Origin of the sequence: Gelidibacter pelagius, from assembly GCF_017581925.1 — a bacterium.
GTDB lineage: Bacteria > Bacteroidota > Bacteroidia > Flavobacteriales > Flavobacteriaceae > Gelidibacter > Gelidibacter pelagius.
The window spans coordinates 57,672-115,342 of sequence record NZ_JAGEVG010000017.1; the positions used below are offsets into that span (position 1 = coordinate 57,672).

Here is a 57,671-nt window from a genome sequence, read left to right on the forward strand (position 1 = left end):
CCCTGGGTGACTAAAGAAGAAATTGTAATCAGCGTTTTATTTTCATCGGACAGTCCTCCTCTCGAATAAATGTCACCAAAAGCAAATTCAACAATATAATTTTCCAACTCGGAATCTAAATCCATTAAACTGTCAAAAGTGATAGAGTACGCAGGTTTATCCGATGGGTCTTCATATTTCTTTATGACTTCCATACCTCGTTGATAGCGTTTTGATTTTTCCATGATTTTATTTTAATTAATTTATGATTGTATAGGTCATTTAATATAGATGTATATCCCAATATGCTATTTAACCAGACTTTTCAGACAAGCAAGTGCTAAAATGGCAGTTGATGCCTGATTTTTTAAAGGTTTCATCATAGAATATACATTTGCCTTTGGAGCTTATTTTTCCTTAGGTCTATTTCTATATATTTTAAAGATACTGATGTATCAATTATAAATCAATCCTGTTCTAAAAAAACTTTAAACACATTAAAGAATCCTCCAAGTAGGGCCGTCAAGGTGTCACTACGATTAAAATCAATAAGTAATTCTATAGAGAATAATGCATTCCTCCACTCCTACTTTAGCTTTTTTTCAACAATCCAATTGAAAAACCACCCTTGCGCCAATGGGAATACTCCGTTAAACGCCTCATTTAATTTACAATATACTGTCGAACTATCATTACATGTTGCAGATCATCGAAAATAGCTTTTTTTACATTTCTTTTTAACTTATGTTTAACAAAAAAAATATTTTCTGTTGCGGAAATTCCTACTAATTTTCTCTATGTCTTGCACATACTGCTTTTCTCAAAGTATAAATTTTGACCAACTCGATAAGGAGAAATGGTTTCGGTATAATGGAGATATTTCGGCAAACAGCGAAACAAAGCTCTAACTTATTCTATGTTAACTGAGTAAAAACAAAATTCCAGTTGGGCTTAATGAACTAACATATTTTGCTAAAAAAATTAAATATTTAAGAGACAGAGGTATATCTACTGTTAAATTTAAGGATGGCAGTGAATTTAAATAGCGTGGATTTAAATAACTTGGATTGGACAACCAAATAGAGGTGAAAATGAATATAATAGGTAATGAATATCGCACGGTAGTCCCTATCGAAATAGTCACTGAAAATGATGTACAGGGGGGCATAATAAGTCTATAATATATATATGATAAAAAAAAAGTGACACAATTCGCGTCGGAATATGACAAGAATAATCCAAATTATCTTTTTGGAAACATATCTCTTTCTAATAGAAATAAGAAACTTGCGAATTTGAAAAAAATAATAGAAAAAGATAACGACCTAGTTTCTATCGGAAATTATTCCTTATTAGATAACAACAAAATAGAAATGAAGTGGAGCTATTACTATGGAGAACCTATTGAATTGATTTTTAAAGGAGAAATACTTTTAAACGGCGATGCTATAAAAGGTACATTTTATAAAAACGGAGAAATAAATGTACCAAGTAGGGTCTATTATAATATAGACAAACCTTTACCCGAAAATTTAATAGAAGAGAATAATGTCTAAGGAAAAAACCAATCAAGAAGATAATTTAAAAATCTCAAAACGTTTGAAACAGATTAAAAGTACTGCGGTACGGTTTTTTTTGGCTGGGGTTATTTTTGCTCTTCTTGGCGCAGCGATACCTTTAGGTTTTTTACCTAAAGCAGGTGGGCGTATAAGAGGAGATTTTTCACAGACCCTTCCTGAAAGAATAGGAATATTATGGTATATAATTTTAATGGTGGTTATTGCAATAGGAATTGTTGCTCTAATATTACATCTATATCATTATTCTGAACTAAAAAACGATTTAAAACAACAATTTAAAACAACATTCAAGTCAAAAATAAAAGATTTTACAGCCCTAACTGATGATTTAGGAAACAATGTTTACCGAATTTGGCTACAACCCAACGCTTACGCTTTAAATAAGATTGAAGTTAATTCAGATAATTGCTTCGGCTTTCCAACCATCAATACCGTTATAGAAATCGAGATTACTTGTAAGGCGCACCTACCGTTAAGAGTAGAAATCATTGATCCGCAGCTTAGTGATTCTGAACACGCAGCCAATATAGATAGGGCAATTTCAGAAGCAACTAAGAAACTAAAAAATCATAACCAACACTCATGAAAAAAATACATATTTATCATTTTAGTTCTAGGAGTTTTGTGGATAAAGTAAATATAAGGGCAAAATGTCTATGCCTCTAAATAGTTCAGAAACAAATGATTTTGCTCATGCTCCTCCACGTACTAACAATAACCATAACGAACCACACGAAAGGATTGACTTCGTCGAATTTCATTTCGTGCGGCAGCGGGGATAGAGAAGGATTAAACTCTTTAGACGACGTTCTAAAAGTAACTAAAAGTAAAATATACAAAATTGCAGATCACGGTAAAGCTGATGATATGGATAACTTAAGTATTGAGCTAATTAAAAAAGTAAATTAAATATGTTGTCAAAAAAAATAAGAAAAACTATTCTATTTTCGAATTTGAATTTATTTCTGCAACCAAAAGGTTTTGTTTTAAGAGATAATTCGAATGACCCAAGATTTATAAGTAAAATCGAAAATGGTGTTGTATATATATATTTCAATTTTGATAATTCTGGAAGTATTTATTCTTCTGGTTTATTAACATCATTAAATGAAATAGAAGAAATTATCATAGAGACAGGAACACCAAATTTAAACATTGAAACTCCAAATAATAAAGATTACTATTTTATAAATACATTAAAGGACAAAAGTTTTGAAATCATTTTCAATGAAAAATACCGTCACTACAGTTTTAAATCTGAAACTGAAATGCAGGAGTTTAGTGAATGGTTAATAAGTTATATAAATACAAAAGGATTTGCTTTTGTAGAACATTATAGTTTTTTACCCAATGTTTTGGCAAAAATGAACCAGTTGATGGATGATGGTACATATTGGAATGGAATATTATCAGGTCTTGCAGATTATTTATTTAGAGGTCTTATAATTTCAAAACTGTGTAATGATCCTGATTTTAATAACAAAATTACTTACTGTGATAAAAAACTAAGCTCAAGAGAAAGCTTATCCGAATGGCTCCCATATTACGAAAAACTAAAACATAAATTAAGCACGCTAGAGCCAAAATACAATGCAGAAGATGGTCGTGTTTTAAATTTAGAAGATATAGTTTAAATCGATTATTGGAAAATAACACAAGAAGTCCATGGCTGAAAAAGATCATATAAAAATCATAAATAGTTTATCATTTTATAAAGCTATAAATGATCGTGACCAATGGTTTCCTCGGGTTACGGTTGAAAAAGTAAAAACACAAGAAGAAGTTATTTACCCAGACGGTGGCTCTTGGCCAATAATTCAAATAAAATGCATAAATGATGACGCTATTTTAGAATTAGATACTGTACAAACAAGAAAAGGAACTATTAAAAAAAGACTTGTCAATTATAATATAAACGATAAATATCTATTGGCGTTCAAAGAATTGTTTAATCTAAAAACAAGGTATAAAGAGACGAATGCACTTGGCATTAATTTAAATAAAAACTCAGAAATATTAGCTTGTGAGGCTAGTTTTAAAATTTGTGAAAAGTGCAACGCAAAGTATATGGCAATTTATGCAAAACGTAGTGAATCCGCGAGAGATGATGATCATATATTGTATGTTCATGGTATTTGGAAAGTTGAATTATCAAAAGAATTTGGAGAACATTTAAGCATTTAAAATAAACCACAGTGGACTGGAAGTGCCTCACTACCGCGAGCATCATGCTCATGCCGTCAAGAGCAAGAAGAGTATGGCTAATAATGAAAAGTAGTACGGATACGAGCGATACGCCTCGCTCCGCAAAGTTTCCCCACTTTGAAGAACATAAAAAGCGGAAAAACCGATATTTAAAACGAACAAAAACGAAAGAAGATTATTACAAAGCCCCCAAATCATAACCAAAAATTATGAGTAAAAAATACTTATTTATCATCTTAAGCTTGTGGAGCTTTGCACTTAGTGCTGCCACACATAGTCCTGTGCTTTCTGCGGAAACTGAAAACAGAACCCATATAATCGAACTTAAAAACTGGAAAAAAGTGACTGGTATTGCTGCTGACGAAAGCAGTCAGTTTTTTCAATATATTAAGAGTAAAAATGAATTTAGATATTATTTCAATCACAATGCCGAAGAAGCTAAACTGGCTTTTCAAAATATATTTAAAAATCCAGAAAGAGCAAAAGAGTTATGGAATTTGAATCCTGAGTTTTTCAGGTCTTTAAATGATGCTATTAAAGACTTTAATGACCTCATTGAGTTGGCTGAAGATGGTACTCTTATTAACTATATAAATTGGGTTTATTGATATGGAGCTAATTAAAAGAAAAGAAATAAACTATGTATATTCAGTTGTTAAATTGAATAAAACACTACTTGTTTCCAATAAAAACAATTATGCGAGGTGCTATGAAGAAAATAATTTTGAGCATCAAAAAACGACGGTAAATAACCTAAATATATTAAAAACTTTCAAAAATAACGATATCATTTATTTACTGGATAATTGGAATAAATTATTTGAACTAAAAAACGACAATATATTCCCTTTTATAGATGAATACTCTTGTACTGATAGTTTAGAAATTTTAAATCATATTGTTTAATATAAGGGAAAAATTAAAAACAGGGTTTTTTGTATTTATTCATTATCAAAAAAAGAAATTCTATGGGAGTTGGAGAATACTTCACTTTTCGTTATTGGTATTTATTGTTTTAGTAGAAAAGAAACAAACTTCAAATGCAATCCGACTTTCCAAACCCGGAGAAATCAAAAAATATGTAGTCGCAGTGGATAAAACAAATGGGGAGATAAATTTTTTAAAATTAGGAGACAACTTTTGATATGCTAAAAATAGACAAAATTATAAATGAAGATTTTTCTTTCAGGGAAATAATTTTAAATCGTATTAATGAAGATTTCAATAATCTTAAATCGTATTCTTTAGAGCTTCGTTTTATGGAATTCACATTGGCAGTCAGATCAATAATTGATTTTGACTTTAATCAAGCCAAACAACATTTCTATACTGCTTCATTACTAGATAAGTTACGTATAGAGAAATTTAATAGCTCTATGCTAGACTATGAATTGTCCGCGGCTATGTATCCAATCTTAAGTGATAATGAAGATTTAATAAAAAATTATTCAAAATTAAGTTACAATCCATGGGGTAAAATGCCGGGAATGGAAGAAAACGTAATGAATGGCAAGGATGCAATTTGGTGCAATACCATCCAATTTTTTATGGCAAATGATATTAAAGGAATAGAAAGAAATCTAAATATTATTGAAATCAAAACTTTACCTAAACTTACTAAAAACCAACAAGAGCTGGAAATTGACTATTTATTTTACGCTGCACTTCTATGCAAGGATAAATCTAAATGTGAGGAACTTTTAGAACAATTAGTTAGCCCAAAAATTCATAAAAAAAGGAATGGCAATACAGTTTTAGCTCAATATGTTTCACAACCAGCTCTAGGTTATGCAAAATTAGCTTGGCGTTTAGGTGTTGAAGTTGAAGTTAATTCTCCTCTTATTCCTAAAGAAATATTACCAATTGAGCCATTGGATAATTACGAAATACCATATGATTTTTTGAGGAATTAATTTCCCTATCCATTGTGAGCACCAACATAACACCTGAGACAAGAACGGTAATAAAAACATGAAAGAACTATAGCTATCAGGAACAACCCAAATCATAACCAAAAATTATGAGTAAAACATACTTATTTATCATCTTAATCTTGTGGAGCTTTGCACTTAGTGCAGCCACACATAGTCCTGTGCTTTCTGTGGAAACTGAAAACAGAGCGGACTCATGCGATTCCATAAAAACAAAAACCGCAACCGCGAGCCAGTTAGCCTATTTACAGCAATTAAAAACCTTGCGAGCCATGCCGTCTGTAAACAGAGCTGCTTTGGCCAATACCGCACAATCCATAAATACGGCATCAGCAGATATAAGTATTTTCCCTTTAGAGGCGGCAAAAAGGTGGGCTTTCCCTACGCTGAACCAGTAACTATCAGCCCATCATAATTTCAATATTCCTTTAACCTCTAGCCAACCTGAGTTTAATGAGGCGTTTATAACTGCCAATTTCAATAGAAACCCAAGAGTAGATACCTTAGTCGCCCAAGCCGAAAAAGCGTTTAAGGAGCTCAAAAAACTAAATAACTTTGTCGATATTATCACGGGTAAAGAGCTATTGGAGCTCCCTGTGGGGTTGCGCAAAAAAGATTCTACGTCTCAAAACAGTGTGGAGCTGGTCATAGTAGAAGTAAAATTCACACCCCAATACGCTGAGTTTAAAGCTTGGGCAAAACTAATTATTCCACAAAAAGGCCCTAACGGGGAACCTGAACGTGAACTTTATTTTGGAGCCGAAGGCATAAAACTATCGCACGATGGGGCTTTGTTGGGAGACATGAAACTGGTTTTACTGGGCAACCATGCCATCCCCATCAATGGCGATAATTGGCTCTTGACCTTAAATGGGGGCATCGATTTAAAAACAACAGGTGCTTTTAAAGACCAATCCTTTGTAGAGTTCGACTGCGCAGGGTTGAAAAAAATTGGCTTGGAAGGTGATCTTCGCATTTCCAGAAATGTGTTGTTGCCCATTAACAGTCAAGGTGAATATACTTGCGGCGACGCTAATGATAATGAAGCCTTAAAATCTAAACTAGATGAGAGGGTAGCTGAAATAGAGAATGGAGAAGTCTTTAAAAAACTTGACAGATTATCTACTGGCAATGCTCTAAATGATGACGTTCTAACCCTAACAAGTGGATGGAATGATGATGTCGTTGAATTACTGTTTAATGACTTGTTAGATGCCCAAATAGGCACTGAATTGGCCAATGCATTGGTACAAGGTAAAGACGTGAAAATTCAAGTGGAAGCTATTTTTAGTGGAACTTCAAAAAGGCCTAATAGTTTTAAAGTTAAGTATATAATAGACGGTCAACCGTTTCAAGAAAATTTCATAAATTAATAATGAGAACACAAAAGCAAATTTTTAATGAAATCGCTATTTCAATAATTGATATTTTACCACAAGGTGAAAAGTTTAATTATGCAGTTTTAGAAATTAAGAGATTAAATGCTAATATTGGTTTTACAGGCTACTACATAACCCCTGAAGAAAGCAAAAAGTGGCTTGATATTTTTAGTTTTAAATTAGATACAAATTGTATAGAAGAGCTATATAACCTCACTCAAGTCGAATTTCCTATTCATAAAAATTGGAATAGAGCTAAATACACTTTGTTCCCAGAGGGTAAAATGGAAATAGAATACATTTGGGATGAAGACTTGCAGAATGAAGTAGATCGATTAAACAACGGAACCATCTAGTGGTGTTTTTTGTAATAACAATAATTAACCCCGCTAGCGTAAGCGTCACGCTCGTGCACCCATTTGGAATGAGACTTTTATTGCCTTATTTTTCCAATTTCACTTTGATAATTCTCTCATTTTTGAAATAAATTGTAATAATACGTAGCGGCTGCCAAATCTTCTAAGGCGTGTCCAACAGACTTGAACAAAGTAATTTGTTCATCGCTACTTCTACCTGAATGACTTTTAGCGGCCATTAAAAACAAGTCCGCCTTAATATCCTTTTCTGCCAACACTCCGGTCTTTAATGGAATAACGATATCACCACTTTCTTTTAACCCTCCTGCATAAGTGTCTACAAACACTTCCGATTTTTTTATGGCATCATCATCAGCTTCTCGCATATCTGGACGATAAGCGCCAACCAAATCGACATGCTGGCCAGGTCTTAGGTACTTGCCCAAAACAAGTGGTGTCGGTGAAAGGGTCGCGGAGGAAATGATGTCTACTTCGCTAATTTTATTTTCAATATCCTTTATAGGGGTTATTTCAAAATTCTCCTGATTCAATGACCTACAAATAGCTTTCGCTTTGTCAAAATTTCTGCCCCAAACAAAAACTTGTTCTATAGGTCTTACACTTGCATGGGCCTTAATAAGATTTGGAGATAGGGCTCCAGTTCCAATCATTAACAATGATCTTGAGTTTTTTCTACTCAGGAATTTCGAAGCCAAGGCTGATGCAGCAGCAGTGCGTTTTACGGTTAGACTTTTAGCTTCTATGATTGCTTTTATAGAGCCTTTTAAGGCATCTAAATAAATATAAACAGCTTGAATGGCTGGTAAGTCAAACTTCCCGTTCGCTGGACTAACCGTCGCTATTTTCACACCGGCGTCCTTTCCCGGATTCCAAGCTGGCATCAGTAATAGCGTGGACTCCATACCAACTTCTGGATTAGGAAAATCATGATGATGTCGCATGGGCACCAAGAGCTCCTTGTTCGCAAACATTTTTTCTAAGTCTACAATTAAACTTGGGAAATCTGTATTTTTCTCAACAAAATCTGCATCAATTTGAATTATATTTTTCATGAATTTTAGGAAATTAATGGTTAATAATAATGTTTTACTCCTTTAAATCGAATATTCTCTTTTATTCTAAATGCCCACTTTGGGCTTATGTCACCATAAAAACAAATGCATTCAAAAACCTTAAAATAGAAAGCAAAGAAATCCCATTGACTAAAATCGATTAGTCAATGAGATTCTTAAATACATTCAGTTTAATTTCTACTACTGAATATTAATTGAAGGATAGGCCTACTAAAGATTTTTGTAATCCGGTAAAGTTGGCCTGGTTTTTAGACTCTCCTCAATTGTTTTTATAGCAAATTTTCTTTCGTCTCCAATAAGTGGCAAGCGTGGTGCCCGTACATTTTCAGTACCAAGACCTGTATAAACCTCAGCCAATTTTATATTTTGCACCAATTCTGGAACAATATCCAATTCGAATAAAGGCATAAACCATCTATGGATGTCTAATGCTTCCTTAATTCGTCCGGCTTTGATCAATTCGTACATAGCAACCGTTTCTTTAGGAAATGCACAGACCAAACCTGCTACCCAACCGTCAGCTCCAAGCACCATACTTTCAAAAGCAATGGTATCCACGCCTGTCATAATTTTTAATCGGTCGCCAAAACGATTCTTTATCCTGGTGATATTCATGGTATCTCTGGTTGACTCCTTTACCGCCACGATATTGTCATGCTTCAACAGCTCGTCAAACATACTGTGGGTGATTTCTGTTTTATAATCCACGGGATTATTATATACCATTATTGGTAGCGACGTGTTTTTGGCAACTGAGTTAAAAAACTCCAAAGTTTCTCTAACGTTAGACTTATAAAGCATTGGAGGCAACATCATTAAACCTGATGCACCGTCTTCTTCCGCCATGTTTGCGGCCTTAACCGCCGCTTTGGTAGATTGTTCTGCCAGTGTTATCATTACAGGAACTTTCCCTTTGACCATATCCACGGTAGTTGTTGTTAAACTACGTTTCTCAGCTTCTGTTAAAGTACTTGCTTCACCTAAAGTACCTCCCAAAACGATACCGTGTACACCAGCATCGAGTTGTGCTTTTAGATTGGTTTCAAACATTGCAAAATCTAAAGTGTCATCATCATTAAATTTTGTTGTGACTGCAGGCATAATGCCTTCCCATTTTACACTCATAGAATCAAATTTTATTGGTGTTAATATTAGTTAGCAAAGTTAATTAAGAAAGACATGGGGTTATAGTTCTTATTTATCAAGTGTTAATACTATATTGTCCTACCTATAGTAAATACTATTTTTTATGAGTAATATTAGGGTCGATTTTCAACCAAATCTTGAAAATAAGCGTTTCGCCACAAAATCAGAATAGGCACAAACCGCGTAAACCAGCTCTTTTTTCAAAATTCACTTATAAGATCAACCGATATGAAAGTACTGCCTTTTAAAATACCAAAACCGGAACATGACGCTCTGGTATATCAAGAAGATATAGGGGTGTCATTCTATGACCAATTACACCAGCATGAAGAAATCCAGGTGAGCTATATCATTGAAGGTGAGGGCAAGTTAATTGTTGGAGATACCATCAATTTCTATAAGCCCAATGATATCTTGGTCATTGGCAGCTATCTACCACATCTTCTTAAAAGTGATACCAGCGTTTATAAGACATCAAAGATGTTAAGTTTGTTTTTTACAAAAGATTCCTTTGGGGAAAAGTTTTTTGAACTAGAAGAAACTAAGGCTTTACAGGCATTCTTTACCCGAGCCACGCATGGCTTTAAAGTAAGCTCAGATAAAGAAGAAATGGCCAAATTATTCCTAAAGTTAAGATCGTCCGAAAAACTGGATCAGTTTTTAATTTTGTTGGAATTATTAAAAAGAGCATCTACTTGTGAGTACAAAAGCTTATCCTCATTTATATATGACAAACAGTACACGGACTATGAAGGCAATAGGATGCGTAATATTTTTGAATTCACGATGAGCCATTTTAACACCAACATTACTTTAGAAGCGGTTTCCGAGAAGGCAAACATGACCAAAAATGCCTTCTGTAAATACTTTAAAAAACGGACGAATAAAACCTATTTTCAGTTTTTAACCGAATTAAGGGTAGAACATGCCACTAAATTGTTGCTATCAAAAAACAAATTCACCATTGCCGAAATAGCCTATGAATCTGGATTTAAAAATATATCCAATTTTAATAGACAGTTTAAAGAGATTAAGAAAAACACGCCTTCTGAGTACAGAAAAGAAAGAACCTAATCTTTTCATGATAATGTTGTATCGTCGAAAAGAACTCAAGTATTTCTGAAAACTAAAAATCTAAACTATTCTCCAAATGGATCGTCGATGGACAACATAGGCTCAGTAAACCATTTTGGCCCTTGTTTGGTCATGTATATATGATCTTCATGGCGAATACCAAATTGATCTGGCACACAAATCATAGGTTCAATACTGAAACACATTCCTGGCTCTATTACCGTCTCTTCATTTCTTATGACATAGGGCCATTCGTGAATATCCAAACCAATACCATGCCCAGTGCGATGTGGCAGCCCTGGCAGATCATAATCAGGCCCGAGACCGTGAGCTTCTATCACCACCCGTGATGCATCATCAATGGAAGAAAAAGTATCTCCTAACTGGGCGGCATTAAAAGCAGCCAATTGGGTTTTCTTTTCTACATTCCAAATACGTCTTTGCAATTCGCTAATTGGGCCAAATACATAGGTTCGGGTAATGTCCGAGAGGTACCCATGCAATTCACAACCGGTATCAATTAGGACCACTTCTCCGTCCTCCAGATCCTTCGGGGCTTTCACACCATGTGGAAATGAGGTATCCACACCAAACAATACAATGCAAAAATAAGATCCTGAAGCAATTCCATAACGCTTATGCGCTTCATGAATAAAGTCAGTGACTTCTTTAGCGCTGATGCCAACATGTAAAATTCTTGCTACTGCTTTTTGTACTTCTAAAGTAATATTCATGGCATGCTGAATAATAGCGACTTCAGCTTCGGATTTTACCATTCTGCATCCCGCAGTGACCGGTTTAGAGTTAACAAGTTCAAATTTCGAATTTGCTTTTGCGATTCCATCACTAATAAAAAACGGTGTGCTTTCATCAATAAGAACAACACCTCCGTCTACGCCATTTTCAGAGCATACTTCAGCCAACAATTGATATGGGCTTTCGTGTTCCTCCCAACAATGGATGGTCCCTTCAACCTCCATAAAATCCAAAATTGTACCTTTTTCAAAATTTGGAGCGATATAGTGCAAGCTTCCATTTGGAAATAACAAAGCGCCAACCATACGTTCACTCGAATTCCATTTGGTACCGGTAAAATAGTACAGATTTGTCCCTGCATCCAAATACATGACTCGCCCCTTTTGTTCTTGCATTAATTTACAGGCTTTATCAATACGTGAATAAAACTCGCTTTTTTGTATTGGCTTTACTAAATGTGCAATAGGCTTGATAGCATTTAATTCGGCTTCAATCGTACTACCGCCGATTCCTGTTGTTTTCATAAATTTTTAAAATTTTAAAAGATTCTGTCTGGATGGAACGGGTCAAGATTCAAGGTGGTCTTTTTATTTGAAATCACCTCTGAAACCAACTTACCGGTAGCAGGACCAAGCCCCCAGCCCATCATGGCATGTCCTGTTGCAATGGTCAAATTAACGCACTTTTTCGACCTTCCTATATAAGGTAAACCGTCAGGTGATACTGGACGCAACCCTGCCTGTGCATTATTTTTATCTTCCTGATCTAACGTGATTTCAGGATAGTACTTGGTTACGGCATGGGCAATAGCATCAACTCTTGCTTTATTAATATCTTGATTAATCCCTGCTATTTCCATAGTCCCAGCAAAACGCGTGAAACCATGCATTGGGGTAACCGCAACTTTAGCTTCGGACAGGATGGCCGGAATGGATATCCCCGTATCTTGATCAGTATTAATACGATACCCTTTTCCTGCCTGTAATAACAATTGCAAAGATAGTTTTTTACTTAAGAATGAACTCCACGAACCTGCCGCAAGAACAAATTCGTCGGCTTGATAATTTTTTTTATTTGTTGTAATAGATGTAATATATCCATTTACCATTTCAATATCATTCACTTTTTCATTGGTAAAAAACGCCACTCCAAATTCTTTCAAATAGGTTTTAATATCGCTCATAAACTCTTGAGGGGTCATGTGCGAGTCACATTTATAATAAGTTGCTCCTTTCACATTTAACCTGACATTAGGCTGGAGTTTTTTCAAATCGTCCAGACTGATTTCTGAAGCCTCCAAGCCCATTTGACGTGCTAAATCTGCTACTTTAATTTCTTCTTCGAGCTTTTTTTCAGATTGACACAACATCAATAAGCCTTTATTCTCCAACTGAAACTGAAAACCTTCATCTTGCTTTATACTACTATATAGCTCTTGGCTCAACAGGGTAAGGTCTCTAATTATTGGGACGGATGTGTTCACATGTTTTGCCGTACAGGATCTATTGAACGCCAAGGTCCATTTCATAAAATCAATATCGAATCGTGGTTTAATATACAAAGGGCTGGATTTATTAAACATCCATTTAATTCCTTGTTTCATTACCCCTGGCGCTGATAAGGGGATAAAATGGCTCGGCGATAAAAAGCCTGCATTGACGTAAGAGGCGCCCATATCTAAATTGGATTGATCTATGACGGACACTGTATGTCCTTCCTTTTGAAGATAATAAGCAGAACATAAACCGATAATTCCGCCACCAATAATAATGATTTCCTTGTTCATTTATTCTAAATTATTATCCCAAATTGGCTTTGCTCTTAAAAAAATATAAATACTTCTTCATCCTATCTTATTTTTTAAATGACCTGAAATCCGAACGCATACGGATCATCATCGTCATCAATAATAATTGTATTGTACCCATACACCTTTGCCCAACCTTGTACACTAGGAACAATAGCAGGTTTTCCATTCAAAGTGGTCTCTTCAACGACACTGCCAATAAACTTACTTCCTATGAAACTTTCGTGGATGAACTCCTCTCCTATTTTCAGAGTGCCCTTTGCATAGCGTTGTGCCATAACAGCGGAGGTTCCTGTGCCGCAAGGGCTTCTATCAATAGCTTTAGCGCCATAAAATACTGCATTTCTTGCTGTTGATGTTGGATCCGTTGGTCTTCCGGTCCATAGGATATGTGATACATCCCTAAATGAATCATTTTCTGGATGTATGAACATGTTTGGATATTTTTGGTTGATTTCATCTCTCAATATCTGAGAATATTGAATCAACTTACCCGCGGTAAAATTTTCTACACCCGAAAAATTCTGCTGCGGATCTATAATGGCATAATAGTTTCCGCCATAAGACACATCAAAAGTCAATTCACCCAATTCAGGACAATCAATGTTTAGACCTTCAGCAGCCAAATAACTCTTAACGTTTGTTAAACGTACCCAATCCACTTTATTTCCAGTGGTCTTATAATCAATTTCCACCAAACCTGCAGGCGCCTCCATTCTTATCTTTCCTGGAACCTTTGGCGTTATCAAACCCTCTTCAATTACAATGGTTATGGTACCAATCGTACCATGTCCGCACATGGGCAAACAACCAGAGGTCTCAATAAATAAAATGGCAAAATCATTTTCTGGGTCATGTGGTGGATAAAGGATACTGCCACTCATCATATCATGGCCACGAGGTTCAAACATCAAGCCTTTTCGAATCCAATCGAATTCTTTTAAAAAATGCAATCGTTTTTGGCTCATCGTTTCTCCAACCAAATGAGGTCCGCCTTCTTTAATAACTCTTACTGGATTTCCGCAGGTATGTGCGTCAATACAAACAAATGTACTTCTACTCATTGCTTTATTAACTTATTTCGGGTAATTGACATTGCTTTAGTCCTTAGTCGTTTGGGAGCTTCAAATCATAATTTTCAAACTACCTAAACTGTTGTTGCTTTGTTACAAATCAAATAGATAAAATAGCGATGAATTTGTGACGTTTAAAACATGTCGTCTTTAAGAATATCGTTCTATGATTTTATTAATAGCATTTCCCTTTGGATAATTATTGCCTTAAAGCAGATGGTAATAACTCCTTGGGAAAAGACTGATAACTCACTGGTCGCACCCATCTTTTTATGGAATTGGTTCCCACCGATGTAAATCTTGAATCGGTAGATGCCGGATAGGGACCGCCGTGTTGCATTGATGGACAAACCTCAACTCCTGTTGGAACCCCATTAAAAATGATTCGTCCTACTCTATTTTCAAGTGCATCAATAACCTCGTAAAGATTAGGATGGTCTTCTTTTTCGGCAATAATAGTGCCCGTTAATTGCCCGTCCAATCCATTTATAATTTTGATTAACTCCTCTTGATCCTTAGCTCTAACCACTAATGCAAAAGGGCCAAAGGCTTCAAGATGCAGCTTAGGATTTGCCAAAAATTCTTTTCCTGAAACACTTGTGATCTGCGATGGTGCATGGTTGGCGTCAATTGCGTCTTCAGCCTTTCCAACAACCTCTGTTCCTGCTTGGGAAGATACCATATTTACATTTTCAACAAATGCCTTCTTGATATCTGGATGCAACATATATTGGGGATCGATAGCTATTGTTTTTTTAGCTAAATCTTTTATGAATTGATCTGTCCTATCACCTTCAACAGTTAATAACAAACCTGGTTTTGTGCAAAATTGTCCTGCTCCCGTAGTTATAGAACCGGCAAAAGCTGTCGCAACAGCATCCGATCTTTTCTCTATGGCTTTCTTGGTGATTATCACAGGATTGATACTTCCCATCTCCGCAAAAACGGGAATAGGTTCTTTTCGTTGAGAGGCAATATCAAAGAGTGTCCGACCACCAGAAATACTTCCAGTAAAGCCAACTGCTTTCACCTTATCGTGCTTTACCAATTTTACACCTACAGTTCTTCCACGACCCATAATATTTGAAAAGACCCCGTTAGGCATTCCTGTTCTTTCTGCCGCTTTAATAATCGCCGAAGCCACTAACTCTGCTGTGCCGGAATGCATGGCATGTGCCTTAACAATAACTGGGCATCCGGCAGCTAACGCACTTGCGGTATCTCCTCCTGCTGTCGAAAAAGCCAAAGGAAAGTTACTTGCAGCAAAAACAACCACTGGACCTATTGGTATTAAGGTACGTCTTAAATCATCCTTTGGCATGGGAGTCCTTTCTGGCATGGCTTCGTCAATTGTGTTCTCCCTCCATTCTTCATTTGATACTAAGTCTGCGAAAGATCGCAGTTGGAATACGGTCCTTCCCCGTTCACCAATTGCTCTGGCTTCTGGCAATCCAGATTCTGTCATATAAGAATCTAACAATTCTTGATCTAAGGCTAAGATTTCATCGGCAATAGCATTTAAAAACTCTGCTCTCTTTACCCCAGAAACTTTCCGATAGGTTTTAAAAGCACTCCAAGCCAATTCTGCTGCCTCATCAACTTCATCAGAAGTCGCTTCATAAAATGCCGTTGGATTTTGAATATTAAGTCTTGGATTTATAGTTTTATGTGTTTTATCACCACTAGCTTTTAACGTGTTGCCTATATAATTTTTTCCTGTTATCATTTTTTCCCTATATTTAATTTACTCAATTCCCACATATTTATAAACCTTTAATTCACAAATAAAATTGTGATTAAAGTGACTGTTTGGAATATACCTAAGTCCAACGAATTGTCTTCTCTATATCCCATAATCAGTGAAAATTGACACCTATATTTTGAATGAATACAAATTTAAACGGAACACGCTTATTATAATAATAGACGGTTATCCATAACTAATACTATATCATCTAAATAAATTAAATTATTAAGGTAATAGAATATTATTTATTTAACATTATGGATTGACAACACTTTTATTGAATGGAAAAATGAATTGAAACTTCACAAATAAGAACTCAAAAACTAAGATTTGTTGGTTAATTGAGCATTTCATATCCTCATTGCCGAACAAACCATAAGCTTGGTTAAATCGATATAAAACTGGTGGCCGATAAAAACAGCAATATTTGGAATGCTTTAAAAATTGGGAAGTCAAAAAATAATTTTTGTCTTCAATTTCACAATCAATCATAACTGGACTGCGATTTAAAAAAGAAGCAATCCGTTAAGCTTGCTTAAACAAATTTTGTTGCATTAAGAGGTTCGGAATGAAAGGACAGAAAAACACATTTTCGGAATAGGTTCATTCGAGAACGGCACAACGCAGCTCTCAAGCTCTCGAAAAACCTGTTCAAATTCTAAAAAATCTTATCCAGCAATTGGTTGAAGTACATTTTGATCTCGTCTAAGATCAGATCATCGTCAAGTATAGGTTGGCTTAATTTCCACAAAACCGTTGGCACCATATTTTCAACTTCAAGCTTTTCAATTAAGCATTCGTTATTTAAGGTGGTAATGATCAGAACGCCATTAACACTGCCATCATTGATGATCTTAAAACAGTCCTTCTCCTTTTGAATGGATTCAAAGGATTGAAATACAAGTAATCGATACCCAAGATCGAAAGTCATGTTTTGAATTTCAGATAAAAGATGGCCATAAAATTTGTCTGAAGTATGGGGCATAATGACCGCCAATGTTTTTGTTTGCTGTTTGCGAAGCGCAATCGCATAATAGTTTGGCACATAATTATGCTTTTTAGCAATGGACAGAATAGTCGCCCTAGTCTCAATATTGATGTCTTTTTTGTCATTGAGTGCTTTTGACACCGTAGACACCGAATACCCTGAGAGTCTTGAAATTTTCTTAAGCGTTATCGCCGCGGGATGCATGATTATTTATTTTTAAGTCGTTTAATGTACGCTATGGAAAGTGCGGACAATCGCTCAATTTCGGCATAGTCAAAATTACCTTTGTCGTCCTTTGCAATAAGTTTTGAACCTATCCCTACGCATGTTACTCCAACATCAAACCATGATTTTAAGCTCTCTTCTGTAGGTGCCACTCCGCCGGTAGGCATGATACTGGTCCACGGACAAGGTCCTTTTATCGCTTTGACATAACTCGGGCTATAGGCATCACCAGGAAATAATTTCACAATTTCACAGCCCAATTCTTCCGCTCTGGCAATCTCCGTCAAGGTAGCGCAGCCAGGTGACCAAAGTACTTTACGCCTATTGCACACTATGGCAATATCCTCTCTCAACACTGGAGTGACAATAAAATTTGCCCCCAATTGCATATATAGTGATGCTGCAGCAGCATCGGTTATAGAACCGACGCCCAAAACCATTCCCGGAAGTTCAGAAAGTGCATATTTGTTCAATTCGGCAAAAATCTCAAAGGCAAAGTCGCCGCGACTGGTAAATTCCAATAAACGTGCACCTCCGTCATAACAGGCCTTTAAAACTTTTTTACTTACTTCAACGTCGTGGTGATAAAACAAAGGCACTAAGCCTGTGTTTTCCATCAAATTCGCCACTTCTATTCTTGTATACTGCGCCATTTTCCCTAATTATCTTGAGACCTTACCAGAAGCATCTCCGCTTAATAATCTATTTATTTCATCAAGAGTGATTAAATTATAATCCCCCGAAATGGTATGTTTTAAACAGCAGGCTGCTACAGCAATGTTCAATGCCTTTTGTTTGTCAATGGTATCGTTTATCAATCCATAAATCAATCCTCCCATGAAGGCATCACCACTACCAACGCGATCCACAACAGGAGTGACATCTTTAATATCTGCGGTATAAAGACGATTTCCGTCATATAAAACACCTCCAATTTGCTGATGTGACGCACTAATTGAATAGCGTAAGGTTGTGGCCACCGTTTTCAGATTCGGACAAGATTTAAATAATATGTCATATAACTCTGGCAAAGATTTTTCGTCCTGATAATCTGGTTCTACTTGATCCTTTCCAAGCATAAAGAAAGCCGTATCTAAATCGCCTAATATTATTGAACTGTAGTGTAGCAATTCGGGCATAACGTCTTTAGGCGCTTTGCCGTATTTCCACAGTTTGGATCTGTAATTTAGATCACAAGAAACGGTAAGACCAAATTTATGTGCTGTCTTTACAGCTTGCAAACATTCTTGTGCTGCCGATTCTGAAATGGCAGGTGTAATACCACTCCAATGAAACCAAGTCGCGTCTTTCAAAACTTCCTCCCAATTAATTTCACCTTGTTCAATGGTTGCCATGGAACTGTTGGCTCTATCATAAACCACATTGCTACCCCGTGTTCCAGCGCCAGTTTCTAAAAAATAAATTCCTAAACGATCGCCGCCATACACGACATTTTTGGATTCTACATTGAATTTACGCATTTCCTTTAATGCACACCCTCCAATTTCATTACTGGGAAGCCGTGTGACAAATTCAGTGCAAACGCCATAATTTGCCAAGGAAACGGCCACATTAAATTCGCCACCACCATAAGAAGCCGCAAATTTATTGGCTTGCGAGAATCGCAAATGTCGTTCTGTTGACAAACGCAACATGATTTCTCCAAAAGTTACTACTTTATTCATTTTGTATATTTTAAAGCCCTAAAGTTTCCAAAAAACGCCACATTTCTTCATTGATGGCTCTTCGATCTTCTTTAGAAAACTTACCATGCTTTCCGTTTTTGATGGTCACTAATTTCGTTTTCACCGAATTATCAAGGAGTGCCTGATACAGACTTTTTGATTGTAAATAAGGCACAATCGGATCGGTATCACCATGTACAATAAAAACTGGTGGACTGTTTCTATCCACGTGAAAGATAGGTGAAACTGATTTTACAAATTTCACATCCTTATAGTGTGTACCCAACCACTTCTTAACTGAATTTGATTTCCACACTTTTTCAGTAGTTAAATCCGAAACGCCATATTTATCAATAATCGCGAAAACCTCAAGCTTATTTCCTGACTTACAATGTACATCAAAAACAGCATTATTTTTCAATAATCCTGCCATTAAGGCTAAGTGAGCTCCTGCTGAACTGCCCATGAGTATAATACGATCTCTATCGATATTAAAACCATCTGCATGCTCATATAAATAATTTAGCGCACATCGTATATCCTGAATGGCTGCTGGAGCTTCCCCTTCGTGGACAAGTCGATATGCAATATTGACTACAGCAAATCCCTTCTTAAAGAAGGATTCAAAACCTGTTTGTGATTCTTTTGTCCCATGATTCCAACCGCCGCCATGGATATTAATTACCAATGGTACTTTTTGATCTTTGGAAGAAGGAAAATAAATATCCAAGCGCCCCTCCCAAGCGTCTACTTTAGTGTAAACGAGATTTAATTGTTTCACATAATTATTAGGAAAACTGACAGGTGTTTGAGCATCATTTACCTGAGCGACCGTTATGGTAGCCAGCAATAGCACAAAAACACCTGCCAATCTCTTAATCAAAATATGCAAACAAGACATGTTAGCTAAAAGCTAAACCTCCGTTGATGTCCACATTGTTTCCTGTGATAAAAGATGCCTCATCTGAAGCCAAATAGGCAACTAAGTCTGCAACTTCTTCAGCTTGACCTTCACGTCTCAAAGGTGTTCCATTTGCAACGTTCGTACGCACTTGATCACTTGTGAAATCATCGTGGAATTTGGTGGCAATCATCCCTGGACATAATGAGTTGACACGGATGCCTTGAGGTCCAAATTCTTTGGCCAAAGATCTTGTATAGGTCAAAACAGCACCTTTTGATGCCGCATACAATCCTGAACCAGGACCACCGCCATCTCTTGCCGCTTGCGACGCAAAATTAACAATTGCTCCTCCTTTGCCCATTAAAGGCTTGAATGATTTTGTTGTAAAAACAGTTCCTTTGAAATTGACATTCATCAAGAGGTCGTAAAACTCCTCATCTATTTCCTCAATGGTCTTTCTTGCAAAAAGTCCGCCGGCAACGTTTACCAAAATATCAACTTTGTCCCCATAGGCCTCTTTTGTTTTAGCGACTAGGTTGTCAATATCTTTTTGTTTGGTGACGTCCGCATAAACTGCAATAGCCTCACCGCCTTCTTTCTTAATTAGTCGAACTGTTTCGTTGCCTTCCTCTTCACTTTCAAAATAATTGACAACTACTTTAGCACCATTTTTAGCCAATTTTATTGATACGGCACGTCCAATGTCACGGGCACCTCCAGTGACTACTGCTACTTTTCCTTTTAAATTACTCATAATATTAAATTTATTTATTGATTTTTAATTAATTCTTTTGATTTTACTGGTTCTATTTTTGGACATAATATCCATACACTTGCAAGGGCTATTATTGCCAAGGCCGCTCCAATAACAAATGCTGGTGTATAATTCCCACCACTTGTTAGCCACGGCACCAGATAAGTCAATCCCGCAGCGGTAAGTTTAGCAGCCATCCCAGAAAATCCTGCCAATGTTCCCACCGTTTTTCCACTAAAAAGATCACTAGGTAAAGTTTGAATATTTCCAATTGCTGTTTGGAATCCAAACAAAATAACAGCCATTATAATCACCGCTGCAACAGGACCACCAGGACTTGCCATAGCTAATAATGCCGGTAACATTATAATACATCCAAGGGATATGACCATTTTACGTGTTTTGTCAACATTCCAACCTGCCTTTAATCTATTCTGCGCCAATAGTCCGCCAAACCAGGCGCCCAACATAGCGCCTACATAAGGCACCCAACCATAAAGTCCGATTGATTTCACATCCATACCGTACACTTCATGCAAATAAATTGGTATCCAAAAAACGAACAACCACCAGATGGGATCAATAGCTGCTGAAGCCAGAATGACTCCCCAACTTTGTTTATGACCAAGCAATGCTTTAGTGTCTGGATTGTATTCTTGGTCTTCTACTCCATCAGCATCAAAATCTTCATTTTTTTGACCCGTTAGAATGTAGTCACGCTCTTCATCCGTTATCCAAGGGTGATTTTTAGGAGGTGATTTGACCAAAATTAACCATGGAATCAGCCAAAGCAATCCTACTAATCCAATCAGGATAAAAATGGATTTCCAGCTAAAATAAATGGTCAAGAATGCAATTAATGGGATAGATATAATTCCACCTATGGCAGCACCAGAGTTGAAAATTCCTTGCGCGAGAGCCCGTTCTTTGGTAGGGAACCATTCCGCATTACCTTTAGTAGCTCCTGGCCAGTTACCAGCTTCCGCAACTCCTAATATGGCACGGAAGATACCAAAACTTAGCACTCCCTGAGCTAAAGCATGTAATGCAGTAGCAACAGACCACACGCCAATAGATAGTACAAAACCTAATCGTGTACCTACCCAATCGAATATTTTACCGAATATGGCTTGCCCAAAGGCATAGGAAAATACGAAAATGATTGAAATAAGAGCGTAAATTGATTTGGTCTCGTCAGGTGTATGCCCAGGGTACAGTTCCTTGGCAATTTCTGGCCAAAGAACACTTAGCGATGTGCGATCAATATAATTGATAATAGTAGCAATAGCTATCAATCCGACTACCCACCACCTTAAACCTTTAACTTTCATACTCCTTTGATTTAAAACATATTCTTACTGTGCCGTCATTAACGATTAATGCGACAGAACTATTTTTTATCTATGAAAGTGAGCCGATTATCCTTTAATTTCGAATGAAATTAACAAAGAATCTACTTACCTCCCTCCTACATATTCCCTGAAAACACAAGCGTGCATTTATGTTTTCAGATTGTTATTTCTTAGATATTGTATAAATACTGATACAATACTCTAAAATGATCTTTCATTTTTTGCTTGGCTTCTTTTGGATCTCCTTTTTTTATAGCCTCAAATATGGCTTCATGCTCCTTAATGCCAATGACGGGATCGTTCTTTTCACATACATGATATTTCGCAAAATTGGTAATAATTTCTGGGGTGATGATCAACATAAACGTGTTCATCGTACTATTCCCTGATGCTCTGGCAATGGCCAAATGAAATACCAAATCCTCTTGGACTGCATCTTCCCCTGCATTTACCTTATCATTATAAGCATCTAACGCCACTCTCATCTTAACGAGATCTTCATCCGTTCTTCTCAAAGCTGCCAAACGGGATGTCTTAAGTTCCAATAAAATTCTCGTTTCTACCAACGACTTGAAATCCGGCTCTTCCAATCTCAAAATATCTTCAATCATGCCATTTAAAGCGATCACACCAATATTCGCAACGAAAGTTCCACTTTGTGGCATTGATTTCAATAAGCCATAAAGTTCTAATTTTTGGATAGCATCTCGTATACAACCTCTACTCACTTCAAACTTTTCGGAAAGACTTCTTTCGGACGGCAACTTATCTCCCGGCTCCAGATTCTTTTGATTAATCAAATCTCTTATTTTAGAAATGACCTCCTTCTGGGTTGCTACACTATCATATTTTGTTAAGACTTCAAATTTCATTTTTTGTATTTTATTACGAATTTCATTGTATAATTTAGGTCAGAAATTCTTTAGGATTTAAAAAAAGCTTCATGATTGGTTAACCAGTTAGCATAGTCCAAATTTATGAAAAAAACTTAACATACCTCTTTGCTACTGTAATAACCTAAAAACTCTCCAAAACTATTCAATATTAGATTAATGCGTCACTTCCAATTCGTAATAATTAACTCTTGCCAATCCGTCTTTATCCCTTGACTGAAAATAGTTTCCTGCCTTAAAATAATTCTCAAATATGCCCCATTTTCTCATGTGGATATCATCATAAACCTTGTACTCATTGTTGTTCAAAATAACGACCATTTTACCGTCAGACACCTGAACTTCCAATGTGAATTTTTTAAATCCTACTTCTTGTTTAAAAGTAAACCCCTTATCGTCTCCCCAGGCATCCGTATAAAGCAGATCCTCACCATGGGCATTTAAATTTTTCAACACCTTCGTCTTCACTCTGATTTTGCCATCCTGCCAATAAATCTTAAGCATTGGCGGAGCATTATTATCTTTTTGCCCTATCGCATCGCGCTGCTCGTTGGTTAAACGTCCGTGGATTTGCATCACAATCACCTTATGATATTTACCATCTGCAGCCTTTGTAACTTCTTCCATCTGCAACTTCCCTTTCATATTGGCTCCTTGCGAAAATGTCCAATTGGTATTGTTATCACCAGGCACCATCTGCTCCCTCAACTCTGATCTCGAATACTTTGTGTTGGCCGTCGTGGCTTCACTCGGATAGGCATAAAACACTAAGGCTCCTCGTATTGAATCGTTGTACATATAGGGTTTCAGATCCTCATTGTTACCATAATCCAAAATTGCTGGTGGCTCCACGCTTAAGGGTTTTCCATCCTCTCTTGCTGCTGGAACTGTTACCGACCAATGCGATAAGTCAATGCCAGGCAACTTGTATTTCTTTTTCTGTCTCTTCTTATTCTCAACCTTAGTTTGTTGATGAGAATCTTCGGAAATGTTCTGTGCCTTCAATTGCACGGACAAAAAGCAAATCATACATAAACTAAAAAGTTGAATCTTATTCATTTTAAAACGGTTATATAAATTAACTATTCTGCCAAAACAATAGAGACATCATCAATTCTAGACTCAGCTATATTATTACTATCTATCCAAATGGCAATCGTATCTGTTGCTCCGGAATTGAAAGACAATACCAAAGGCAAATATTCATTGGCATTATCCTGATTATCACCAGTAATAGAAGCAATGATTGCGTCCTCAGCTTCTGAAGCATTTGAAATAGCATTTCCTAAAATCGCCAAACGCATTGCAGAACCAACTGGGGATGTTTTAATAGTGTAATAAACGGTAACAATATAATCCGTATTAGGCGTTACCGTTAAGGCTTGATAGGCAACCCGATCAGATCCTGCGTCAAACTTAGCACCTTGTGAGCCTGTTCTTACTGGACTTGAAGTGATTCCAAAAATAGTACCACCACTTATTCTCCAACAGTCACGCCCGTCCATATTGCCGTTTCCACAGTCCTCACTTCCTGGACTGTTATCTTCAAAACTAGCTTCTTTAATAAAAGGAACTATGGCTTCTGGCTCTTCAGGCTCCACTATCTCGATAGTCATCGAAAAAGTACTTTCAGCTCCTAAAGCATCTGAGGCCTTTAATGTGACCGTAAAGGTTCCTTCGCCTGGATACGTATTAACACCATCCAAGCTAGACGATGTGTTTCCATCACCAAAATCCCAAACATATGTTGTTGCACTGACCGAAAGATTGGAGAAGTTATATATTCTATAATCTATCGAACTTTGTGTTGCTGAAAAATTGGCCGAAGGTGGCGTAGCATCAGCGATCGATCCTGTTTCTGGCAAATCAAATTCGTAGGCGCTCAATGCTGGATCGCAGGAAATAAACATTGCTATTACGGATATAAAAGCTGTAAGACCAAACACTTGTCTATACCTTTTATTAATATTATTTATGAATTTCATAATCGTATATTTTTTATATTAAAACTGTTTAGTACCCTGGATTTTGTGTTAACATTCCTTGGCTAAGGTTGATTTCCCTTTGAGGAATTGGCAACAATAAATCGGTAGAATTAAAGCCGTAACCATTAGCGGCAGAAAATGCAGATAGCACATCCTGAGCCGCATTAAAACGGATCAAATCAAATAATCGATGATTTTCAAAGGCCAATTCCACACGTCTTTCATCTAACAATTCTTCTTTTGAGATACTCGTAACAACATCGGTAAGACCTGCTCTGTTTCTAACCTTTTGAAAAGAGTTCAATGCAGCTTGTGCAGATGTTGATGCCCCTCCAGCCATAATAGATTCCACATGCATTAAGAGAACGTCTGACAATCTCAAAACAATCCAGTCATTACCTGCTGCTCTTGGGTTGCTATCGAAGGTGACACCTGTCGCTCCTCCATTTTCACCGTTTGGAAAATATTTTGCCACTTGCTTTTGGGTAGGTTGTGCTGGGTCAATACGATAAGAATACGCCGCTCTATTGCCTCCTTTTGCATCTAAAACTGCTGCAGCCTCATTGGTTACATAATTCACACCACTGGATCTTCCTACAGAATTTAACCATTCTGCAGAGAAACCTTGACTGTCTGATGCTGGATTTGAAAGAAAGCCTATTGAAAAAATAACTTCATTATTGTTTTCATTGTAAAACACGTCATTAAAGTTTGGTTCCAAAGCAAATCCACTATTGATGACTGCCTCACAAAGTACTTGAGCTTGTGTATAATTTGTTCCCAAGGTAAGGTACACTTTAGCTAAAGTAGCCTGTGCAGCTGCCTTTGAAGCTCTGTTTACATAAGCATTGTCCAACGAAGCGATTGCAGCGTTAAGGTCTTCAATAATTAAATCATATACTTGCGCTTTTGGAGTCCTTGTAAATTGAACCTCTGTATCACCAATCCCAATGATTCTATCGGCCATCGGAATATCTCCAAACAAGCGTACCAAGTTAAAATGTGCATAGGCTCTGATAAATTTAGCTTCACCTTCAATCTTAGCTCTATTGGCATCGGAAGCTACATCTATATTGGCAAGGACAAGATTGGCTCTTTTGAGTACATCATAAAAACTGCGGTAATAGTCGTACACAATACCGTTTGTTGGTCTTAAGGTGTAATTTTCAAATTGAGCGGCCTCACCTTCACTACTTTTGGTCTTCGTATTATCACTCCGCATTTCAGTGATATAAAACTCTACCTGTATGGCATGGTTAGCATTAGAATCAGAATTGTCCAAGGCGTTCACACCCTGAATACCGTCATACATATTAATAACCGCATTAAGAAGCTCATCCTCAGTAGTGTAAAAAACATCTGCACTGATTGCAGAACTTGGTGTTGGATCTAAATAGTTATCTCCACAGCTCATGAATGATCCTGAGATAAGAACCAAGGTTGCTATCATGAATGCCCTGAACTGAACAGTTTTAGTTAATGTCAGTTCTAATGTTCGCAAGAGATAGGAACTTGAATGTTCGAAATTTAAATATGAATTTTTCATAATTTATAAATGTGTTTTTACGTATCGTTTTTAATTAAAATTCCAAATTAAGACCTAATGAAACCGTTCTGTAAATTGGTGATCCTGCCCTTTGGTAACCATAAGTTGTTGGACTTGTGTTATAGATGGATTCCGGATTAAAACCTGTATAATCATCAGCAGTAAAATATAATAAGTTTTGTCCTGCTGCGTAAAGCCTTGCTTTTGAAAGACCTATTTTGGACACCAAATCTTCAGAAAAATTATACCCAATATTCACATTTCGCAAAGCGATATAAGACGCATCCTGAACGATGGAGTTAGTAAATATTTTCTCTCTGATAAAGCCTTGATCTGGGGTTGTTGCTGGAATAAAATCCTGGGCACTATTAAATTGGTTGAACAAATACTGATCTCCCATATTTCTTACCTGTGCACCATGACTGCCTTGGAACATAAAACTTACGTCAACATCACCAAATTGAAACTCATTGGTAAAACTCCAAATTAACTTTGGATAAGGGCTTCCCAAAATGGTTTTGTCATCATCATCGATCAATCCGTCACCATTCAAATCTTTGACATATACATCTTGCGCCTGTCCACCAACTGGAAAATATGGATTACTAATAAACTCTTTTGGGATTTCTCTATCTACCACCCAACCGTAAAAAGATGAAATTGGATTTCCAATTAAATTAATCCACTCTGCCGCTCTTTTATCATCAACATTTTGGATAAGTCCATTCGAATCACCATAACTGATGAGCTCATTCTTATTAACTGACCCCAAAATCGTTGTTGACCATTTAAACTTTTGGTTAGATACATTTCTAGTTCTAAGTTCCAACTCATATCCTCTATTTTCAACCTCACCCAAGTTAACAAGGGCATTGGTAAAACCAGTGGTTGAGGAAATAGGGTTATTGAGCAACAAGTGATCACTGTTACGTTGGTAATATTCAAAAGATCCTGAGATTACGTTATTAAATAGGCCAAAATCAACGCCTGGATTAATCTCAACCGAACGTTCCCATTGCAAGAATGGATTGGCAATATTAATTGGGTTAAAGCCTGTTACAAGACCATTGTCTACAACAGCGGTTGAAGCCGTCAACAGGGCCAAATAAGGATAATTGTCAATCAACTTGTCACCAGTATCTAAATTGAGATTTCCTGTAACCCCATAACTGAATCTAAATTTCAAGTTATTGATGACCTCACTGTCTCTCATAAAGTTTTCTTTGGAAACAACCCATCCGACAGAAGCCGCTGGAAAATCACCATATTTGTTATCAGGTCCAAAAACTGAACCCCCATCACGTCTAAAACTTAGTGACGCCAAATACTTGTCCTGATAAGCATAATTTAACCGTCCAAAAACAGACAACAAACGTCTCTGGTAATCCATAGATTCTTTTTCAGAAATTATTGTAGCCGCAGAAATCGTTTTAATATACTCGTTCTCATAACCAGCACCTGTAACGGTTTTAAATGAAGTATCCCATTTTTCAGCAGCGAAACCAGCTACTGCACTAACGTCATGATTCCCAAAAGTTTTATTGTAAGACAGATACTCTTCAGTAACAATATGAATTGTATTCTCATCAGACAAGGTTAATTCTATCACAGAAGGACCTATATTATTGGATCTTTCTCCCCAAAAACGTTTCCTACTTGTATTTTGAAAGTCACCACCTATAGATGCTCTAAAACTCAAAGCATCCGAAATATCATATTGCATGTAAAAATTACCAAACAATTTAAATTTCAGATCCCTGCGATCGCGCTCCAGAACTTTTGCCCCAGGATTGGTATTTGATGTATCACTAATATCTGTTCCACCGGAAGCTATTGGCTGCATGGTATTCAAATCGAAATCATCAAACATACGCTGCTCTGCATAATCACCAACCTTTGCATTAGCCCACCGACCATTCTCTCTCAATCTATTTACAAATGGCATGTTTTCCTCACTTAGATAAAGCGGCAACCATGGCGCTTGTCTCAAAATATCGTGAGTAGATCCATCAAAACGCGTCGTATTGGTATATGATGGCGAAAGATTGGCACCCATTGAAAACTTCTCACTTAGCTTTGTATCTATAGTCAGTCTGGCATTGTATTTTTTGAAGTCATCTATAATCAAAACACCTTCATCATGAGAATACCCTAATGACGCACTAAATTTTGTACGCTGACTTCCACCTCTTGCACTAAACGCATGATTGCTAATAATTCCACCATTAAAAATGATGTTCTGCCAATCATTATCAACACCTAATAACTGCATATATCGTGCTCTATCTGATAATGCTCCTGTTTCCTGGAGCTCTAAAGCCACGGCATCCTTAACTGAAAAGTTGTAAGCATCACTTTTCTTGGCATCTTTGCGCCCCGTAAAGGTGTTATAAGTAAACTTTGTCTTACCTTCTTTACCCTTTTTAGTGGTAATTAAAATAACCCCATTTGCACCTCTTGACCCGTAAATGGCGGAGGAGGCTGCATCTTTAAGCACCTCAAATGAATCGACATCATTCATGTTTAAAGAGCCTAAGAAATCGTCATCAACCGCTAATCCATCAACCACAATTAATGGCGACGAACTACCAGCTAAAGAACCGGTACCTCTAATTCTAATGGTTGGCGCAGAACCTGCCTCACCATCAGTAGTTTGGACATTAACCCCAGAAACCTGCCCTACCAGAGCGTCATCGACCCTTGCAGATGCAATTTGATCTAAGTCCTCATTGACAACCTTAGAAATAGATCCTGTCAAATGACTTTTCCTTTGACTTCCGTAGCCAACAACGACTACTTCATCCAATGTCGCCAAGTCTTCTGCCAACGAAACGTTCAACTCCGTTTGATTATCAATAATAACAACTTGGGTTGTAAATCCTACATAAGAAAAGCGCAACACATCTCCTTTATTAACTTCTATTTGATATAATCCATCAAAATCAGTTGTTGTTCCTTTCGATGAGTTTTGCACGATAACATTGACACCTGGAACAGGTTGTGAATCAGTGGCCGAAACCACCTTCCCCGTTATCAAGATGCCATCTTGAGCAAATAATGAGACATTAAACACCGCAATCAGTATTAATGTCAATTTAAATTTTAGATTCATAATTTGTTTTTTGTTTAAAGTGTAAATCTTGGATAATTCCATATTAATAAATCACTTTATCACAACGCATGTTTCGCTTAACTCAATTCTTTTCGTACTTTTGCAGAACATGGTGTCATAAAGACGGCATGTAATTATTTACTTCCCTCCAAAGAAGTATTTTACTCTAAAAGGATAGGCGTGCACCTGTCCTTTTTTTTTATTACAAACCTTAAATAAAACTGGTTAGCCAGATTGGTTTACCACATTGGTTTACCAAATATAATAAAAAAATGTTAATTCCAACACTTTTGAAAAAAAATGTTCTGTATTTAACATATCACAGCATTAAAGCCCTTTAAATCACTGACCCTTAGGCAGGAAATCTTCCCGAATAGGACTAAACACGTCAATCAATATACCCTCCAGGGAGCAGGTTGCTCCGTGCATGACGTTTGATGGAATATAAAAACTGTCGCCTGCTTTCATCGTTTTGGTGACATCTCCTATGGTAAGTTCATATTCGCCTCTTTCAACATAAGTGACTTGGGAATGGACGTGATTGTGCATTGATCCGACAGCTCCGGTTTCAAAATGAACTTTAGCCAGCAAGATTTTATCATCATACCCCATTATTTTTCTTTTAATGCCTTTTCCAATTGTTTCCCATTCAATTTGGTCATCAAAAATAAATTCTTCACTACTTCTAACTGTTTTCATCCCAATAGATTTAATTAATAGGTTTAAATACAAAAGGTCCTTCCCATTTGACCGTAGTATCATTTATGTATAGTTGATGTTGCCCATCATCTGAACTGTTGTTGTTGGCCATAGCAAACAACCATTTTTTATTATTTTTAGATGTGATTTCAATTGCAGTGTAGGCCTCATCGTTAAGAATCACTCTTATGTTCTTTATTTGTCCATAGGCATTTAATGCCAATTCTGACACTGGACTATATGAGCCATGCGTTTCCAATAGGGAAACAAAAATGGCGTCCTTTTTATCTTTTTTTCTGATGATAAATGCTGGCTCTCGACGCAGATTAAACGCTGGGTCATTTGCTCCTATTCTTGCCAGTACCAATTCATCACCTTTAGAAGTAACCGAAGTCAACGTATAAAACGTATTGTCCAACATCCAATTGAAACTCGTATTGTTGCCATCAGAAATACCAAATCCTTCTTTATATAAATGTTGATAGCCATTTGAATCACCTAATTGAGTTAATGTTTTAGGTGTTTCATATTTAAAATTTGTCTGTAACAATTGTCCCAAATAATAAAAAGGTAAATCATAATTATTGGAAGTGGCGGAATTAACCTTCACAATATCCAGAACGAAAGGGTTTTCAAAATCTGCATCCTTAATTAGCGCCATAGTACGCTGGATCTTGGTTCCAGGATAGGCATTTTCCTCAATTGCACTAACCACCTGAAGATTTTTATCCTCAACATCAAATAGATATTTTTCAGAATGATGTTGACTTCCAGTTTCGTAATTGCCGTTAAAGTGCGAGGTCTCATTTTGCACTAAAGTGTTGTGGGCGATGGTTTGCTTTGCCCAAGTGGTGTTCTCCTTCAAATAGTTGCCGCCACCTTTTTGTTCAATGTTGACATATCTGGCCAAACCGTAATCCTGTAATACTTCTTGCCCTGCATTATATAATGAAAATGACAATTTATCGTAGTGACCATGGCTTAAGCCTTGGGCTGCATATTTGAAAACCAGTTCCAAGTCATCGCTTCTTAAGATACCTATAGCGCCCTCATCGCCCATTTGCCCATCTCGTAATTCAATTGATTTTTTCACAAAAGGTTTAGCCTTTCCTTCTTTGATTGCCACTGCTACGGACAGGCCGGTATCGTCTAAAGACACACGGTTCTGTTTTTGGGCAATGTCAAGCAATTCAGGATTTTGACCACCATAGTAATAAGCGATATCCACACAGGTCACCAGTTCCCGAGAATAATAAGACATCCCTTTTTGTGCATCGTTGATGGGGAAAAAATCACCATTCACATCCGTAAGATTCAATAAAGCATTCACCGCTTTTAAGAGTACACCATCCTTATATTCAAAAATTTTTAATTCAGGTTTTACATTTTGGAGTGCTTGCGCAAAAATCAGAAATGGATACATGGCGTAGCGCTGGTAATAAGGGCCTTCGGTATAATAGCCATCTGGAGAAAATGGTTCATCCAAATTTCCATAAAAGCCCACTTTCTGACCTTCTTTTTTAATCATTCCTCCATCATCGTCCCTCATTCCTTTGGGCAAGTTGTCATCCTTAATGCCATGTAAGGCCCTATCCAATAATTCAGCGTCATCCATGACCACAGCAATCATCCCCACGGCCACATTGCCCCAGGTGCTATGATTATGTACACGATTAAAAAATTGCGGATTTCCTATAGAAATATAATCTGCAAAGGGACGGAATAAATCGTTTTCCAATACATCGCGCTCCTCTTTAGATAACCAATCATAAATACAGTCATAGGCTTGACTTGTATAAACCAACCAATTGGAGTCATTCAATGCTTGCCAAAAGAGTTTACCACGTGCATATGATCGCTCTTGTGGATGAATAGGAAGCGTTGGGTATAATTTGGCATAGGCCATCAACATATCCCGTACGTATTTAGCGTAAGTGTCATCTTCCAAAATCTGAAACAGGACACCCGCCTTTTGCATCATTAAAAAATTTCTTTTATGGCGTTCGTGGGTATAACCTCCAGAAAGGTCCTTTGGAATAGGCACTTCAATTCCCAACCTGATTTCAGCATCTATTTCTGCCTTCGCCTCCTCTAAGGAAGTATCAAAAAGTGGAATACTCCCAAGTTTGGATTTTATTTCTGCGACACCTTTTTGAGTGAGAATGAGTTTTGGGTGGTGGTTGACTTCATTATGTGTCAGAATGCGCTGTTGCGCCATAGGTTGGCATCCAAAAAATATGGATAAGATAAAAAGAAAACTGTATTTTAAATTGAACTGTAAGTGAGATTGCATGCTCTTTTTTTAAATTGGTTGACCAATCTGGTTGACCAAATATATAAAAATTTATTAATCCATCAATTTTAAAAGAGTTAAATTAAGAAATTAACAGAAAATGAAATTGTTAATTATGAATAGTATAGGTCTCGCCCGGTAATAATTCCTTTTGAATGGCTTTGCCATTAATAGCGTTAATTACAATATTTTGATCACTTAGGGATAAGATCTGGATTTGACGTTCATTAAAAGTGATAAAGACATCCACTTCGGCATCAAAGGTTATGATAGCGTTTTTGTATGCGATATGAGATGTTGCAAATGCATAGAACTGCCCATTTTTCGAAATGATAGTAGCAACAGAGGTGTTTGCAACTTCTCTGGACTTATTTGCGGTCCAGCCATTAATTACAGATTCCTTTGAATTTTCGTCAATACGCTCATCATATTTTGAGAAAGGATAAATTATAGTGAGAAAGCTAAAATTGTTCTTGTCTTTTTTGGACAAGACGCTCCATTGCTTTCCTCGCGCTCCGTCCGTTAAGACCTCATCCACTTTATGCAATTGTAAAATATCAACTCCAGAACCATCGTCAAAAGTTGCACGAAGTAGATTCGGTGCATTTTCAAAACTGTAATGGCCTTGCCAAACTTGTTTATAAGTATGATGTTGTTTAGATTCAAAATTATCCTTCACGATCCAAAAACCATCCTTGGCATCAATTACATGTCTACTGTAATCAACACCAATATCCTGAAAACCATCGTGCGTTCCAATATACAAATCCAAATCCGCATTGGTTTTCCACAATACGGTTTTAGGATTTGGCAACTTACCAAATTTCCCAAATCCACTTCCACCTTTATTGGAAGTGTATTTTTTTCCTTGTAACTCATCATCGACCAAGGCCACGTTTTTAACCATGGAGTTTTTGAACAACTCCAAATCTTCCAAGGAATAGCGTACTTGGTAATTGGGCAATAACACGTGGCCATTAGCCATGGCTTGAATCCCTAACATATCACCATGCTGATGGTCGGGTTTGTCTGGATCCAACCCAGCAGAAACAATGAGCATTCGATCGTTTTTGTCCCAGCCTTCCCTCATCACATAATAGCCTGTGTCCTCAAAAGCCAAAGAACCATAGGTAGGTTTCTGGGACGTGATGTCTTTTAAAAGTTCCAATTGGGAGTTATTTAAATACCAAAACATTTTAGACTCTACTTTTTCATTGGCAAAATATCCCATTTCAGGATTTCCAAAAAGCACGTACCCCAAAGTCAACGCCCCAGAAATATCATTTTTTTCTGCCCAAGGTGCATCAGTATCATCGGAAAGTACAGGTGCAGATTTATCAGGATAAGCAATTTTGATGAGTGTCGTAAATAAAGATTCCAATTGTGTATCCCAAAAAGGATCCAAGGTCATTCCGCTATTTTTCGCCAATTGATAAACATAATAGTAGTTATCAATATCACTCATGTGATAATGTACGGTACGCTCAAACTGAAAGCCATCGGCATTGATTTCCTTTTCCAAATGCACTTTTAATAGCGATATGGAACGTTCAAACCATAAATCGGCATCTTCAAAGTCCTGAAACAAAATGGACAACATGGCTAATGCAGACATCCCACGCGTTTGGTGATTTCCAGAAGTAAATTCTGAGTTATTTTCAAACAAATCTGATCCATGTTGCAATAAGGTAGCAATTGTATATAATTGATCGGCATCAGAATAATTCTTTTCACCCAAGAACATATTATGGATCTGCAACCAATTTAAGATGCGATACCCTGACCGAAACACTTCATAAACACCATTCCCATCTTCAATCGTTTCAAATTGATTGGCGATCAATGCAGCATTTAAGGACTGTTGTTGTTCTTTAAAATAGTCTATGAGTTTTGGGTCTTTTTTCTCATAGAAATAGTCGAAGGCAATATTCACCATCTTATGCTGACGCGCCAAATGTCTTATCGCATACGCATTTACGGGAGATCCATCCGTATAGTTAAAAGGTAATTTCCAGGTGGTTTTGGCTGAAAACTTAGACCTATGGTCCAATGATCTCTCCTGATGTGACGCTTTTACATTAGGATATAGATCATTGTAGGTTTCAAATCTGGCATCCATTTGTTTCCAATCGAAGAAATAACGTTCAGAAAACTTCTCCCTGAAATAGGATGCCAACTCATCTGTGTCTGTACTGTTAATTTTGGTTTTAACATCCTCTTTCAAATAATTCCCTAATTCTGTAATTGGAATGATTTTATCTGAAGGGATGGTTTGTCCAAATAAAATAACCGTATAAACGGATAAAATTAAAACTAAATAAGTGCTGCGTAAGTTCATAATAGAATCTCTTAGTACATTAGTTTTAATTTTAAATTTTGTACCACTTGTATTTCACCAGATTTTTCAATGGTATTATCTACAGGCTTTTGATCTTTCTCGCCCCAAAGTACTGCAATCAGTTTTACAGGATTGTTCTTAAAGGTATTATTGGAGAAATCAACATTAATGATGCCTCTGTTTTTTATAAGAATATGGTTAGATTCCTGCTTCCCGGAATTGGTGACCGTGTTATTTTGAAACACTAAATTTCCGCCTATGGTAGATTCGTCATAGCCACCGCGGTGATAGTCGAGGATGGTTTCATTGATATTGGTGAATTCATTATTCTTCAGGATGACAAACTCTGCATTATAATCGCCTTTGTCATCTGTTTCTGTATTTAATTGAAACCCTTGATTTGAGTTCTTAATGACTGAATTCACCACGGAAATGGTATCTGCAAAAGATCCTTTACTGACTTGTAAGACGCTTTTGAAATTATCCAGTTCAACATTTTCCAAAAACAAATCATAAGCTTTTGACATGTTCTTATCCAAGGTTGAAAACGCATCTTGTGTCCCATTACCTTTTAAAAGGACATCATCCATTTGTAATCTTGCCGCAGGATGCAATTCAATGGCGATACTATCGGAATTAAAGATCAATTCAGCTTTATTGTTTTTATCCGAGGAAGTGATTGTAATATCTTTATTGATGATCAATTTTTCATTCAAATCATAGCGCCCAGGATTTAAAGCCAAAACATCTCCAGAATTAGCTTTTTGGAGTTGACTTTCTAACTCTTCAACATTAGAGACTATCAATGTCTGTGCTTCATAAGCTGGTTTCTCTGTAGAAAACCAATCTGTTCCATAGTTCTTTTTATCCACTAAAATTACTCCATCTTTAACAGGAACGATGATAGCACCCACGGCATTTTGCTTCGTCCGATCATTTCCGAAAAGATCTGCGGTTATCGTTTCGAAATCAAAACTAGGATAAACTGATTCAAAATTTTCGGTTGGGATGAAGAGATCATCTGACACTTCTTTCACCTTAAAATCTTTTGTAATCAATCCCTCCGATTGGACAGGACTATGATTTGGACTGTTTAGAATGTTTTTCTCAAACAAAACACCATCCACCGAATCGTGTGCCACTATAGGCTGATCATCAGGCTTATGATTGTATATCAAATTATTGGCAACAATCGTACGGATAGCTCTTGCAGAACGGATTTCCGATGCTGGTAAAACCTCACTCTGACTGACATTTGAGCCCACACCAAATTGAAATGGCGACTCACAATCGATATAGGTATTATAAGCCACCACCACATCAGTGACCTGATTATAGCGGTTCAATGGCGATCTTGGAATGCCGTTCATCACTGCAAGTGGACTTCTAAATACTTTTCCTTTCAGTTTGTAGAAATAGTTATTTGTAATCCAATGACCTGTATTGACCACTCTAATGCCACCGATAAACTCTGAATTATCGTTTCCTATAAAAACATTCCCGTCTATTTTGGCATAATTCCCATGACGTAACACCAAAGACCCTTCACTTTCAAAAAACACATTATTGGTAAACTCGTTAAAATTCGATTTGCTTGAAATGATTTCAACTTCACCATTGCAACGGTCAAAAAGGTTATTGGACACAATGGTATGCGATGGCGTCATAGAGGTATAGCTGTCCCCAACCTGAAGAGTCTCTCCATGTGGTCCTCCTTTTCGAGGTCTTGGTCCAAAATGGTTATTCGTGATTTTATGATAATTCTTGATATGTTCATTACCACTCAATCGGACCATGACCGTAGGTCCAAAATTCGATTTTCCGGCAATATAACAATTGCTCAATTCATTATGACGGCCCCAGAATTCGATCCATTGGTCTGTATCCTCACGATTGGGTTGTGTGAATTCCTCAATCACACAATTGGTCACTTTGCTGTGCATTGCGATATTTTGATCATCAATTTTAAATTGGATGACATTTTTGGTCGGTGTATGCCCGTTTTTGAAGTGTAAATCTTTGACTATAAGATATTGGCCACCAATTTTCAAGTTGGACACCCCTTCAATGGTTACCTTTCCAGGAGTCTCTGCTCTTAAAACAATTGGCTTATCTTCCGTACCCTGGCCGGAAAACTCAATCTGAACATCCTTCCAAATACCATTTGCCATTACGATGTCATCGCCAGCTTTACTATTTATTATGGCCTCCTTTAATTCCACAATATCATTAACAGAAATTGAATTTGATGATATGGGTTTTTCACACCCAAAAAATAGGATTAGACAGAATGAAATTGAAATGAATGTTTTCATGATTTTGGTTTGTTCAAAATTATCTAAATGAAAAAGCCTTTAAATTAAAGGCTTTTTCATTTAGATAATTGGTTATTACTCTTTAATTATTTTTTTGGTAACCGACTGGTCACCAGAATTTATTTTCATTAAATAAACGCCACTTGCCAATGTTGATATATCTACTTTATTATTGAGCAGTCCGTTTTGTGTAAAAACGTTAGCACCCAAAATATTATAAAACTGTAATGATGTTACTGTAATATTGTTAGTCTCCACATTTAAAAAATTCCGAGATGGATTTGGATAGACCCTAACATTATTGGCAATCTCATTTTTTGATACACTTGCTGTAGGGTTTGTGGTGACTGCCAGCCATGAATTACCGATTCTTACTTCGTCCAATATGATTCCTGGTGTTTTAGAGTTTGACCCTAAATTAATTCTTACTTTATCTAGGTTTGTTCTTGTTGATGTAGCGGTTTCATCGGTAATATAGGTAGTTGTTGGTTCATTACCATCAACCACAGGGTTAATCCACATCTTTGAAACTGCATTGTCTATATCATAGTAAATCACCACAAATAAGTCTTGATCTACTGTAAAGGCATTAGGTGCCCAAACCGCGTTGGTTGTGTTATTGTTTTCAGAGATTCCCAAATTAAATGTCGCATCATCAACTTTTCTAATGTAGACACATGATGTATAATTTAGGGACGTCCCGCTGCTTGAGGTTTTCGCAAAAGAATAAAAGTACTCAGGACTATTTGTATTCACAGCAGATTGATCTATGGCTCTAAAAACAAATGACGAATAGATTACACCCGTATCACCTTGATCAGGTATTGGAATCACCGGGTCATCGCCCCCACCAACAAATTCCATGGCATTACCAGTTGCAGCTGGAAGACCGGCAGGCAGGGACCATACTGGTGACGCCACTATAAATGGATCTGCACTTGAACCCGCACTTTGAAATGCTGGAATCATCCAGTCTCCAAAACCAGTGTTGGTACCTTCAGTTATAAGTTTTTCACCAATGGTATAATCAATGCCGTCGTAATAAGGTAGCGATACTTGAGCTTGAAGCCCATATAGAGATAGGGCAGCCGTCAAAAGGAAAAGTAATTTTGTTTTCATAATTGTGTGTTTAGTGGTTAGTAATGGTTATTAATGGTAAAACTCTTAATGCGTGACATTCAAACTGTAATATTTTATATAGGCAAAAGCATCGGCATCTGTTGTGACCAAATAATTACCTGCTTTAAAGTAATTTTCAAATGGCCACTTGGCCAAACTGACATCTTCATATATAAAAGGTGGGGCATCATTCAATTGCAATTCTAACCTTCCTGTGGAAGCCGTGATTTTAAAATCGAAAGGCTCAAAACCTACGTAACCAAAATTATGTTTGATATCTGTCCAGGTAGAAGAAGTGACATTTAAAAGGTCATCCCCTTGGGTATCTTCGTTTACCAATGACTTTTTGTGTGCCCATAAGTATCCATCTTTCCAATACATCTTTAATAAAGGAGGTCCATTGTTTGAAGAAAAACCGTGCAATTGCATATCTTCTATTGAGATTATGCCGTGTATTTGCATGACAATCACACTATGATATTTTACGCTGCTTTTCGTGTTTTCAGAAATGCTATCTACTTTCAAACGACCTTTCATAGTACCACCCTCAGACAAATTCCAATTTTCACGAGAATTGGATGGATTGATAAGCTCTCGCAATTCCGTTCTGGAATACGAACTGTTGGTGGTAGAAATATCAGGATAGGCGTAAAAGACAATGGAGGCATCCAAAACATCATCATACATAAAAGGCTTGACCTCATCCAATGTTTGATATCCAAAATTTACAAGTTTTGAGGGTTGGTATTCATCAGGACTGCCATTTTTATCCCTGTCTACGGGAAGGGTGACTTTCCAATTGGAGAAATCAATGTCAGCAAAAACAGGAGTTGGTGTTTCTTCGAATTCTTCCTGCTGTTCCTGTTCAATTTCTTCCGAAACATCACTGGACGAACTGCAGGCAAACAGCAAAGACATCATTAAACTTAAAAATAAAAAACTTGCTCTGTTGGCCATGTTTTAGACTGTAATGATCTGTTAAATTACACAATTGGTTTACCAGATTGGTTTACCAAATATATATAATAAAAGTTCACAAACAAATATTTCTATGAATATTTAGCCATTCAGAAATTATTGATAAGCGAAAATGTGATATTATCTGAGTTAGACTCGAAAAAGTTTAATTGGAATTTTAAAAAAATTGGTTGGGTAGGCTCTATGAAATTAACTTGGCGCTGGATTTGATTCCACAGGTGACGTTTAAAAAGATGAAAAATTAAAGTTGCTCAAAATTAAAAATTATCATATCAGAAAGAAGATGATATATCTATGCCTTGACATAACATAACGGTGTCGTTTTGATGTTCTCTCTCTATTCATTTATGGTTTACAATAAATTATCAGCCGATTTATTTGGATTAACGATGTAACCCCTTTTTGAACAACTTCAGCATAAATGGCATCACAAGAAATGTCATAAACCCTGAAATAAAAATATCACTTAGAATGCCCTTGCTAAAAGAAAGAGGTGAAAATTCACCATAATTATTAACCAAGGGAATTGATAACGGTAAGCGGATAGACCGCCAAAAAGGTGACAGCCCAATGCTTCTATTGATTCATCTATTTCATTCTGGAAAACCAAAAGGTATCCCAATCGTGTATGGCTTCTTCCTTTTCACTTAGCCATTTCTCTTTGGAGGCGCTATGCAAATTTCTTCTATGCTCCGAATTTACCCATCGTTGCAAATTTCCTCTGGAATCAAATCTTAAAATAAAGTGACGAAAGTCATTAGGTTCAATTAGATACATATGAACAGTGTCTTTATACCCTTGAAACGAACTGAGGCAGATTCCATTTTGGATTTCGAATCTTCAAATTCATCCAATTTATCAGGATTTACCTTATATTTAATCGCCAGTATACCGTCCATATATACGGTAACATTGTTATAAATTCTAGGCTAAGAAACATAGAATTTTACAAACTTTTTTTACTGACCACTTTTTATAGGTCCCGATTTATGATAAATATGCTTGTATTCAATAAAATCGTGAATAGTCGTCAATTCGTTTAGACGTCCCAATCCGCTCATCTTATATCCATCTTCTTCAAACTCATCGTTTACTTGTGCTCAGTCGTTATTCCAGATGGAAACTGCACCAATTTCTCGCACCACACGATTTTCTCAAGTTTTGTCCATTCCATTTTGAGTCCTTAATGAATCATGGTTAAAAAATAGATTTAAAGCTTATCATATCCTTTAAATTTTGGACTCACAGTGCGTTTCCATTCTGGATGTTTCTTTATAAACGCAAATACATAAGGACAAAAAGGAAGTACCATGACGTTCTTATCGTCAAGGTAATGCAATGTTTTCTCTACTATGGCCGCTGCCGCACCTTTTCCTCTAAGTTCTGGTTCAGTTTCGGTATGCACTAACGCCATTTGGCTGCCAAATTCTTTGTAGTCAATAAAAGAAAAGTGTCCGTCAATTTCTATTTCAAAACGTTTTTTGTCTTCGTTTTTAACTAATGGGATGTCAATATATTCTGTTTTCATATTTATAATTTAAAAGCATTTGAATAAAAACCGATTATCCTTAAGCAATAATGTCTAAAACAACTCCTTCAAGTATTTCATATTAGATTTTGCTGTATCAATAACATCAGCAACTTGGCCGTTCAACATCAATTTTCCCATACTTTTTGTGAATCCTTTTATTTGGTCAAATTCAACCTTCGGAGGCATGGCCAAAGCGTCTGGGTCGGTAAAAATATTTATGAGCGCAGGACCATCATGTGCAAAAGCTTCTTGCAAGGTGCTTTTTACGTTTTGACATTCATCCACACTCCAAGCTTTAATATCCATTGCTTCTGCAACCTTTGCAAAATCAGGGTTTTTCATATCGGTTTGCCAATCAGGATATCCGGCAACCAACATTTCCACTTTGACCATTCCCAAAGACCGATTGTTAAAAATAATTATTTTTACAGGGATGTTGTATTGGCTTATGGTCATCAAATCGCCCAACAGCATGCTAATACCACCGTCGCCACAAAGTGCAATGACCTGCCTGTCCGGTCGGGATAATCCCGCACCAATGGCCATTGGCATCGCATTGGCCATTGAGCCATGGTTAAACGAACCAGTGAGGTACCGATTGCGTTTACCTTTAATGTATCGCGCGGCCCAAACCGCTGACATGCCGGTATCTACTGTAAAAATAGCATCATCGGCAGCCACATCATCAATTACTGACGCCACAAATTCAGGATGAATATTTTTGTCCTCGGATTTTGCCGCTACATAAGAAGCATATTTTTCTTCTTGCGCATCATGTAATTTTCGCATGTCCTTTAAAAATCCGTCGTCTGATTTTCTATCAAGCATCGGGATTAAGACTTCCAAAGTGTCTTTAATTTTCCCTGCATAACCGTAATCTACTCTTGCACGTCTGCCGATGCGTTCGGGTTTATCATCTATTTGAATGATGGTATTGTCTTCCGGCAAAAAGTCTGTATAAGGAAAATCAGTACCCAATAAAATAAGAAGATCTGCTTCTTGCATCGCTTTAAATCCTGACTTACTTCCCAATAAACCGTTTAGGCCTACAGCATAAGGATTGCTTGTTTTATCAAAGAATATTTTACCTCGAAAACTATAGCCCATGGGTGCGTTTAGCTGTTCGGAAAGCTGCATAGCCTCTTCTTGAGCATCTTTGCAGCCATAACCACAGAATAACATGACTTTTTTGTTAGAATTGATAACCTCTACCAGTTCTTCCATTTCTTTCTGTCCTGGAACGAGTTTAGAATTTGTGTAGAAATTTTTACTGGCAGTCGCGATATGTGCAACCTCAGACTCTGACACATCGCCAGGTAAGCCCACTACCGCAACGCCTCTGTCATGGATGGCATGTTGAATGGCGGACTGAAATGCATTTGCGGCCTGTTCTGGCGTATTGGCCATCACACAATATTTACTGCAATCATCAAACAATTTCACGATGTTGGTTTCCTGAAAATTATCCATTCCGAATTTGTCGGTAGTTATAGTCGTAGCAATGGCAATTACAGGATTGCCGGAACGGTTGGCGTCATACAGGCCGTTGATCAAATGAACGTGACCTGGTCCACTGCTGCCCATACAGCAACCTATTCCGTCCAGTTCTGCATCCATAGATGCTGCATACGCTCCAGCTTCTTCATGACGAACGTGAATCCACTCCAGTCTGCCATCCCGTCTTACTGCATCATTAATGGGATTTAAACTATCTCCCGTTACTGCATATAATCTTTTAACACCCGCATTAACTAAGTTTTCTACGAGTAAATCTGCTATTTTTTTTGCCATGTCTTTCTATTTTACTTTTTCTATGTGAAACCGAGATAACCTCAAAAAAACAATTATCTCAATGTAGAATATCACTTAATCTTGTTTTTCTTTAGCTCATAAGGTAAAATTCTTGATCGATTCTAAAACGGACTAACATTAGCAGGTTAATTAAAACTTAGAATAGCGATTTCTTTTTCTCATAAAACGCCATAAACGTCATCTAAAGCTGATCATATCCTTTAAACTTGGGACTCACAATGCGCTTCCACTCTGGGTGTTTCTTAATATATGCAAATACGTAAGGACAAAAAGGAAGCAATACAATGTTCTTATCATCAAGATAATGCAATGTTTTCTCTACCACTGCAGCCGCAGCACCTTTTCCTGCTAATTCTGGTTCGGTTTCGGTGTGTATTAATGCGATTTTATCGCCAGGTTCTTTATAATCGATAAATGCATAGTGTCCATCAATTTCTATTTCAAAACGCTTTTTGTCTTCGTTTTTAACTAATGGGATGTCAATATATTCTGTTTTCATAATCTTATATATTTATTTGTTTCTATTTATAAATGCTTTAAAAGCCCCGGTTGACCATAATGCCCATACAACCAATACTGGCTGAAAAAATAATCTTATCAATCGGGCTTTGTCAGTATCCAGTCCAAAAGCATCTACTTCATTAACGTATTGCGCTATGTTTCCGGGAAATATCAATACAAAAAATAGTGCTGTGGCCCAGCCTACCAAAGCCTTCCATTTGTATAGAAAAATTAGCGATAAACCAAGCATAATTTCCATAATTCCAGAAAGAATGACCACCAGATCCGTTGACATTGGCACCCAAATTGGCACTTGAGCCACAAACTCCGCTCTATTAAAGGTTAAGTGACTTATGCCTGCAAATAGGAGTGCGGCACCCAATAAAATTCTGCATATAGTTTGAGCCCAATTGGTATCTGTTCCGTAAATCCATTTTAAATTTCCTGGTAGTTCCATCATATAGTTTTTTATTGTTATAAGTCTAAAATTTTATTTCCGTTGTAAAAACAAAATGGTACAAGGTATCTCCTTGATTATTGTGTTGTAAAAAAGTACCTGGAAAAATCACATTCGATTCTAACTCAAAATTAATAAAATTGTTGAGTTGATATCCTGCAATTGCCCCGATTTGATTGCCAATAAACCGTTCATCATTTTCTGGCGGGTAATCCATCATTAAGGCTGGATTGTAGACCCCGTCATTCGCAGAAAAACGCCAGAAGGCTACATAGTCAAATTCAATAGCTACTTTGCCAATTTTACTTTTGAAATACGGATGTACATCTATCAGGTTTGAAGGGCCAAAACGTGCGACACGCCCAAAATAAGCACCTCGTGGATAAAGTGCATCAAAGGTATTCAAGCTCTTATCGTTGCTGTTTTTATCTCCGCTTATAGCTTCCGTTTTTATGCCAAGCGTGAACGGAGTTGACGCACTAAATTCTTTTTTAATGATGAAAGATGCCGTCCAAGCTGAAATAGTTCCACTACCAAACTCCCCTAATTGATAGACAAATTCATTGTTGTAATTAAGACCTTTCCACGTTCCAAAATGTCTTAAACCAAATGATGTTCTATAGTCATTTGCTGTTTCGGAATTCCAAGTTTTATCGGCTTCTTCCTTATAAAAAATGTAAAAATCTGTATTGGTTTTCTCGGACCATTTTTGTGTCCAATACAATACCGAAAGTGTTTCATCAGTTTCAAAAGCATCATTATCAAAAACACCAAATTGCTGTTGCACTGGAATGGCATAAAAACCTGATATTTTTGTATTCAAGTCTTCGTATTGCAGCTGCGCCATATCAAAAGAGAGGCGCACATTGGGCCCCTCGCGGACGTCTATCAAACGTCCAGTTCCTAAGCGCATATTTTGGCGACCTACGAGCATGTTGAAATTGTCGTTAAATTGGTATCGTGCAAAAAATTGGTTGATGCTCAATTCATCCTTATCTACAGGGCTAATGTTTTCTTTACTTGAAACAGGGCTGGAATTTAATTCGCCGAAGATTTCAAATTTTGAACCCAATTGTAAGTGTGCGTGAAACATACCTCGATGTAAAAACCAATAATCGTTTTGGTCTTGGTTTTTATCAAATTGTTCATTGATAAAGGCTTCCGTCTGAAAGCGGTAGCTTCCACCCAAGCTCAAAGAATGATTTTTCCCTAACGGAATTGATTTGACTTTTTGATAGAAATTTTGTGGATTATTAATCACAATGCTATCGTTTTGGCGTAGCAATTGAAATTCAAAAATGTCGGATTCTGATTGCTCGTTATTTTGCGCTGAAGTGAATTGACAAAAAAGAGCAAAACAAAATAAATATATCACGTTGAACGAATACTTCATCTTTCTATAATCTTCCAAAATTTTAAATAATCAGTTTCTATAAAAGTTTTTTTTTAAATTATATCTAAAAAATGGGATTGGCGTTCAACACAACCAACCCCAATTAATTCTGTCCTAAATGTTGGATTACTGCTTGATGAATTGAAGGTTAATTTCGAATTGGATGGTATCGCTTACAACGATACTTCCCGCTTCGGTGACTGCATTCCAAGTCAATCCAAAATCTTTTCGATTTATTTTTCCTGAAATTTCAAAACCAGCTTTTGTCTGTCCATAAGGATCAACGGCTACACCGTTAAAATCTGTATTCAGAGTAACTTCTTTGGTCACGTCTTTTATGGTTAAATCGCCTACAATCTTGTTGCCATCGAACGCTGTAGATTTAAAGGTGACTTCTGGATATTCATCTGCGTTAAAAAAATCTTCCGACTTTAAGTGAGTGTCTCTATCTTCATTTTTAGTATTGATAGAGTCCACTTTTGCTGTAAAGCTGAATTTTGCATTTTTGAAGTCATCGCTTTCGGTTTCAACAGAGGCATCGAATTTTTCAAATGCTCCTTTTACGGTTGAAATCATCATATGTTTTACTTTGAAGCCCACTTCAGAGTGAGATGCATCTACGTTCCATTTTGCTTTTTTTGCTGTTTCCATTTTTTGTTTATTTTTTATAATTAATATTTATTTATTCTGATAGCCACCATAATATTTTATTGGTGACCAATCTGGAATGATGGTCGGTAATGGTGGATTCATTTCTTGATAGTCCTTGCTACCATAAACCACTTTCCCATCAACTACGGTAAGTACGGCTTCTAAAGAGCTGATTTGTTCTTCCGGAACCGTAAAATAATCGTCAGAAAGAATGGCGAAGTCGGCATACATTCCGTCCTCCAAAGTACCTTTTACATCTTCTTCTTTAGACATCCAAGCACTTCCATTTGTGTATAGGTATAAAGCCTCTTCTCTTGTTAATTTATTTGAAGGCTCAGCCAATTGCAAACCTCCCACAGTTTTACCAGAAACCAACCAATATAGTGCTGGCCAAGGATTGTAACTTGCTACACGTGTACCATCTGTTCCTGCACCTACAGGTATTCCTGCATCCATCATTTTCTTAACAGGTGGTGCTTGTTTCGCTTTTTCTGCTCCGTAACGTTCTACAAAATATTCTCCTGCATACGCCATTCTCGCTTGAATGGCAATTCCGCCATTTAAAGCATTTATACGTTTTAATTCGGCATCTTTTATAGTTTCAGCGTGGTCAATTAACCATCTGTTTGAAGTTAATTTGCCGTTGGTTTCTTTATTTACTTCTTCAATGACATCAAGAAAATGTTCGATGGTTTCGCCATATGTGGCGTGAATTCTAAAAGGCCATCCATTATCAGCGTGCAAGGTTAAAATCTTCTTTAAATCTTCACGCCAGGTTGGTCTATCTTCCAGCATTGGTTGAGGTGCAAGAAAATTTTCAAAATCTCCCGCGCTCCAAGCTAAAAATTCGCCGCCACCTTCTAATTCGTATCCGTGATCTAAGTGAATTTCGCCATTCTGACCAATTTTATTGTTTGCCATCCATTCTTGGAACTCGGCATATTCATCGCCTTGATTCTGTGGAAATAAATAGTAGGACAACCTGATTGGCATCTCCCCTTTTTCGGCTATGGCTTTGGTTCCCACATAATCTTTTGGGAATTTATGACCGCCACCGCCAGCATCAATACCGCTGGTAAGTCCAAATCTGTTCAACTCTCTGTAGAAATGTATAGAACCATTGATCATTTCTTCCTCGTTTAAAGGAGGTAAAGAACCAATTCTGGCATACAAAAGTCCTGGATTTGGTTCAGCTAAAAGAACGCCAGTTAATTTTCCGTCAGGCCCTTTTTCATAAGAACTTCCTTCGGGAGCTTTGCTGTTTTCATCAATATTTAAAGTATTGAGAGCCGCCTGATTTAGCCAGCCTCTACTGTATAGATAGAGTACGTATGTTGGCACGTCTCCAGTGGCTTCGTTGATTTCTTCTGGAGTTGGGAATCTGTTTTCTTCAAATTGATATGGACTCCATCCACCAATCACTCTCACCCATTGGCCTTCTGGTGTACGTTCAGCTTGCTCTTTCAACATTTCCAAAGCGCGCTTTAGGGTTTTTACACCATCCCAACGTAATTCAGCATTGTAAAAACGTCCACCTCTTGTAAGATGTAAATGCGAATCATTAAGTCCAGGAATGAGTGTTCTTCCCTTTGCATCTATGACTTTAGTACTGTCAGATTTCAATTTTAAAATTTCTTCTGTTGTACCGGTCTTTAATACTTTGCCATCTTTTATGGCAATAGCCTCGGTAATTGTTCGATTGATGTCCATAACGGCAACCTTTGCATTGGTTACAATTAGGTCAGCTGATTCTGTGTTTGTTTTTTGTTCCTCTTTACAAGAAACAAAAGCTACAACCATTATAAAAAGTAATATAAATTGTTTCATTGATTTAAATTTTAAAAGCTCTTTACTTAGATTTAAATAAAGAGCTTTGTTAGTTATTCTTAGTGCTTCAACATTTTTCTGGCATACTGAACTCCAAGACCATAGCCACCACCAAAACGCATAACCAATTGGTTTACTGGCTCGTAAGTTTCGCTTCTTGCCCAGTCACGTTGCAATTCTAATAAATATTGCATTGATGTAATTGGCTTTACACCAACTTGAATCATTCTCTGCATAGCAGCATCGTGAGCTTCTTTAGAAATATCACCAGAAGCATCTGTAATTACATATACTTCATAGCCATCGCTGATTGCAGACATTGCTGGACCAACTATACAAACGCTTGTCCATAGACCTGCCATAACAATTTTTTTCTTGTTTTTTCCTGTAATAGCTTTGTAGGCGTTTACATCTTCCCATGTGTTCATAGTTGTTCTGTCAACGTATTCACTTTCATTTGGATAAAATTCAATAATTTCTGGAAATACTGGACCGCTAAAAGATTCCGCGGCAACGGTTGTAACAACTGTTGGGATATTAAAAATCTTTGAAGCCCCTGCTACTAATCCTACGTTGTTACGCAACTGTACTGGGTCAATTCCATTTACAGCAAATCCCATTTGACCTTCGTGGTCTATTAATACTAACGAGTGGTTAGTAGGGTCTAATAATTCTGGACTTGGCTTTTGAGCAAAAGTGTTTAAAGTAATTGCTAAGAATAATACGAATGATAATTTAATTGTTTTCATTAATTTAATTGTTTTTAGTGTTTGTTTTTTGTGTTTAGTAACGGTTAAATAATTATTGTGGAAATCTTAATTTCAATCAGTTCTTTGAATTGGCTATTTGAGATAATTTATTGAATTGGAGATAAAAAAAAGGCTACTTTACTATTTGTAAAATAGCCTTGACAATAGCATTGTTAATTTATTTCTGTACCATATCTTCTGCGTATTGTACTCCAATTCCGTAAGTACCTCCAAAGCGTTTTATTAAACTCATGACATCATCATAAGTCTCTTTATTCGCCCAATCACGTTGTATCTCCAACAAATATTGCATTGATGTTATAGGTCTGATTCCTGCTTGTATCAATCTCTGTATTGCTGTTTCGTGTACTTCTTTGGTCATATCACAACAAGAATCCTTAATGACATAAACTTCATATCCTTCATTATATGCCGATAACGCTGGAAGTGCTAAACATACGCTTGTCCAACTACCAGACATTACAATCTTTTTCTTGTTTTTTCCAGTTACAGCTTTATGGGTTTTGTCATCTTCCCAAGCATTCAATGTAGTTCTATTGATATACTCATCTTGGTTAGGAAAAACCTCAAGTATTTCGGGAAATACAGGGCCAGTAAACGTATCTCTTGCAATGGTTGTGACAACCGTAGGGATGTTAAAGATTTTAGAGGTTCCGCAAACAAGACCTATATTGTTTCTCAACTCCATAGGATTGTGGCTATGGTTTCCAAAAGCCATCTGACTCTCTTGATCGATGATGAATAGAGTGTGATTGTCTCTGCTTATAAGTTCTGGACTAATTCTTTTATTATTTTTCATTGTTTTTGATTTTGTGCCATTTCTGACGGTTAAACTATTTTTATACTAATTAAAGTTTATAGTTAGTTTATTATTAATGCATTAATAATGTTTATTAGTTCATTTGCATTGGCACTTCCATTAAGAGAACGCGAGCGTCTTCGGTTGCTTTTACGGTAAAACTGTCTGTGTCCCAAACGCCCATCCCGTCTCTTTTTGAAAGTTTTTCTCCATTGAGTTCTACTTCGCCTTCAAGGATAAAGGCATAGACACCATTCCCTTTTTTATTGATCTGGTAAGTATCAGAATTTCCTTTGGTGAATTTCCCGATATTGAACCAAGCATCTTGATGTGCCCAAACACCTTGGTCATCCTTGTTTGGAGAAAGCACTTGATAGAATTCGTTCTCTTTTGCAATATCCTTAAGTGAAATCTGGTCGTAACGTGGCTCAACATTTCGTTTGTTTGGTATAACCCAAATCTGTAGAAATTTTACAGGCTTGTCTGGATTGTTGTTGTACTCCGAATGCATCACCCCAGTTCCAGCGCTCATGACTTGAATATCGCCTTCTCTGATAATGGTTTTGTTTCCCATATTATCTTCATGCTTTAAATCGCCTTCCAATGGGATGGAAACAATCTCCATATCTTGATGTGGGTGTGTGCCAAAACCTCTGCTTTCCGAAACCGTATCGTCATTCAATACTCGCAATACCCCAAAGTTCATTCGCTCTGGATTGTGGTAATTTGCAAAACTGAAAGTGTGTTTAGAATGGAGCCAGCCATGATTGGCATCTCCTCTTGTGTCTGATCTGTGAATTATTGTGTTCATAGTTTTTAGTTCTTTATTGGGCAAATGGTTATACCCTACCTTGTTATTAATTAATGAATTGTTTGGTTCTTCTTTCTTTAACTTCGCAAAACCTGCCTGATGGACAGGCAGGGCGGAAACTCCAAAAAGAGTTGCCATACTGCCTACTACTGAAGTTTTTAAGAAGTCCTTACGTTTCATCCTTTTTATATTTAATTTCAATTACTAATAAGCCAATCTTATGCCAATTAACTAACCGCCTATATATCAATTGATTAGTAAAAATAACACCATCTCTATTATTCTATTTCTTAAGAAATTTCTATTATTTGAGAAATATTTAGTTAATTTTAACATCTAAATAATGACTTATATGACGGAAGTAACGGAGATTGTATTGGCCAAAGAGTGGTTAGTGGATGCATTGCCCTATGAAATATTTTGGGCAGATGAAGCTGGGGCTATTATTTACGGAAACAAAATACTGTGTGAACGTCTTCAATATTCACGACAAGAGCTTACCAAACTTACCATTTTCGATATCAATCCTACAGTCACTCTCCAAAGTTGGAAAATTCATTGGGAAAACGTTAAAAAAAACAAGATTGAGAACTTTAAAGCCGTACATCGAAACAAGTCAGGAAAATTTTATGAAGTAGAAGTTTTTGCGCAGTTTTTCTCAAATGGCAGAAAAGAAATGATCTGTGGTATTATGAATGATATCACCTCGTCCAGTTTTTATAAAAACTTGATTGACAATGTAGAATCTATAGCAAAAGTAGGCGGTTGGAAGCTGAATCTTCAAGATGGCTCCATATTAGTTACAAAGGAAGCTTTATGCATTTTCAATAAAGAAAATAATGAAGATTTTCATCCAAGCAAAATCGTTCATTTTTTTAAAGACGAAGATTTATTTAGAAATAGCATTGTTAAAACCATCAAAAACGCCATACCTATTGACCACGTATTTGAAACAAAAGAAACTCCAAGTCGCTATATAAGAACCATTGTGAAGCCCGTTTTAAAAGGCGACAAAATTTTTAAAATTGTGGGCGTTTACCAAGATATTACCGAACAGACTAAAAAAGAAATTAGGCTCAAATTCTTTAAGGATATCATTGATAATGCCCAAGATTTAATTTTTATATACGACAGGGAAGGAAAATTATTGGAATTCAGTAATTCAGTAGCTGATACTTTGGGATATTCAAAAAAAGAATTGGACCATTTTACCGTATTTGATTTAGAATCTGGGCTGACTGATGATGTATGGCAAACTCATTTTGAAGAAATCAAGAAGAATGGCTCTTTGCGCACCGAATGGCTCGTTAACAAAAAAGGAGGACGTAAATTCCCTGCCGACATTGTATCCAATTACATGAATTATGAAGGACAGGACATTAATTGTGTGGTGGTTAGAGATATCACATTACGGAAGGAACGCGACCTAAAATTGTTTCAAGCGCTGGATGAAATAAAAGCTCTAAAGGACAGATTAGAGATCGAAAACGAATACTTACAAGAAGAAATAAACGTCAATTTCAACAAGGACAATATCATCTCCATAAGCGCTGCTTATGCAAAGGTTTTGGAGCAAGTAAAGCAAGTGGCGCCTACATCCACCACTGTTTTAATAACAGGCGAATCAGGGACAGGAAAGGAATTATTGGCCCACGCCATCCACAATAATAGTTCGAGAAAAGATAGGCCTTTAATAAAAATAAATAGTGCCACACTTCCGAAAGAATTGATAGAAAGTGAATTATTCGGACATAAAAAAGGCGCCTTTACAGGAGCGGTAGCAGATAAAGTCGGGAAATTTTCAATGGCAGATGGTGGCACGATATTTTTAGATGAAATAGGCGAAATGCCTATTGATCTTCAATCAAAATTACTACGCGTCATCCAGGAAGGCGAATTTGATGAACTTGGCGGCACTAAAACCATTAAGGTTGATGTTCGAATTGTCGCTGCTACGAATCGAAAATTGGAGGAAATGATTGCGGATGGTACATTTAGGGAAGATCTGTACTACCGTCTCAATGTCTTTCCTATTCATAGCATTCCCTTGAGTGAAAGAAAAGAGGATATTCCACCTCTAGCTCAATTCTTTTTAGAGAAATATGCCAACAGGGCAGGAAAACCATTCAAGCGTCTTTCCAAACAAACCATTGAACAATTAATGGCTTACGATTTTCCCGGAAACATTAGGGAACTGGAAAATTTGATAGAAAGAGCGGTCATTATTGAAAACGGAACTACCCTATTCCCAGGAAGCTGGATTCCTGCAAAATCCAAAAATAGTAAGTCCGAAAAGCTGTTAACTTTTGAAGAGATCCAAAAACAACATATCATTGAAGTTCTAAAGCGCACCAAAGGAAAAGTAAGCGGCATTAATGGCGCTGCGGGGATTTTGGATATGAATGCAAAAACGCTCTTTGCTAAAATGAAGAAACTTGGAATTGAAAGGGAAACGGTTTTTAGGAGTTAACTTGAGAATATATTTGAATTAAAAATTTATTACATCTACACGAATTATGGTCGAACATCAAAACAACAAAACTTTTTGGAGTAATGGCAATGGCAAGGATTTTCTTGAATGGGCCAACCTTCGTGAAAGTGAATTGGTTTCTGATTACAGCGTCAGCTTATTTGAAGCATACGACAGCGAGGTTGACAAACTCACAGAACAATGGATAAGAAATGGCGATTTTAAAACCATTATGAGGTCCTTACATTCCAATAATGATGGAAAGACATTGCCAGAAGATTATCTCGAATTCAAAAAAAGTTTGCAAGCAGTTCCTGAGTGGGTAGATCCCGATTTAATACTTGAAGGGTGCCAACTTTCGGAAAGAAGCGGATTGACCGGACTATTGGTCTTGCGAAATTTCGCCTTACTGGGTGGTTATAATTTTGCAAACCTCACCAAACCATTAGTAGCCACTGGCTCCCTGGAAAAAGGAGCCGCCCATCGTCTCTACAACACGCTCAATTTCTGGGTTGATGTAAGCAGAAGTCACGTAAAAACAGAAGAAATGCGGTTAAATAGCTGTATCAGAACACGATTGGTGCATTCGGCATCACGATTGATGATACAGAACAAACATCCTGACTGGAACGTTGGAACCTATGGCGTTCCGATTAATTATGCCGATACGGTGGCCACTAACATCGCTTTCACCGTCTATTATTTATTCGGACTACAAAAATTGAATTTTAAGTTTTCTGAAAATGAGGAATCAGGTGTTTTCCATCTTTGGAAATATGTCACTTATCTTTTGGGTGTGCCGGCAGAAATTATCCCTAACGATAAATTGGAAGCACTCAATTTTTTCCATTATTGGACAAAGTATCAGGCACAACCTGATCAGGACGCCCTTAAACTCACATCATCATTATTAAATGAAAATACACCTATCACTATTTTCAAATTAGACATCATCAAACGAAATATGGGATATATTCATAAAAGTATTGCTAACCATTTAATTGATAACACGATTAAGCAGCGCTTGGACATTCCCGAAGTCAGATTCAGGAATGTCATTCCTAAAGCTTTGCAGGCAAGAAACCAATTGACAAAAAAGAATGAAAGTCAGATAAAAGACGGTCGAGAAAAACAAAGAAGCGTGCTAAACGATTATAAAAACACGTTCAACTAAGTAAATTCAGTCATTTCATACTCAAAAAAACCTCACCTTCCTCAACTGCTCAGGTTCTTCAGTTAGGCACCTCCAGAACCACAATGACTGTACACATTATTAATACAACCATAACAAAACAGGACTGGGTCACCATAATAAAGTTTTTAACAAACCATTTTTTTGTACACTCTTTTTTTGGACAAGTGTTCACTATTATACAGTTAAGCAAGTTCTTATAATGGTAATTTTTACAAATAAAAAACAAAGGAATACCTTACAAATTTTAAGGAGACAGCAATAGGGATAGTAAAAATGAGGAATAATGGGTATATCTGATTAACCCTTAAATTAAAAAACCCCACAAATAGTGGGGTTTTAGCGTCTTCTTTCGTCATTATTAGACTAAAGTAGTGACCTCGACTGGATTCAAACCCTGTCGCGCAAATCCTCTTATACAAAGGCTTTGTCTAATTTCCTATTTCTGAGGTAGCCTGATAGCTACCACCGGAAGGATTGTCATTTTGTTTGATTAGACTTTCAATCTGATTGTAAAGATAGACAATCTTAAACTAAAACAAACGTTCGAAAGAATCCAAAGCCCTCATTCCATAAAATAATTTGAGTAAAATAATGAGGTTACTTTGGAAAGTAAATTGTTTTGAAGCTTACTAAAATTATGCTCTTTGACATAGTGCAAGTTGTTTTTAGAGTATATTATTTATGGAAGGATAAGATTTGTTATTTGTCTCGGATAAAACAATTTGATCTAAAATGACTTTGCTTCAATTATTATAAATATCGTAAAAGATTAACCATAATAAAATAGAGTTTAGCCGTGTCGATTTAGTGCTCCCAAATTATACTCAATGTGTGTCGACCATTTATTAGACAATGTTCAAAGAACGGTTTCTGCGCTTGACTATCATTCCAAATATTAAACCAATCCATAGCGAAAATTTGCTGTGTAGTGTTTAACTTTTTTCCAAGATTAAAATATTCTCCTGCTACTGTATCTTCAGGCAATTTGTCCTTTCCGTATTTCAAATATTTAAAAGGAAAATCACTAGAAGACCAATACCATTTTATGTTGTTTTCGTAAGCATAAACTACCATTATTGGATGAGGACCAATTGAACAAAATCTCAATGAAGTAGCAGAAATACTCGTGCCAAATTTTTTAGCTAATTCTTGAATGACTCTAAATTCAAATTTCTTTTTATGACAATATTGACGAAATCGATTCTCTGGCATTAACAAACAAGATGAAAAAAAATCAGCTTGTCTTTCTGCCTTATTTTTGCTTTGAAAACCAGTAAATGAACAATGGCTCGGTGATAAACCTTTTGCTAAAGAATTTCTATGGTCATCAATAAAATAATGCCCTAGTTCATGACCAAAAGTAAAACGAGATCTTTCAGAATAAGCATGTTCCATTCTGTCAAGATTGATGTAAATATGGAATTTTCCATTTTCACATTCCAATAAACCATCAAAAGCATCGGAGTAATTACCAAAGCTATAAGTGATGTATTTCTTTTGTGCAATTAAGATTGGATCAATTTGACTATTTGGGAAATAGTAATCAGAAATATCACTTGCTAATTCGTTGAGGCTAAAAGTATCATATTCCGAAAGAAAATTATTTTTGCGCATCCTTCTTATCCTGATTCATTCTTTTTCTTGTCTCTTCTGTTATTTTATTTCCTTCCCTAGCCGCCATAGAAAGTGGATAAATAGAACTATTTTCTTTGTTTTCCATAAAACGTCGATCTTTTGTTTCAGAAACTTCGCCACTTATAATTTCATTAATTGAACTCCAATTTTTAGGCACTTCATAATCATTCTTGAATTTTTTTTCAAAAGACAAAATTTCATCTTCCGACAAGGGAGCCGAATAGCCATATTTACTCAATAATTTTCCAATATCATTTTTATAGTTAGTTGCCATTTTTATTGAATTTTTTCTGCTTTTTCTATTAACGTTTTGATATCTCTTTTGGCTCTTGAAATTATTTGACGAATATTATCCCAGGTGGTGTCAAACATCTGCGTCATCAGAATAATATTTTCTGGAAGCATTTTCTTGCCTTCTTCATAATGTTGAAAATAAACACGTAATATATCTCGTTTCTTTTCATCAAAGCTTAATAACACTTTCTCGATTACATTATTTCTATTTGACAAATCATTGTCCAAAACGTCATATTCTTCAACTGTTAAATTAAAAAGCCAATCATTATTTTCATCATCTAGTAATTGTATTTCACTATGTAGATAAAGTTCATTCTTCCTTAAAAATTCTAATTTTTTGTAATGTGCTATTGTACTAATATATGCCTTAAATGCAGAGTCCATCGACTTATGCCGTTGTGGATCAAAAGACCAATCTAATGGATTTTGCCATATGAATTGAAAGACTTCATTAAGAATAGATTTTGAAAATTCATCTTTATGAGATTTATACGAAATAGTCTTCATTAAAACATTATAAAGAAAGATCCTGTAGTTATTATAGATTTTTTCAAATGAAGCCAAAGCTTCATTTGGGTGAGCTCCTTTCTCTGAAATTGTAAGTAAATGAAATTCTAAATCCATATAGTCTATTAATATATGAAAAATCTGTGACAAAAAGTTTTTGTCACACTTTAGACATATAGTTGTAGCACACATAAAAATATGCACTTAAGAGAAGTTAAATTAACTAAAAAAGAACAAAAAATGGCAACAAACGGAAAAAGCGGAGATAATCGCAGACATGGATCAGTAACAGGACGCTCCCAAGTAAAAAACCCTAAAACAAATATATGGGTTAAACGTGATACTGAAACAGGACGCTTTATGGACGGCAAAACATCAAGCAAAACGCCATTTAAAGGTGTTCGGAAAGAGAAATAATATTTTATAACGTGAAATTTATTTATGATATGTAAAACTCATTATCAATAATGGAAAAAGATAGATTGAAATATACCATAAACAGATTTGATCATTATTTCGATAGTGTAAATAATAAATCTGCTGTTTACATAGCCATAAATACGTTTATAACAGGTGGAATCATAGTTTTATTGACTCAAACGGACTTTGTTTATAATATGTCCAAAATTGGAAAGTTTGGTGTTGCAACATTATTACTAATGGGTGTTTTGAGTTTAATTATTTTATCGGTAGCCAGTATTCCGTTTTTTTCAAAAAAACCAGATTCGCTTTATTATTTCGGATCGATTTCAAAAATGAAGCAATCTGAATTTAATAAAACATCGAAAAGTTATACTGAAAAAGACGGATTGCAAGATTTAAGAACACAAACATACATTCTTTCGAAAGGCTTAACGAAGAAGTTTACATGGCTAAAATTAGCCGGAATATTTCTTGTGATACAATTTATTTTATTACTCATCATACTATTAACAATATTAATTAATTTATAAAACCCTAATTTCATGGATATTTTTAGGCCCTATTTAAACGTTATTAAAAAAGCTGTTAACCAAGACCCAAAGAACAGCAATCGACTTTTCAGCAATGCACCAGATGAATCTTACGACCTGAGTTACATTCAAGGACTTCGAAATGAACTTCCGGGATTAGAAACCCTGAATGAATCAAGACAACTAATTAAAGGACTAGGGTCCCCATTGATAACCAGTTTACCGCGACTTGGCAATCATCCCGATTTTTCACATTTAAGGAGTACTACAGCTACAGAAAAACACTGGATAATTTCTGCTTTTGTTGATGTGCAAAAAAGTACACAACTACATAATCGTTTCACATTAGCCACTGTAGCCTTAATTACAGAAGGTATAGTTAAAGCGTCCATATTTGCTGTTAATTTATGTGGTGGTTATGTGCACAGAATTCAAGGGGATGGATTGATGGTCTATTTTGGTGGAAAAAACATTGAAAAAAGCCAAGCTACCAAGGATGCTTTGAAAGCATTTGCTATGATTTCATTCTTCGTAAAAAACGATCTTAAAGATTATTTTGAATCTAATGGTATCAAAGACATCTATACAAGAAGTGGTATTGATTTAGGACATGACAACCAAGTCTTATGGATGTATTCGGGTATAGGAGAGTCTGGAGAGGTTACCACATGTAGCTTACATACGAGTTTAGCACCGAAAATGCAAGCAACAGCCTCAAGCAATGGTATTGTGGTAGGGCAATATCTGAT

53 protein-coding genes (2 of these 53 cut by a window edge) are annotated in these 57,671 nt (G+C 36.5%); 16 read left to right on the forward strand and 37 right to left on the reverse strand.

The window, feature by feature from the left end; genetic code table 11:
* A protein-coding gene (locus J4051_RS14290; protein WP_208234559.1) for a carboxymuconolactone decarboxylase family protein crosses the window boundary here: on the reverse strand, positions 1 to 224 show its 5' portion. The gene continues 169 nt to the left of window position 1, outside the view; only the first 224 of its 393 coding nucleotides appear in the window; the start codon lies at positions 222 to 224; the stop codon falls past the left edge of the window.
* Between the two features lie 1,050 nt (positions 225 to 1,274).
* On the opposite strand from J4051_RS14290, the gene J4051_RS14295 reads away from it, so the two are divergent.
* The 10 genes from J4051_RS14295 to J4051_RS14340 all read left to right on the forward strand — a co-directional run bounded on the left by J4051_RS14295 (position 1,275) and on the right by J4051_RS14340 (position 7,430).
* On the forward strand, positions 1,275 to 1,535 hold the full coding sequence (locus J4051_RS14295) for a hypothetical protein (protein ID WP_208234560.1): 261 nt from the start codon (positions 1,275 to 1,277) through the stop codon (positions 1,533 to 1,535).
* On the forward strand, positions 1,528 to 2,145 hold the full coding sequence (locus J4051_RS14300) for a hypothetical protein (protein WP_208234561.1): 618 nt from the start codon (positions 1,528 to 1,530) through the stop codon (positions 2,143 to 2,145). Before J4051_RS14295 ends, J4051_RS14300 begins: the two co-directional genes overlap by 8 nt.
* 325 nt (positions 2,146 to 2,470) lie before the next feature.
* Entirely contained in the window at positions 2,471 to 3,193 is a 723-nt protein-coding gene (locus J4051_RS14305) for a hypothetical protein (protein ID WP_208234562.1), read from the forward strand.
* A gap of 31 nt (positions 3,194 to 3,224) precedes the next feature.
* Complete coding sequence (locus J4051_RS14310) at positions 3,225 to 3,743, forward strand: hypothetical protein (protein ID WP_208234563.1); 519 nt, start codon at positions 3,225 to 3,227, stop codon at positions 3,741 to 3,743.
* A 230-nt stretch (positions 3,744 to 3,973) separates the two neighbouring features.
* On the forward strand, positions 3,974 to 4,372 hold the full coding sequence (locus tag J4051_RS14315) for a hypothetical protein (protein WP_208234564.1): 399 nt from the start codon (positions 3,974 to 3,976) through the stop codon (positions 4,370 to 4,372).
* Position 4,373: 1 nt separating this feature from the next.
* Positions 4,374 to 4,670, forward strand: a complete 297-nt coding sequence (locus J4051_RS14320) for a hypothetical protein (protein ID WP_208234565.1) — start codon at positions 4,374 to 4,376, stop codon at positions 4,668 to 4,670.
* A gap of 239 nt (positions 4,671 to 4,909) precedes the next feature.
* On the forward strand, positions 4,910 to 5,677 hold the full coding sequence (locus J4051_RS14325) for an immunity 49 family protein (RefSeq protein ID WP_208234566.1): 768 nt from the start codon (positions 4,910 to 4,912) through the stop codon (positions 5,675 to 5,677).
* 107 nt (positions 5,678 to 5,784) lie between these two features.
* Positions 5,785 to 6,093, forward strand: coding sequence for a hypothetical protein (locus J4051_RS14330; protein WP_208234567.1), 309 nt, complete (start codon positions 5,785 to 5,787; stop codon positions 6,091 to 6,093).
* A 186-nt stretch (positions 6,094 to 6,279) separates the two neighbouring features.
* Positions 6,280 to 7,068, forward strand: a complete 789-nt coding sequence (locus J4051_RS14335; RefSeq protein ID WP_208234568.1) for a hypothetical protein — start codon at positions 6,280 to 6,282, stop codon at positions 7,066 to 7,068.
* A 2-nt stretch (positions 7,069 to 7,070) separates the two neighbouring features.
* On the forward strand, positions 7,071 to 7,430 hold the full coding sequence (locus J4051_RS14340) for a hypothetical protein (protein WP_208234569.1): 360 nt from the start codon (positions 7,071 to 7,073) through the stop codon (positions 7,428 to 7,430).
* A 116-nt stretch (positions 7,431 to 7,546) separates the two neighbouring features.
* Here the strand turns inward: J4051_RS14340 and J4051_RS14345 are convergent, their stop codons facing one another.
* Together J4051_RS14345 and J4051_RS14350 are read right to left on the reverse strand one after the other, a co-directional pair.
* Complete coding sequence (locus tag J4051_RS14345; RefSeq protein ID WP_208234570.1) at positions 7,547 to 8,503, reverse strand: ornithine cyclodeaminase family protein; 957 nt, start codon at positions 8,501 to 8,503, stop codon at positions 7,547 to 7,549.
* Between the two features lie 231 nt (positions 8,504 to 8,734).
* The gene (locus tag J4051_RS14350) at positions 8,735 to 9,649 is read right to left on the reverse strand and encodes a dihydrodipicolinate synthase family protein (RefSeq protein WP_208234571.1); all 915 of its coding nucleotides are present in this window, start codon (positions 9,647 to 9,649) and stop codon (positions 8,735 to 8,737) included.
* A 249-nt stretch (positions 9,650 to 9,898) separates the two neighbouring features.
* On the opposite strand from J4051_RS14350, the gene J4051_RS14355 reads away from it, so the two are divergent.
* Entirely contained in the window at positions 9,899 to 10,744 is an 846-nt protein-coding gene (locus J4051_RS14355; protein ID WP_208234572.1) for an AraC family transcriptional regulator, read from the forward strand.
* 65 nt (positions 10,745 to 10,809) lie between these two features.
* Here J4051_RS14355 and J4051_RS14360 read toward each other — a convergent pair whose 3' ends face one another.
* The 31 genes from J4051_RS14360 to J4051_RS14510 form a co-directional block, all read right to left on the reverse strand.
* Positions 10,810 to 12,024, reverse strand: coding sequence for a M24 family metallopeptidase (locus J4051_RS14360; RefSeq protein ID WP_208234573.1), 1,215 nt, complete (start codon positions 12,022 to 12,024; stop codon positions 10,810 to 10,812).
* A gap of 14 nt (positions 12,025 to 12,038) precedes the next feature.
* Positions 12,039 to 13,286: an NAD(P)/FAD-dependent oxidoreductase gene (locus tag J4051_RS14365; RefSeq protein ID WP_208234574.1), complete on the reverse strand. Its 1,248-nt coding sequence runs from the start codon at positions 13,284 to 13,286 to the stop codon at positions 12,039 to 12,041.
* A 74-nt stretch (positions 13,287 to 13,360) separates the two neighbouring features.
* The gene (locus J4051_RS14370; RefSeq protein WP_208234575.1) at positions 13,361 to 14,371 is read right to left on the reverse strand and encodes a 4-hydroxyproline epimerase; all 1,011 of its coding nucleotides are present in this window, start codon (positions 14,369 to 14,371) and stop codon (positions 13,361 to 13,363) included.
* A gap of 208 nt (positions 14,372 to 14,579) precedes the next feature.
* Positions 14,580 to 16,106, reverse strand: a complete 1,527-nt coding sequence (locus tag J4051_RS14375) for an aldehyde dehydrogenase (NADP(+)) (RefSeq protein WP_208234576.1) — start codon at positions 16,104 to 16,106, stop codon at positions 14,580 to 14,582.
* A 679-nt stretch (positions 16,107 to 16,785) separates the two neighbouring features.
* Positions 16,786 to 17,319, reverse strand: a complete 534-nt coding sequence (locus J4051_RS14380) for a LacI family DNA-binding transcriptional regulator (RefSeq protein ID WP_208234577.1) — start codon at positions 17,317 to 17,319, stop codon at positions 16,786 to 16,788.
* A gap of 2 nt (positions 17,320 to 17,321) precedes the next feature.
* Positions 17,322 to 17,993: a bifunctional 4-hydroxy-2-oxoglutarate aldolase/2-dehydro-3-deoxy-phosphogluconate aldolase gene (locus J4051_RS14385; RefSeq protein WP_208234578.1), complete on the reverse strand. Its 672-nt coding sequence runs from the start codon at positions 17,991 to 17,993 to the stop codon at positions 17,322 to 17,324.
* Between the two features lie 9 nt (positions 17,994 to 18,002).
* Complete coding sequence (locus tag J4051_RS14390) at positions 18,003 to 19,025, reverse strand: sugar kinase (protein WP_208234579.1); 1,023 nt, start codon at positions 19,023 to 19,025, stop codon at positions 18,003 to 18,005.
* A gap of 10 nt (positions 19,026 to 19,035) precedes the next feature.
* Positions 19,036 to 19,917, reverse strand: a complete 882-nt coding sequence (locus tag J4051_RS14395) for an alpha/beta hydrolase (protein WP_208234580.1) — start codon at positions 19,915 to 19,917, stop codon at positions 19,036 to 19,038.
* Positions 19,918 to 19,927: 10 nt separating this feature from the next.
* On the reverse strand, positions 19,928 to 20,683 hold the full coding sequence (locus J4051_RS14400) for an SDR family NAD(P)-dependent oxidoreductase (RefSeq protein WP_208234581.1): 756 nt from the start codon (positions 20,681 to 20,683) through the stop codon (positions 19,928 to 19,930).
* 14 nt (positions 20,684 to 20,697) lie between these two features.
* Positions 20,698 to 22,014 carry an MFS transporter gene (locus J4051_RS14405; protein ID WP_208234582.1) on the reverse strand — a complete coding sequence of 439 codons (1,317 nt, stop codon included), beginning with the start codon at positions 22,012 to 22,014 and terminating at the stop codon, positions 20,698 to 20,700.
* A 191-nt stretch (positions 22,015 to 22,205) separates the two neighbouring features.
* Complete coding sequence (locus tag J4051_RS14410) at positions 22,206 to 22,907, reverse strand: FadR/GntR family transcriptional regulator (RefSeq protein WP_208234583.1); 702 nt, start codon at positions 22,905 to 22,907, stop codon at positions 22,206 to 22,208.
* Positions 22,908 to 23,084: 177 nt separating this feature from the next.
* Entirely contained in the window at positions 23,085 to 23,987 is a 903-nt protein-coding gene (locus J4051_RS14415; RefSeq protein ID WP_236027459.1) for a polysaccharide lyase family 7 protein, read from the reverse strand.
* A 23-nt stretch (positions 23,988 to 24,010) separates the two neighbouring features.
* The gene (locus tag J4051_RS14420) at positions 24,011 to 24,913 is read right to left on the reverse strand and encodes a PKD domain-containing protein (protein WP_208234584.1); all 903 of its coding nucleotides are present in this window, start codon (positions 24,911 to 24,913) and stop codon (positions 24,011 to 24,013) included.
* 28 nt (positions 24,914 to 24,941) lie between these two features.
* Positions 24,942 to 26,363, reverse strand: coding sequence for a RagB/SusD family nutrient uptake outer membrane protein (locus J4051_RS14425; RefSeq protein WP_208234613.1), 1,422 nt, complete (start codon positions 26,361 to 26,363; stop codon positions 24,942 to 24,944).
* 130 nt (positions 26,364 to 26,493) lie between these two features.
* Positions 26,494 to 29,571, reverse strand: coding sequence for a SusC/RagA family TonB-linked outer membrane protein (locus J4051_RS14430; RefSeq protein ID WP_208234585.1), 3,078 nt, complete (start codon positions 29,569 to 29,571; stop codon positions 26,494 to 26,496).
* Between the two features lie 342 nt (positions 29,572 to 29,913).
* On the reverse strand, positions 29,914 to 30,270 hold the full coding sequence (locus J4051_RS14435; protein WP_208234586.1) for a cupin domain-containing protein: 357 nt from the start codon (positions 30,268 to 30,270) through the stop codon (positions 29,914 to 29,916).
* A 10-nt stretch (positions 30,271 to 30,280) separates the two neighbouring features.
* Positions 30,281 to 32,563, reverse strand: a complete 2,283-nt coding sequence (locus tag J4051_RS14440) for an alginate lyase family protein (RefSeq protein WP_208234587.1) — start codon at positions 32,561 to 32,563, stop codon at positions 30,281 to 30,283.
* A gap of 109 nt (positions 32,564 to 32,672) precedes the next feature.
* Positions 32,673 to 34,901, reverse strand: coding sequence for a heparinase II/III family protein (locus J4051_RS14445; protein WP_208234588.1), 2,229 nt, complete (start codon positions 34,899 to 34,901; stop codon positions 32,673 to 32,675).
* An 11-nt stretch (positions 34,902 to 34,912) separates the two neighbouring features.
* Positions 34,913 to 37,216 carry a chondroitinase-B domain-containing protein gene (locus tag J4051_RS14450; RefSeq protein WP_208234589.1) on the reverse strand — a complete coding sequence of 768 codons (2,304 nt, stop codon included), beginning with the start codon at positions 37,214 to 37,216 and terminating at the stop codon, positions 34,913 to 34,915.
* 75 nt (positions 37,217 to 37,291) lie between these two features.
* Positions 37,292 to 38,335, reverse strand: coding sequence for a T9SS type A sorting domain-containing protein (locus J4051_RS14455; RefSeq protein WP_208234590.1), 1,044 nt, complete (start codon positions 38,333 to 38,335; stop codon positions 37,292 to 37,294).
* 45 nt (positions 38,336 to 38,380) lie between these two features.
* A complete protein-coding gene (locus tag J4051_RS14460) occupies positions 38,381 to 39,292 on the reverse strand; it encodes a polysaccharide lyase family 7 protein (protein WP_208234591.1) in 912 nt (303 codons plus the stop codon).
* Between the two features lie 1,231 nt (positions 39,293 to 40,523).
* Positions 40,524 to 40,841, reverse strand: coding sequence for a GNAT family N-acetyltransferase (locus J4051_RS14465; protein WP_208234592.1), 318 nt, complete (start codon positions 40,839 to 40,841; stop codon positions 40,524 to 40,526).
* 54 nt (positions 40,842 to 40,895) lie between these two features.
* Positions 40,896 to 42,635: a thiamine pyrophosphate-dependent enzyme gene (locus J4051_RS14470; RefSeq protein WP_208234593.1), complete on the reverse strand. Its 1,740-nt coding sequence runs from the start codon at positions 42,633 to 42,635 to the stop codon at positions 40,896 to 40,898.
* Between the two features lie 202 nt (positions 42,636 to 42,837).
* A complete protein-coding gene (locus J4051_RS14475; RefSeq protein ID WP_208234594.1) occupies positions 42,838 to 43,155 on the reverse strand; it encodes a GNAT family N-acetyltransferase in 318 nt (105 codons plus the stop codon).
* Between the two features lie 12 nt (positions 43,156 to 43,167).
* Positions 43,168 to 43,617, reverse strand: coding sequence for a DoxX family protein (locus J4051_RS14480; RefSeq protein WP_236027461.1), 450 nt, complete (start codon positions 43,615 to 43,617; stop codon positions 43,168 to 43,170).
* Positions 43,618 to 43,639: 22 nt separating this feature from the next.
* Complete coding sequence (locus tag J4051_RS14485; protein ID WP_208234595.1) at positions 43,640 to 44,875, reverse strand: alginate export family protein; 1,236 nt, start codon at positions 44,873 to 44,875, stop codon at positions 43,640 to 43,642.
* 258 nt (positions 44,876 to 45,133) lie between these two features.
* Complete coding sequence (locus J4051_RS14490; protein WP_208234596.1) at positions 45,134 to 45,658, reverse strand: YceI family protein; 525 nt, start codon at positions 45,656 to 45,658, stop codon at positions 45,134 to 45,136.
* A gap of 27 nt (positions 45,659 to 45,685) precedes the next feature.
* Positions 45,686 to 47,485, reverse strand: coding sequence for an amidohydrolase (locus tag J4051_RS14495; protein ID WP_208234597.1), 1,800 nt, complete (start codon positions 47,483 to 47,485; stop codon positions 45,686 to 45,688).
* A gap of 59 nt (positions 47,486 to 47,544) precedes the next feature.
* Entirely contained in the window at positions 47,545 to 48,234 is a 690-nt protein-coding gene (locus tag J4051_RS14500) for a hydrolase (protein WP_208234598.1), read from the reverse strand.
* 178 nt (positions 48,235 to 48,412) lie between these two features.
* Positions 48,413 to 49,054, reverse strand: a complete 642-nt coding sequence (locus J4051_RS14505; protein WP_208234599.1) for an isochorismatase family protein — start codon at positions 49,052 to 49,054, stop codon at positions 48,413 to 48,415.
* A 94-nt stretch (positions 49,055 to 49,148) separates the two neighbouring features.
* Entirely contained in the window at positions 49,149 to 50,045 is an 897-nt protein-coding gene (locus J4051_RS14510; protein WP_394368926.1) for a pirin family protein, read from the reverse strand.
* A 172-nt stretch (positions 50,046 to 50,217) separates the two neighbouring features.
* On the opposite strand from J4051_RS14510, the gene J4051_RS14515 reads away from it, so the two are divergent.
* Both J4051_RS14515 and J4051_RS14520 read left to right on the forward strand, forming a co-directional pair.
* The gene (locus tag J4051_RS14515; RefSeq protein WP_208234600.1) at positions 50,218 to 52,335 is read left to right on the forward strand and encodes a sigma 54-interacting transcriptional regulator; all 2,118 of its coding nucleotides are present in this window, start codon (positions 50,218 to 50,220) and stop codon (positions 52,333 to 52,335) included.
* 46 nt (positions 52,336 to 52,381) lie between these two features.
* Positions 52,382 to 53,509 carry an oxygenase MpaB family protein gene (locus tag J4051_RS14520; RefSeq protein ID WP_208234601.1) on the forward strand — a complete coding sequence of 376 codons (1,128 nt, stop codon included), beginning with the start codon at positions 52,382 to 52,384 and terminating at the stop codon, positions 53,507 to 53,509.
* 825 nt (positions 53,510 to 54,334) lie between these two features.
* Here J4051_RS14520 and J4051_RS14525 read toward each other — a convergent pair.
* From J4051_RS14525 to J4051_RS14535, 3 genes are read right to left on the reverse strand one after another with little or no spacing between them, the layout of a single operon-like run.
* Positions 54,335 to 55,144 (reverse strand): ImmA/IrrE family metallo-endopeptidase, encoded by an 810-nt coding sequence (locus J4051_RS14525; protein ID WP_208234602.1) that lies wholly within the window; start codon positions 55,142 to 55,144, stop codon positions 54,335 to 54,337.
* The gene (locus J4051_RS14530; protein ID WP_208234603.1) at positions 55,131 to 55,439 is read right to left on the reverse strand and encodes a hypothetical protein; all 309 of its coding nucleotides are present in this window, start codon (positions 55,437 to 55,439) and stop codon (positions 55,131 to 55,133) included. Before J4051_RS14530 ends, J4051_RS14525 begins: the two co-directional genes overlap by 14 nt.
* A gap of 2 nt (positions 55,440 to 55,441) precedes the next feature.
* Positions 55,442 to 56,086 (reverse strand): sigma-70 family RNA polymerase sigma factor, encoded by a 645-nt coding sequence (locus J4051_RS14535; RefSeq protein WP_208234604.1) that lies wholly within the window; start codon positions 56,084 to 56,086, stop codon positions 55,442 to 55,444.
* Between the two features lie 81 nt (positions 56,087 to 56,167).
* Here J4051_RS14535 and J4051_RS14540 point away from each other — a divergent pair, with 81 nt between their 5' ends.
* The 3 genes in view from J4051_RS14540 to J4051_RS14550 are tightly spaced (at most 50 nt apart) and all read left to right on the forward strand, a layout consistent with a single transcriptional unit that may run on beyond the window.
* On the forward strand, positions 56,168 to 56,386 hold the full coding sequence (locus tag J4051_RS14540; protein WP_208234617.1) for a hypothetical protein: 219 nt from the start codon (positions 56,168 to 56,170) through the stop codon (positions 56,384 to 56,386).
* Between the two features lie 50 nt (positions 56,387 to 56,436).
* A complete protein-coding gene (locus J4051_RS14545; protein WP_208234605.1) occupies positions 56,437 to 56,922 on the forward strand; it encodes a Pycsar system effector family protein in 486 nt (161 codons plus the stop codon).
* Between the two features lie 12 nt (positions 56,923 to 56,934).
* Positions 56,935 to 57,671 carry the 5' portion of an adenylate/guanylate cyclase domain-containing protein gene (locus J4051_RS14550; RefSeq protein WP_208234606.1) on the forward strand. It continues 247 nt past the right edge of the window, so the window shows 737 of its 984 coding nt (coding positions 1-737); it begins with the start codon at positions 56,935 to 56,937; its stop codon lies beyond the right edge, outside the window.

Bases quoted from the DNA above. Each gene is read 5' to 3' on its own strand.
- J4051_RS14460 (WP_208234591.1), bottom strand. From the start codon at position 39,292: ATGGCCAACAGAGCAAGTTTTTTATTTTTAAGTTTAATGATGTCTTTG.
- J4051_RS14355 (WP_208234572.1), top strand. From the start codon at position 9,899: ATGAAAGTACTGCCTTTTAAAATACCAAAACCGGAACATGACGCTCTG.
- J4051_RS14440 (WP_208234587.1), bottom strand. From the start codon at position 32,563: ATGCAATCTCACTTACAGTTCAATTTAAAATACAGTTTTCTTTTTATC.
- J4051_RS14425 (WP_208234613.1), bottom strand. From the start codon at position 26,363: ATGATAGCAACCTTGGTTCTTATCTCAGGATCATTCATGAGCTGTGGA.
- J4051_RS14305 (WP_208234562.1), top strand. From the start codon at position 2,471: ATGTTGTCAAAAAAAATAAGAAAAACTATTCTATTTTCGAATTTGAAT.
- J4051_RS14515 (WP_208234600.1), top strand. From the start codon at position 50,218: ATGACGGAAGTAACGGAGATTGTATTGGCCAAAGAGTGGTTAGTGGAT.
- J4051_RS14535 (WP_208234604.1), bottom strand. From the start codon at position 56,086: ATGGATTTAGAATTTCATTTACTTACAATTTCAGAGAAAGGAGCTCAC.
- J4051_RS14505 (WP_208234599.1), bottom strand. From the start codon at position 49,054: ATGAAAAATAATAAAAGAATTAGTCCAGAACTTATAAGCAGAGACAAT.
- J4051_RS14520 (WP_208234601.1), top strand. From the start codon at position 52,382: ATGGTCGAACATCAAAACAACAAAACTTTTTGGAGTAATGGCAATGGC.
- J4051_RS14325 (WP_208234566.1), top strand. From the start codon at position 4,910: ATGCTAAAAATAGACAAAATTATAAATGAAGATTTTTCTTTCAGGGAA.
- J4051_RS14475 (WP_208234594.1), bottom strand. From the start codon at position 43,155: ATGAAAACAGAATATATTGACATCCCATTAGTTAAAAACGAAGACAAA.
- J4051_RS14470 (WP_208234593.1), bottom strand. From the start codon at position 42,635: ATGGCAAAAAAAATAGCAGATTTACTCGTAGAAAACTTAGTTAATGCG.
- J4051_RS14525 (WP_208234602.1), bottom strand. From the start codon at position 55,144: ATGCGCAAAAATAATTTTCTTTCGGAATATGATACTTTTAGCCTCAAC.
- J4051_RS14300 (WP_208234561.1), top strand. From the start codon at position 1,528: ATGTCTAAGGAAAAAACCAATCAAGAAGATAATTTAAAAATCTCAAAA.
- J4051_RS14380 (WP_208234577.1), bottom strand. From the start codon at position 17,319: ATGCATCCCGCGGCGATAACGCTTAAGAAAATTTCAAGACTCTCAGGG.
- J4051_RS14480 (WP_236027461.1), bottom strand. From the start codon at position 43,617: ATGATGGAACTACCAGGAAATTTAAAATGGATTTACGGAACAGATACC.
- J4051_RS14340 (WP_208234569.1), top strand. From the start codon at position 7,071: ATGAGAACACAAAAGCAAATTTTTAATGAAATCGCTATTTCAATAATT.
- J4051_RS14385 (WP_208234578.1), bottom strand. From the start codon at position 17,993: ATGGCGCAGTATACAAGAATAGAAGTGGCGAATTTGATGGAAAACACA.
- J4051_RS14350 (WP_208234571.1), bottom strand. From the start codon at position 9,649: ATGAGTGTAAAATGGGAAGGCATTATGCCTGCAGTCACAACAAAATTT.
- J4051_RS14375 (WP_208234576.1), bottom strand. From the start codon at position 16,106: ATGATAACAGGAAAAAATTATATAGGCAACACGTTAAAAGCTAGTGGT.
- J4051_RS14465 (WP_208234592.1), bottom strand. From the start codon at position 40,841: ATGAAAACAGAATATATTGACATCCCATTAGTTAAAAACGAAGACAAA.
- J4051_RS14310 (WP_208234563.1), top strand. From the start codon at position 3,225: ATGGCTGAAAAAGATCATATAAAAATCATAAATAGTTTATCATTTTAT.
- J4051_RS14420 (WP_208234584.1), bottom strand. From the start codon at position 24,913: ATGAAATTCATAAATAATATTAATAAAAGGTATAGACAAGTGTTTGGT.
- J4051_RS14495 (WP_208234597.1), bottom strand. From the start codon at position 47,485: ATGAAACAATTTATATTACTTTTTATAATGGTTGTAGCTTTTGTTTCT.
- J4051_RS14500 (WP_208234598.1), bottom strand. From the start codon at position 48,234: ATGAAAACAATTAAATTATCATTCGTATTATTCTTAGCAATTACTTTA.
- J4051_RS14490 (WP_208234596.1), bottom strand. From the start codon at position 45,658: ATGGAAACAGCAAAAAAAGCAAAATGGAACGTAGATGCATCTCACTCT.
- J4051_RS14410 (WP_208234583.1), bottom strand. From the start codon at position 22,907: ATGAAATTTGAAGTCTTAACAAAATATGATAGTGTAGCAACCCAGAAG.
- J4051_RS14400 (WP_208234581.1), bottom strand. From the start codon at position 20,683: ATGAGTAATTTAAAAGGAAAAGTAGCAGTAGTCACTGGAGGTGCCCGT.
- J4051_RS14365 (WP_208234574.1), bottom strand. From the start codon at position 13,286: ATGAACAAGGAAATCATTATTATTGGTGGCGGAATTATCGGTTTATGT.
- J4051_RS14405 (WP_208234582.1), bottom strand. From the start codon at position 22,014: ATGAAAGTTAAAGGTTTAAGGTGGTGGGTAGTCGGATTGATAGCTATT.
- J4051_RS14450 (WP_208234589.1), bottom strand. From the start codon at position 37,216: ATGAAAACATTCATTTCAATTTCATTCTGTCTAATCCTATTTTTTGGG.
- J4051_RS14370 (WP_208234575.1), bottom strand. From the start codon at position 14,371: ATGAGTAGAAGTACATTTGTTTGTATTGACGCACATACCTGCGGAAAT.
- J4051_RS14510 (WP_394368926.1), bottom strand. From the start codon at position 50,045: ATGAAACGTAAGGACTTCTTAAAAACTTCAGTAGTAGGCAGTATGGCA.
- J4051_RS14435 (WP_208234586.1), bottom strand. From the start codon at position 30,270: ATGAAAACAGTTAGAAGTAGTGAAGAATTTATTTTTGATGACCAAATT.
- J4051_RS14540 (WP_208234617.1), top strand. From the start codon at position 56,168: ATGCACTTAAGAGAAGTTAAATTAACTAAAAAAGAACAAAAAATGGCA.
- J4051_RS14430 (WP_208234585.1), bottom strand. From the start codon at position 29,571: ATGAATCTAAAATTTAAATTGACATTAATACTGATTGCGGTGTTTAAT.
- J4051_RS14360 (WP_208234573.1), bottom strand. From the start codon at position 12,024: ATGAAAACAACAGGAATCGGCGGTAGTACGATTGAAGCCGAATTAAAT.
- J4051_RS14330 (WP_208234567.1), top strand. From the start codon at position 5,785: ATGAGTAAAACATACTTATTTATCATCTTAATCTTGTGGAGCTTTGCA.
- J4051_RS14320 (WP_208234565.1), top strand. From the start codon at position 4,374: ATGGAGCTAATTAAAAGAAAAGAAATAAACTATGTATATTCAGTTGTT.
- J4051_RS14530 (WP_208234603.1), bottom strand. From the start codon at position 55,439: ATGGCAACTAACTATAAAAATGATATTGGAAAATTATTGAGTAAATAT.
- J4051_RS14315 (WP_208234564.1), top strand. From the start codon at position 3,974: ATGAGTAAAAAATACTTATTTATCATCTTAAGCTTGTGGAGCTTTGCA.
- J4051_RS14345 (WP_208234570.1), bottom strand. From the start codon at position 8,503: ATGAAAAATATAATTCAAATTGATGCAGATTTTGTTGAGAAAAATACA.
- J4051_RS14415 (WP_236027459.1), bottom strand. From the start codon at position 23,987: ATGAATAAGATTCAACTTTTTAGTTTATGTATGATTTGCTTTTTGTCC.
- J4051_RS14455 (WP_208234590.1), bottom strand. From the start codon at position 38,335: ATGAAAACAAAATTACTTTTCCTTTTGACGGCTGCCCTATCTCTATAT.
- J4051_RS14445 (WP_208234588.1), bottom strand. From the start codon at position 34,901: ATGAACTTACGCAGCACTTATTTAGTTTTAATTTTATCCGTTTATACG.
- J4051_RS14545 (WP_208234605.1), top strand. From the start codon at position 56,437: ATGGAAAAAGATAGATTGAAATATACCATAAACAGATTTGATCATTAT.
- J4051_RS14390 (WP_208234579.1), bottom strand. From the start codon at position 19,025: ATGAATAAAGTAGTAACTTTTGGAGAAATCATGTTGCGTTTGTCAACA.